Origin of the sequence: Streptomyces sp. HmicA12 (assembly GCF_000373565.1) — a bacterium.
GTDB lineage: Bacteria > Actinomycetota > Actinomycetes > Streptomycetales > Streptomycetaceae > Streptomyces.
This window is the reverse complement of the sequence record NZ_KB891820.1, coordinates 398,244-454,009: the sequence shown is the minus strand read 5'-3', so window position 1 is coordinate 454,009 and position 55,766 is coordinate 398,244. Positions and strand designations below refer to the sequence as shown.

The 55,766-nt window shown below is 71.0% G+C and carries 53 protein-coding genes (2 of these 53 cut by a window edge); 18 read left to right on the top strand and 35 right to left on the bottom strand.

Annotation, left to right across the window (positions count from 1 at the left end; translation table 11 throughout):
• The 3 genes in view from B072_RS0128370 to B072_RS0128360 are tightly spaced (each overlapping or abutting the next) and all read left to right on the top strand, a layout consistent with a single transcriptional unit that may run on beyond the window.
• On the top strand, nucleotides 1-837 hold the 3' portion of the coding sequence (locus tag B072_RS0128370; protein WP_018533344.1) for a carbohydrate ABC transporter permease. The gene continues 105 nt to the left of window position 1, outside the view; the window shows 837 of its 942 coding nt (coding positions 106-942); its start codon lies beyond the left edge, outside the window; it ends in the stop codon at nucleotides 835-837.
• Nucleotides 834-1,667: a carbohydrate ABC transporter permease gene (locus tag B072_RS0128365; protein WP_018533343.1), complete on the top strand. Its 834-nt coding sequence runs from the start codon at nucleotides 834-836 to the stop codon at nucleotides 1,665-1,667. The genes B072_RS0128370 and B072_RS0128365 overlap by 4 nt, the downstream gene beginning before the upstream one ends.
• Nucleotides 1,664-2,653, top strand: coding sequence for a zinc-dependent alcohol dehydrogenase family protein (locus B072_RS0128360; RefSeq protein ID WP_018533342.1), 990 nt, complete (start codon nucleotides 1,664-1,666; stop codon nucleotides 2,651-2,653). The genes B072_RS0128365 and B072_RS0128360 overlap by 4 nt, the downstream gene beginning before the upstream one ends.
• Nucleotides 2,654-2,757: 104 nt before the next feature.
• On the opposite strand, the gene B072_RS0128355 is transcribed toward B072_RS0128360, so the two are convergent.
• Both B072_RS0128355 and B072_RS0128350 read right to left on the bottom strand, forming a co-directional pair.
• Nucleotides 2,758-3,999, bottom strand: coding sequence for a TerD family protein (locus B072_RS0128355; RefSeq protein ID WP_018533341.1), 1,242 nt, complete (start codon nucleotides 3,997-3,999; stop codon nucleotides 2,758-2,760).
• A gap of 113 nt (nucleotides 4,000-4,112) precedes the next feature.
• Nucleotides 4,113-4,706, bottom strand: coding sequence for a TetR/AcrR family transcriptional regulator (locus tag B072_RS0128350; RefSeq protein ID WP_018533340.1), 594 nt, complete (start codon nucleotides 4,704-4,706; stop codon nucleotides 4,113-4,115).
• Between the two features lie 161 nt (nucleotides 4,707-4,867).
• On the opposite strand from B072_RS0128350, the gene B072_RS0128345 reads away from it, so the two are divergent.
• On the top strand, nucleotides 4,868-6,367 hold the full coding sequence (locus tag B072_RS0128345; RefSeq protein WP_018533339.1) for an MFS transporter: 1,500 nt from the start codon (nucleotides 4,868-4,870) through the stop codon (nucleotides 6,365-6,367).
• 50 nt (nucleotides 6,368-6,417) lie between these two features.
• Here B072_RS0128345 and B072_RS0128340 read toward each other — a convergent pair whose 3' ends face one another.
• Nucleotides 6,418-7,995, bottom strand: coding sequence for a TROVE domain-containing protein (locus B072_RS0128340; protein WP_018533338.1), 1,578 nt, complete (start codon nucleotides 7,993-7,995; stop codon nucleotides 6,418-6,420).
• A gap of 442 nt (nucleotides 7,996-8,437) precedes the next feature.
• Between B072_RS0128340 and B072_RS0128335 the strand changes: the two genes are divergently transcribed.
• Nucleotides 8,438-9,871, top strand: coding sequence for an amino acid permease (locus tag B072_RS0128335; protein WP_043244891.1), 1,434 nt, complete (start codon nucleotides 8,438-8,440; stop codon nucleotides 9,869-9,871).
• Nucleotides 9,872-9,875: 4 nt separating this feature from the next.
• Here the strand turns inward: B072_RS0128335 and B072_RS0128330 are convergent, their stop codons facing one another.
• A complete protein-coding gene (locus B072_RS0128330) occupies nucleotides 9,876-11,312 on the bottom strand; it encodes an alkaline phosphatase PhoX (RefSeq protein ID WP_018533336.1) in 1,437 nt (478 codons plus the stop codon).
• Nucleotides 11,313-11,428: 116 nt separating this feature from the next.
• Between B072_RS0128330 and B072_RS0128325 the strand changes: the two genes are divergently transcribed.
• The 4 genes from B072_RS0128325 (at nucleotide 11,429) to B072_RS0128310 (ending at nucleotide 14,272) form a co-directional block, all read left to right on the top strand.
• Nucleotides 11,429-12,193 carry an SDR family NAD(P)-dependent oxidoreductase gene (locus tag B072_RS0128325; RefSeq protein ID WP_043244813.1) on the top strand — a complete coding sequence of 255 codons (765 nt, stop codon included), beginning with the start codon at nucleotides 11,429-11,431 and terminating at the stop codon, nucleotides 12,191-12,193.
• 161 nt (nucleotides 12,194-12,354) lie between these two features.
• On the top strand, nucleotides 12,355-12,603 hold the full coding sequence (locus B072_RS0128320; RefSeq protein WP_043244812.1) for a hypothetical protein: 249 nt from the start codon (nucleotides 12,355-12,357) through the stop codon (nucleotides 12,601-12,603).
• Between the two features lie 47 nt (nucleotides 12,604-12,650).
• On the top strand, nucleotides 12,651-13,814 hold the full coding sequence (locus B072_RS0128315) for a hypothetical protein (RefSeq protein ID WP_026246386.1): 1,164 nt from the start codon (nucleotides 12,651-12,653) through the stop codon (nucleotides 13,812-13,814).
• 11 nt (nucleotides 13,815-13,825) lie between these two features.
• Entirely contained in the window at nucleotides 13,826-14,272 is a 447-nt protein-coding gene (locus tag B072_RS0128310) for a hypothetical protein (protein ID WP_018533332.1), read from the top strand.
• Between the two features lie 228 nt (nucleotides 14,273-14,500).
• Here the strand turns inward: B072_RS0128310 and B072_RS0128305 are convergent, their stop codons facing one another.
• Nucleotides 14,501-15,958: a hypothetical protein gene (locus B072_RS0128305; RefSeq protein ID WP_018533331.1), complete on the bottom strand. Its 1,458-nt coding sequence runs from the start codon at nucleotides 15,956-15,958 to the stop codon at nucleotides 14,501-14,503.
• A gap of 268 nt (nucleotides 15,959-16,226) precedes the next feature.
• Here B072_RS0128305 and B072_RS0128300 point away from each other — a divergent pair, with 268 nt between their 5' ends.
• A complete protein-coding gene (locus tag B072_RS0128300; protein ID WP_018533330.1) occupies nucleotides 16,227-18,062 on the top strand; it encodes an endonuclease/exonuclease/phosphatase family protein in 1,836 nt (611 codons plus the stop codon).
• 15 nt (nucleotides 18,063-18,077) lie between these two features.
• Here the strand turns inward: B072_RS0128300 and B072_RS0128295 are convergent, their stop codons facing one another.
• The 7 genes from B072_RS0128295 to B072_RS46875 all read right to left on the bottom strand — a co-directional run bounded on the left by B072_RS0128295 (nucleotide 18,078) and on the right by B072_RS46875 (nucleotide 22,376).
• Nucleotides 18,078-18,848: an SRPBCC family protein gene (locus B072_RS0128295; RefSeq protein ID WP_018533329.1), complete on the bottom strand. Its 771-nt coding sequence runs from the start codon at nucleotides 18,846-18,848 to the stop codon at nucleotides 18,078-18,080.
• The gene (locus B072_RS0128290) at nucleotides 18,845-19,492 is read right to left on the bottom strand and encodes an ArsR/SmtB family transcription factor (protein ID WP_018533328.1); all 648 of its coding nucleotides are present in this window, start codon (nucleotides 19,490-19,492) and stop codon (nucleotides 18,845-18,847) included. The genes B072_RS0128295 and B072_RS0128290 overlap by 4 nt, the downstream gene beginning before the upstream one ends.
• A 156-nt stretch (nucleotides 19,493-19,648) precedes the next feature.
• Nucleotides 19,649-20,215 carry a hypothetical protein gene (locus B072_RS45745; RefSeq protein WP_018533327.1) on the bottom strand — a complete coding sequence of 189 codons (567 nt, stop codon included), beginning with the start codon at nucleotides 20,213-20,215 and terminating at the stop codon, nucleotides 19,649-19,651.
• A gap of 77 nt (nucleotides 20,216-20,292) precedes the next feature.
• Nucleotides 20,293-20,970: a hypothetical protein gene (locus B072_RS0128280; RefSeq protein ID WP_018533326.1), complete on the bottom strand. Its 678-nt coding sequence runs from the start codon at nucleotides 20,968-20,970 to the stop codon at nucleotides 20,293-20,295.
• On the bottom strand, nucleotides 20,967-21,113 hold the full coding sequence (locus tag B072_RS48800) for a hypothetical protein (protein WP_018533325.1): 147 nt from the start codon (nucleotides 21,111-21,113) through the stop codon (nucleotides 20,967-20,969). Before B072_RS48800 ends, B072_RS0128280 begins: the two co-directional genes overlap by 4 nt.
• Before the next feature lie 125 nt (nucleotides 21,114-21,238).
• Nucleotides 21,239-22,162, bottom strand: coding sequence for an aminoglycoside phosphotransferase family protein (locus B072_RS0128270; protein ID WP_018533324.1), 924 nt, complete (start codon nucleotides 22,160-22,162; stop codon nucleotides 21,239-21,241).
• The gene (locus B072_RS46875; RefSeq protein ID WP_078506609.1) at nucleotides 22,116-22,376 is read right to left on the bottom strand and encodes a hypothetical protein; all 261 of its coding nucleotides are present in this window, start codon (nucleotides 22,374-22,376) and stop codon (nucleotides 22,116-22,118) included. Before B072_RS46875 ends, B072_RS0128270 begins: the two co-directional genes overlap by 47 nt.
• A gap of 203 nt (nucleotides 22,377-22,579) precedes the next feature.
• Between B072_RS46875 and dapA the strand changes: the two genes are divergently transcribed.
• The gene (gene dapA, locus B072_RS0128265) at nucleotides 22,580-23,557 is read left to right on the top strand and encodes a 4-hydroxy-tetrahydrodipicolinate synthase (protein ID WP_018533323.1); all 978 of its coding nucleotides are present in this window, start codon (nucleotides 22,580-22,582) and stop codon (nucleotides 23,555-23,557) included.
• On the opposite strand, the gene B072_RS0128260 is transcribed toward dapA, so the two are convergent.
• Together B072_RS0128260 and B072_RS0128255 are read right to left on the bottom strand one after the other, a co-directional pair.
• Entirely contained in the window at nucleotides 23,460-24,698 is a 1,239-nt protein-coding gene (locus B072_RS0128260) for a hypothetical protein (protein WP_018533322.1), read from the bottom strand. The genes dapA and B072_RS0128260 overlap by 98 nt on opposite strands.
• Nucleotides 24,695-25,270 (bottom strand): SigE family RNA polymerase sigma factor, encoded by a 576-nt coding sequence (locus tag B072_RS0128255; RefSeq protein ID WP_018533321.1) that lies wholly within the window; start codon nucleotides 25,268-25,270, stop codon nucleotides 24,695-24,697. The genes B072_RS0128260 and B072_RS0128255 overlap by 4 nt, the downstream gene beginning before the upstream one ends.
• 241 nt (nucleotides 25,271-25,511) lie before the next feature.
• Between B072_RS0128255 and B072_RS0128250 the strand changes: the two genes are divergently transcribed.
• Nucleotides 25,512-25,880: a DUF805 domain-containing protein gene (locus B072_RS0128250; protein ID WP_018533320.1), complete on the top strand. Its 369-nt coding sequence runs from the start codon at nucleotides 25,512-25,514 to the stop codon at nucleotides 25,878-25,880.
• Between the two features lie 171 nt (nucleotides 25,881-26,051).
• Here the strand turns inward: B072_RS0128250 and dapD are convergent, their stop codons facing one another.
• From dapD to B072_RS0128175, 15 genes are all read right to left on the bottom strand, one after another.
• Nucleotides 26,052-27,044, bottom strand: a complete 993-nt coding sequence (dapD, locus tag B072_RS0128245) for a 2,3,4,5-tetrahydropyridine-2,6-dicarboxylate N-succinyltransferase (RefSeq protein ID WP_018533319.1) — start codon at nucleotides 27,042-27,044, stop codon at nucleotides 26,052-26,054.
• Between the two features lie 107 nt (nucleotides 27,045-27,151).
• Nucleotides 27,152-28,135: a CU044_5270 family protein gene (locus B072_RS0128240; protein WP_018533318.1), complete on the bottom strand. Its 984-nt coding sequence runs from the start codon at nucleotides 28,133-28,135 to the stop codon at nucleotides 27,152-27,154.
• Nucleotides 28,132-28,734: an RNA polymerase sigma factor gene (locus B072_RS0128235; RefSeq protein ID WP_018533317.1), complete on the bottom strand. Its 603-nt coding sequence runs from the start codon at nucleotides 28,732-28,734 to the stop codon at nucleotides 28,132-28,134. The genes B072_RS0128240 and B072_RS0128235 overlap by 4 nt, the downstream gene beginning before the upstream one ends.
• A gap of 127 nt (nucleotides 28,735-28,861) precedes the next feature.
• Nucleotides 28,862-29,401 carry a TetR/AcrR family transcriptional regulator gene (locus B072_RS0128230; protein ID WP_018533316.1) on the bottom strand — a complete coding sequence of 180 codons (540 nt, stop codon included), beginning with the start codon at nucleotides 29,399-29,401 and terminating at the stop codon, nucleotides 28,862-28,864.
• Nucleotides 29,401-29,721, bottom strand: a complete 321-nt coding sequence (locus B072_RS0128225; protein WP_018533315.1) for a DMT family transporter — start codon at nucleotides 29,719-29,721, stop codon at nucleotides 29,401-29,403. Before B072_RS0128225 ends, B072_RS0128230 begins: the two co-directional genes overlap by 1 nt.
• Before the next feature lie 69 nt (nucleotides 29,722-29,790).
• Entirely contained in the window at nucleotides 29,791-30,765 is a 975-nt protein-coding gene (locus B072_RS44235) for a sulfotransferase family protein (protein ID WP_018533314.1), read from the bottom strand.
• A gap of 101 nt (nucleotides 30,766-30,866) precedes the next feature.
• Nucleotides 30,867-32,165, bottom strand: a complete 1,299-nt coding sequence (locus B072_RS0128215; protein WP_018533313.1) for a DUF3616 domain-containing protein — start codon at nucleotides 32,163-32,165, stop codon at nucleotides 30,867-30,869.
• Between the two features lie 90 nt (nucleotides 32,166-32,255).
• Nucleotides 32,256-32,591: a metal-sulfur cluster assembly factor gene (locus tag B072_RS0128210; protein WP_018533312.1), complete on the bottom strand. Its 336-nt coding sequence runs from the start codon at nucleotides 32,589-32,591 to the stop codon at nucleotides 32,256-32,258.
• Nucleotides 32,588-33,070: a Fe-S cluster assembly sulfur transfer protein SufU gene (sufU, locus tag B072_RS0128205; RefSeq protein WP_018533311.1), complete on the bottom strand. Its 483-nt coding sequence runs from the start codon at nucleotides 33,068-33,070 to the stop codon at nucleotides 32,588-32,590. The genes B072_RS0128210 and sufU overlap by 4 nt, the downstream gene beginning before the upstream one ends.
• A gap of 16 nt (nucleotides 33,071-33,086) precedes the next feature.
• Nucleotides 33,087-34,343 (bottom strand): cysteine desulfurase, encoded by a 1,257-nt coding sequence (locus tag B072_RS0128200; protein WP_018533310.1) that lies wholly within the window; start codon nucleotides 34,341-34,343, stop codon nucleotides 33,087-33,089.
• The gene (sufC, locus tag B072_RS0128195) at nucleotides 34,340-35,104 is read right to left on the bottom strand and encodes a Fe-S cluster assembly ATPase SufC (RefSeq protein ID WP_018533309.1); all 765 of its coding nucleotides are present in this window, start codon (nucleotides 35,102-35,104) and stop codon (nucleotides 34,340-34,342) included. Before sufC ends, B072_RS0128200 begins: the two co-directional genes overlap by 4 nt.
• A 7-nt stretch (nucleotides 35,105-35,111) precedes the next feature.
• The gene (locus B072_RS0128190) at nucleotides 35,112-35,438 is read right to left on the bottom strand and encodes a non-heme iron oxygenase ferredoxin subunit (RefSeq protein ID WP_018533308.1); all 327 of its coding nucleotides are present in this window, start codon (nucleotides 35,436-35,438) and stop codon (nucleotides 35,112-35,114) included.
• Nucleotides 35,438-36,619: a Fe-S cluster assembly protein SufD gene (gene sufD, locus B072_RS0128185; RefSeq protein WP_018533307.1), complete on the bottom strand. Its 1,182-nt coding sequence runs from the start codon at nucleotides 36,617-36,619 to the stop codon at nucleotides 35,438-35,440. The genes B072_RS0128190 and sufD overlap by 1 nt, the downstream gene beginning before the upstream one ends.
• Before the next feature lie 57 nt (nucleotides 36,620-36,676).
• Nucleotides 36,677-38,101, bottom strand: a complete 1,425-nt coding sequence (gene sufB, locus B072_RS0128180; protein WP_018533306.1) for a Fe-S cluster assembly protein SufB — start codon at nucleotides 38,099-38,101, stop codon at nucleotides 36,677-36,679.
• Nucleotides 38,098-38,862, bottom strand: coding sequence for a helix-turn-helix transcriptional regulator (locus B072_RS0128175; RefSeq protein WP_018533305.1), 765 nt, complete (start codon nucleotides 38,860-38,862; stop codon nucleotides 38,098-38,100). The genes sufB and B072_RS0128175 overlap by 4 nt, the downstream gene beginning before the upstream one ends.
• A gap of 195 nt (nucleotides 38,863-39,057) precedes the next feature.
• On the opposite strand from B072_RS0128175, the gene B072_RS0128170 reads away from it, so the two are divergent.
• Nucleotides 39,058-39,852: an aminoglycoside N(3)-acetyltransferase gene (locus B072_RS0128170; protein WP_018533304.1), complete on the top strand. Its 795-nt coding sequence runs from the start codon at nucleotides 39,058-39,060 to the stop codon at nucleotides 39,850-39,852.
• Between the two features lie 29 nt (nucleotides 39,853-39,881).
• Here B072_RS0128170 and B072_RS0128165 read toward each other — a convergent pair whose 3' ends face one another.
• Both B072_RS0128165 and B072_RS0128160 read right to left on the bottom strand, forming a co-directional pair.
• A complete protein-coding gene (locus B072_RS0128165; protein WP_018533303.1) occupies nucleotides 39,882-43,445 on the bottom strand; it encodes a S8 family serine peptidase in 3,564 nt (1,187 codons plus the stop codon).
• 37 nt (nucleotides 43,446-43,482) lie between these two features.
• Nucleotides 43,483-47,085 (bottom strand): S8 family serine peptidase, encoded by a 3,603-nt coding sequence (locus tag B072_RS0128160; protein ID WP_199791102.1) that lies wholly within the window; start codon nucleotides 47,083-47,085, stop codon nucleotides 43,483-43,485.
• 937 nt (nucleotides 47,086-48,022) lie between these two features.
• Here B072_RS0128160 and B072_RS0128155 point away from each other — a divergent pair.
• The 3 genes from B072_RS0128155 to B072_RS0128145 all read left to right on the top strand — a co-directional run bounded on the left by B072_RS0128155 (nucleotide 48,023) and on the right by B072_RS0128145 (nucleotide 50,875).
• Nucleotides 48,023-48,946: an ABC transporter ATP-binding protein gene (locus tag B072_RS0128155; protein WP_018533301.1), complete on the top strand. Its 924-nt coding sequence runs from the start codon at nucleotides 48,023-48,025 to the stop codon at nucleotides 48,944-48,946.
• Nucleotides 48,943-49,728, top strand: coding sequence for an ABC transporter permease (locus B072_RS0128150; protein WP_018533300.1), 786 nt, complete (start codon nucleotides 48,943-48,945; stop codon nucleotides 49,726-49,728). The genes B072_RS0128155 and B072_RS0128150 overlap by 4 nt, the downstream gene beginning before the upstream one ends.
• 151 nt (nucleotides 49,729-49,879) lie before the next feature.
• Complete coding sequence (locus B072_RS0128145; RefSeq protein WP_018533299.1) at nucleotides 49,880-50,875, top strand: COX15/CtaA family protein; 996 nt, start codon at nucleotides 49,880-49,882, stop codon at nucleotides 50,873-50,875.
• 70 nt (nucleotides 50,876-50,945) lie between these two features.
• Here the strand turns inward: B072_RS0128145 and B072_RS0128140 are convergent, their stop codons facing one another.
• Nucleotides 50,946-51,761, bottom strand: coding sequence for an alpha/beta fold hydrolase (locus tag B072_RS0128140; RefSeq protein WP_018533298.1), 816 nt, complete (start codon nucleotides 51,759-51,761; stop codon nucleotides 50,946-50,948).
• A 145-nt stretch (nucleotides 51,762-51,906) separates the two neighbouring features.
• Between B072_RS0128140 and B072_RS0128135 the strand changes: the two genes are divergently transcribed.
• Nucleotides 51,907-52,419, top strand: a complete 513-nt coding sequence (locus B072_RS0128135; protein WP_018533297.1) for a MarR family winged helix-turn-helix transcriptional regulator — start codon at nucleotides 51,907-51,909, stop codon at nucleotides 52,417-52,419.
• Here B072_RS0128135 and B072_RS0128130 read toward each other — a convergent pair.
• From B072_RS0128130 to B072_RS0128120, 3 genes are all read right to left on the bottom strand, one after another.
• Entirely contained in the window at nucleotides 52,400-53,563 is a 1,164-nt protein-coding gene (locus tag B072_RS0128130) for an amidohydrolase family protein (protein ID WP_018533296.1), read from the bottom strand. The genes B072_RS0128135 and B072_RS0128130 overlap by 20 nt on opposite strands.
• 112 nt (nucleotides 53,564-53,675) lie before the next feature.
• Complete coding sequence (locus B072_RS0128125) at nucleotides 53,676-54,011, bottom strand: hypothetical protein (protein ID WP_018533295.1); 336 nt, start codon at nucleotides 54,009-54,011, stop codon at nucleotides 53,676-53,678.
• Between the two features lie 93 nt (nucleotides 54,012-54,104).
• Nucleotides 54,105-54,962 (bottom strand): heme o synthase, encoded by an 858-nt coding sequence (locus B072_RS0128120; RefSeq protein WP_018533294.1) that lies wholly within the window; start codon nucleotides 54,960-54,962, stop codon nucleotides 54,105-54,107.
• A 531-nt stretch (nucleotides 54,963-55,493) separates the two neighbouring features.
• On the opposite strand from B072_RS0128120, the gene tkt reads away from it, so the two are divergent.
• On the top strand, nucleotides 55,494-55,766 hold the start of the coding sequence (tkt, locus tag B072_RS0128115) for a transketolase (RefSeq protein WP_018533293.1). Its footprint extends 1,815 nt past the window's final position; only the first 273 of its 2,088 coding nucleotides appear in the window; the start codon lies at nucleotides 55,494-55,496; the stop codon falls past the right edge of the window.

Sequence of the window (55,766 nt, the reverse complement as noted above, 5' to 3'; positions counted from 1 at the left end):
CCCGCCCTCGTCTTCATGATCGTGGTCACCCAACTCCCCTTCGTGGCCACGCTGGTGATCTCGTTCTTCGACTGGAACGCCCTCTACCCGGACGCCCGCCACTTCACCGGCTTCGGCAACTACTCGGAGGTCCTCACCGACCCCGATCTGCGCAAGTCGGTGCTGACCACGATCGTGCTGACGGTGACCGTGGTCGTGGTGAGCCTGGTCGTCGGACTCGGGCTCGCGCTGCTCCTGGACCGTCGGTTCCGGGGCCGCGGCATCGTCCGTACGCTGCTGATCGCGCCGTTCCTCGTGGTGCCGGTGGCGGCGGCACTGCTGTGGAAGCACGTGCTGTACAACCCCGAATACGGCCTGCTCAACGGCCTGTTGCACTATGTCGGCGGCCCACAGCCCGACTGGATCTCGAACACCCCGCTGCTCGCGGTGGAGATCTCCCTGATCTGGCAGTGGACGCCGTTCATGATGCTGATCCTGCTCGCCGGGCTGCAGTCGCGCTCCCCCGAACTCATCGAGGCCGCGCGGATGGACGGCGCCGGGCCCTGGCAGGTCTTCCGCCATCTGACCCTGCCGCACCTGCGCCGCTACCTCGAACTCGGGGCGCTGCTCGGCTCGATCTACATCGTGCAGAACTTCGACGCGGTGTTCACCCTGACCTCCGGCGGTCTGGGCACGGCGAACCTGCCCTACACCGTCTACCAGACCTTCTACCAGGCCCACGAGAACGGCATCGCCTCGGCGGCCGGAGTGCTCGTCGTCATCGGTTCGATCATCATCGCGACGTTCGCGCTGCGCGTCGTGTCGTCGCTGTTCCGCGAGGAGGTGTCACGCGGATGAAGCTCCCAACCGCCTTGAAGGGCAAGGGACTCGGGCTCGCCGCCTGGCTGCTCGGCATCGTCTTCTTCCTGCCGATCGCCTGGATGGCGCTGACCTCCTTCCACTCGGAGGAGGACGCGGCGACCAATCCGCCGTCCTTCGCCGCCTCCCTCACCCTCGACGGCTACCGCGACTTCTTCGGCGCCGGCGGCGGCGCGAGCCCGTGGCCCGCTCTCATCAACTCGACGGTGGCGTCGCTGGCCTCGACGCTGTGCGTCCTGATCCTGGCCCTGCCGGCCGCGTACGCGCTGTCGATCCGCCCGGTGAAGAAGTGGACGGACGTCCTGTTCTTCTTCCTGTCGACGAAGATGCTGCCGGTGGTGGCGGGCCTGCTGCCGATCTACCTCTTCGCGAAGAACACGGACTTCCTCGACAACATCTGGCTGCTGGTCATCCTCTACACGTCGATGAACCTGCCGATCGCGGTGTGGATGATGCAGTCGTTCCTCGCGGAGGTCCCGGTCGCGGTGATCGAGGCGGCCCAGATCGACGGCGCCCGACTGCCGACCGTCCTCACCCGGGTGGTCGCGCCCATCGCCCTGCCCGGCATCGCGGCGACGGCCCTGATCTGCTTCATCTTCTCCTGGAACGAACTTCTCTTCGCCCGGGTGCTGACCGGCGTCGTCGCCCAGACCGCACCCGTCTTCCTGACCGGCTTCATCACCAGCCAGGGCCTGTTCCTGGCGAAGGTGTGCGCCGCGTCGCTCGTGATCTCCCTGCCGGTGCTCGCCGCGGGGTTCGCCGCCCAGGACAAGCTGGTCCAGGGCCTGTCGTTGGGAGCTGTGAAATGAAGGCCGCGATCGTCGAGTCCGTCGGCAAGGTCGTCGTCGGCGAGGTGCCCGACCCGACACCGGGGCCCCGGGACGTGGTCGTGGAGGTCGCGGCGTGCGGCCTGTGCGGCACCGATCTGCACATCCTCCAGGGCGAGTTCGCGCCGACCCTGCCGGTCGTGCCCGGCCACGAGTTCGCAGGCACGATCGTCGAACTCGGCGGCGACGTCACGGAGTTGGCGATCGGTGACCGGGTCGCGGTGGATCCGTCGCTGCACTGCCACGAGTGCCACTACTGCCGGGCAGGACGCGGCAACCTGTGCGAGCGCTGGGCCGCGATCGGCGTGACGACGTCCGGCGGCGCCGCCCAGTACGCGCTCGCCCCCGCCGCCAACTGCGTCCGGCTGCCGGAGCACGTCCGCACCCAGGACGCGGCGCTCATCGAGCCACTGTCCTGCGCGGTCCGCGGCTACGACGTGCTCAACGCCCGCCTCGGCGCGCACGTCCTGATCTACGGCTCGGGCACGATGGGCCTGATGATGCTGGAACTGGCCAAGCGGACGGGCGCGGCGAGCGTCGACGTGGTGGACCTGAACCCGGACCGCCTGGCGACGGCCCGGCGCCTGGGTGTCTCGGCGTCCGCCGCCGGGCCCGACGAGCTGGACCGCCCCGCCGGCTGGGACGTCGTGATCGACGCGACCGGCAACGCGGCGGCGATCCAGGACGGCCTCGGCCGGGTCGCGAAGGCCGGCACCTTCCTGCAGTTCGGCGTGGCGGACTACGCAACCCGCGTCACGATCGACCCGTACCGCATCTACAACCAGGAGATCACCATCACCGGGTCGATGGCGGTCCTGCACAGCTACGAACGAGCGGCGGAACTCTTCGCGGGCGGCGTCCTCGACCCCGGGATCTTCATCAGCGACCGCCTCCCCCTGGACGCGTACCCGCAGGCCCTCGACCAGTTCGCGTCGGGGGTGGGCCGGAAGATCGTGGTGGTGCCGTAGCACCACCACGCCCGTTCAAGCCCCTCCGGCGGCTGAGGAGCGGGGCCCGGGGCGGAGCCCCGCGACCTCAACACCGGAGGGCCGAACCTCGGAACTCCGAAACGCTAGAGCGACGAAGCCGCGGGCTTCACCATCCCGCGCACGGTCCGCGACTTCACGAAGTCGCCCATCGCCGTCATCTCCCACTCACCGCTGAACTGCTTGATCAGCTTGGCCATCATCACGCCGGTCTGCGCCTCGGCGTTCGTGAGGTCGAAGCGGACCAGTTCCTCGCCCGTCGCGGCGTCGAGCAGCCGGCAGTACGCCTTGGCGACCTCGGTGAACTTCTGGCCCGAGAACGAGTTCACCGTGAAGACCAGGCCCGTGACCTCCTGCGGGAGCCGGCCCAGGTCGACGACGATCACCTCGTCGTCACCGCCGCCCTCGCCCGTGAGGTTGTCACCCGAGTGCTTGATCGCGCCGTTCACGATCGACAGCTTGCCGAAGTAGCAGCTGTCGATGTGGTTGCGCTGCGGGCCGTAGGCGATGACCGAGGCGTCCAGGTCGATGTCCTTGCCGCGGAACGCGGGCTCCCAGCCGAGACCCATCTTGACCTGGCTCAGCAGCGGCTGGCCCCCCTTGACCAGGGACACCGTCTGGTTCTTCTGGAGGGAGACGCGGCCCTTGTCCAGGTTGATCTTGCCGCCGCCCTGCGCGGGGGCGGCGGCCGGGGCCGGGGCCGCGGCCTGCGGCGGGGGCGGCGCGAGGCGCGGGTCGACCGGAGGAGTCGTCGGCGCGGGCGGCGTGGCCACCGGGGCGGGGGCGGCCGGTGCGGCCACGGTGGAGGCGGGCGCCGGGGCGGCCGGGGCCGCGGGCTCCTCGACCGAGACGCCGAAGTCGGTGGCGATGCCCGCCAGACCGTTCGCATACCCCTGGCCGACCGCGCGGGCCTTCCACGCCCCGTTGCGCAGGTACACCTCGATGATCACCAGCGCCGTCTCCGCGCCGAGCTGCGGCGGGGTGAACGTGGCGAGGACCGAGCCGTCGTCCGCGCCGCGGATCGTGGCCGTGGGCTCGATGCCCTGGAACGTCTGGCCCTCGGCGTCCGGGCTCGCGGTGACGACGATCTTCTCGATGCCCGGCGGGACGGCGGCGGTGTCCACGGTGATCGAGTCCGGGGACGTGCCCCCGCCCGACGTGTAGGTGACACCCGGCCCCGAGGGCTGGTTGTAGAAGATGAAGTCGTCGTCGGAGCGCACCTTGCCGTCGGCGGTGAGCAGCAGGCCCGATACGTCGAGCCGCACGGGGGCCGTGACGTCCACCGCCACGCGCTGCGCCGTGAGCGGGATGTTCGAGCCGGGGGTCATAGCGGTCATGCCAGGGGTAACGAGCAGATCCGCTTTACCGTTCCCTTACCGAAGACTTTTCTTGCGCACCCCGCGCACCCCGCGCACCCCGCGAGCCCCGAGAGCGCCCCGGGCTACGCGGGCGGCCGCAGCCCCTCCAGCATCAGCCGCCGGTAGCGGGCCATGTCCCGGGCGTCACCGCCGCCCATCTCGGCCGCCTCGACCACGGCGTGGTTCAGCCGCAGCAGCTCCAGGTGGGTCAGGTCGGCCCGCACCGCGCCCGCCTCCTGCGCCGCGGCGAGCAGGTCGGCGGCCGCCGTCTTGAGGCAGTCGCCGCACCGGGTGACGACGGGCGCCGGGCCCTCGGAGACGGCGGCGCCGAGCAGCGGTTTGATGGCGCGCGCCCGCACGATCTGCTCACCGAGCTCCGCGAGCCAGGCGAACAGCGCCTCGCCGGCCGGCAGTTCCGCGCGCAGCTTCCGCGCCCGCTCGGCCAGTTCCTCGAAGAGGTCGACGTACACGGCCTCCATGAGGGCCTCGCGCGTCGGGAAGTGCCGGTAGAGCGTGCCCGAGCCGACACCGGCCCGCTTGGCGATCTCGTCGAGGGAGGCCTGGGCCCCCTTCTCGGCGAACGCCGCCCCGGCCTCCCGCAGGAGCCGTTCGTAGTTGCGGCGCGCGTCGGCACGCTTCGGCCTGACCGGTCGGCCGGCCGCTTCCACCTGGGCCATCGATGCCTCCTCCGGGGGCGCCTTCGGAACCCCTTGCACAACCGGGGGCGGTCTCCGTATCTTAGCCGGAGCTAAACGGAGACAGTCCCCGCTTCATCTCGCGGGCAGTCCGGGCTGCCCGCGCACCCACTCAACCCACCGTCCCTGTACGGGAGTCGAGCATGTCCTCCGCACCGCCCGCAACCGGATCCACAGCCCCCGCAGAGCGCACCGTAACGCGCTCCGGCGCGGTCCTCACCCTCATCGTCACCGCCTACCTGATGGTGGGCCTCGACTCCACCGTCGTGAACGTGGCGCTCCCCGACATCCAGCGCACCCTCCACTTCAGCCCCACCGGCCTGTCCTGGGTGCTCAACGCCTACACCCTCGCCTTCGGCGGCCTGCTCCTCCTGGCCGGACGCGCGGGCGACCTCCTCGGCCGCCGCGCGACGCTGACCTGCGGAGTCCTGCTCTTCGCCGCCGCTTCACTGGCCGGCGGGCTCGCCACGGACGGCGCGTTACTGCTGGCGGCGCGCGCGGCCCAGGGCGTCGGCGCCGCGCTGATCGCCCCCAGCACCCTCGCGCTCATCACCACCCACTTCCCCGACGGGCAGGCCCGCCACCGGGCGCTCGCCGTCTACTCCTCGATGGCCGGAATCGGGGCGTCCATCGGTCTGGTGCTCGGCGGCGCCCTCACGGACCTCGCGTCCTGGCGCTGGTCGCTCCTGATCAACGTACCGATCGGCGTCGCCCTCGCTCTCGCCCTGCCCCGCACGGTCCGCGAAACCCCGCGCGGCCGGGGAAGGTTCGACGTGTCCGGGGCGGTCACCGGCACGGCCGGCATGTTCTTCCTCGTCTACGCCTTCATCCGCGTCTCGGACCGCTCCTGGACCGACCCCCGCGCCCTGACCTGCTTCTTCTGCGCGGCGGCGCTCCTCGCCGGATTCCTCTGCGTGGAGGCGCGCGCCCGGCAGCCCATCGCCCCGCTCACCCTCTTCAAGGACCGGAACCGGGCGGCCGCCTACGCGACCATCTTCCTGCTGCCCGCGGGCAACTTCGGCGCCTTCTACTTCCTGACGCTCCACATCCAACAGGTCCTGGACTACAGCCCGTTGAAGGCGGGCTTCGCGTTCCTCCCGCTGACGGCCGCGGTGTTCGTGACGGTGCGGCGCGTACCGCGCCTGCTCGCCCGCTTCGGCACCAAGCCGCTCCTGATCACCGGCTCCCTGCTCATGATCGCGACGGGTGTCTGGCTCAGCCGCCTGGACGTCGGCGACGGCTACGCGGCCGGCCTGCTCGGCCCGATGCTGCTGCTCGGCACGGGCGTCGGCCTGAGCTTCATGCCGCTGAACGCGACGATCCTGGCGGGCGTCACCCCGGCCGAGGCGGGCGCGGCCTCGGGCCTGCTCCAGACCTTCCAGTGGCTGGGCGGCACGCTGGGCCTGGCGGCACTGGTCACGGTCTACGGCACGGCGACACGCGGCGCCCACGGCTCCCCGGACACGATCCTGGTCCACGGCGCGACCAGGGCGTTCGAGATGGGCGCACTGATCGCGACGGCGGCTCTGCTGACCATCATGGTGGCCCTCAAGCCCCGCAAGGGGCGCGGGGCCGTGTCCGACAGCGGCTCCGCCGCGGGGCGCGAGCAACCACAGACCACCCGCACCCGGCAACGAACCTGACCAGGCAGATGAAGAACCGGGGTTGAGCGGCCCGAGCCGCTCAACCCCGGCTACGCCCAAGGCCAGTCGGCACCCCGCCCCGCCTCGATCAACGACACCATCCGGAACGCCGCGTCGGACAGCCCGCCGAACACGTGCCGGTTCCCCGCGCCGGACGGCGCGTGCCCGGCCCGGTACCCGGCCAGGTTCCACGTGTACACCGGCACCCGGTCCGGCACCTGCTCGGTCGGGTCGCCGTGCCAACTGTGGTGTGCCTGCTCGTCGGTGACGATCAGCACCCGGTCGTGCCCCCGGTAGTGCCGCCGCACGGCCTCGGTCGTGTTCGTCCCGCCCAGGTTCCCGAACCGGTCGAGCACCTTCAGTGCGGACTCGCCCCGCCGGAACTCCACGGGCGCGCTGTCCGTACCGAACTGCACCAGGTCCGCGTCGGCGGCCCGCAGCGCGAGCGCCGCCCCGAACACGGCGGCCGCGTCCGCCCGGTTGAGCCGCGACCGTGCGGACAGCGGACTCCACATGGAGCCGGAACGGTCCACGAGGATCAGTGAACGGCCTTCCAGGGCGGGCACGTTGGCCAGCGAGTGGCCGAGCGCCCGCTCCAGCGGGTACGCCCAGCGCAGCGACGGGGCGTGCCGGTACGCGGCGAGGTAGCGGAAGGGGAACTGCCGCGACCGCGCGACCTCGGCCGGGTCGGAGATCCTCGCGGCGACGCGCGCCGCGACCTCGTCGCCGACCCCCGCCTCGTCGAAGTTCCGCAGATTCCTCACCAGCGCCATCGCGCCCATCGACGGAATCACTGCCTCCCAGGCCGCCCGGTCCATCGGACCCCGCAGCCAGCCGGCCAGCGCCTCCCACGTCATCCCGGCGGCGGCGAGCCGCTCGGCGCCGTCGGGAGCGAGCAGCACGGCCCGCCGCTCGGCGACGGGCACCGCCATCAACTCCCGGTGCGCCACGAGCACTTCACTCGACGCCGGGGCCACGGCCGTGTCCGGGTGGTGCCGCCGGTCGAGCGCGTACGCGAACAGCTCGCCCTGCCACGCCTTGTCCGGGTCGGGCGCCGCGTGCACCAGGTTGAGGACGTCGCCGAAGCGGTAGCCCTTGGACGCGGTGTCGTACTTCAGGAGCGCCTTGCCGTGGTACAGGCGGCGCACCGCGTCGCCGACGCCGCGCTTGACGGGCTTCGGAAGGGCGCGCCCGTACGTCTGCGTCCAGTACCCGAGCAGCTCGCCGGGCTCGTCGGGCCGGCGCAGCACGGAGGCGACGACCTGCCGGTTCGACGGGCCGTCCGTGACGCCCGCGTCGAGGCGCGCCTTCACGTACTCCGCGGCGCCCACCAGCGACGCCGTCCGCAGGTTGCCCTCGCCGCGCAGCCAGCCGAGCAGACCCGCGGTCCACTCCGGGTCGGTCACGGCGAGCTGGCGCACGAGCGCGGCGAACCGGTCGTCGCGGTCCGCGCCGGACTCGTAGAAGGTCTGCTGGGAAACGAAGTTGGCGACCGCGAGCAGGAAAAGCTCGGACCGCTGGTCCCGCTCGAATCCGCGGCCGCCCTCGTGCGTGCGCGTGGTGCGGCCGGTGGTCCGTACGGCGGAAAGGACGGCGGCCTTGGCTGTCTTGCGGTTGAAACGCGCCATGAGAATTCCCCCGAATTCATGCGTGGTCACTCGGAGGGAGGCACGGCGAATGGAGGGTGCCCGAGGATAGAGTCGGCGACGGAAAACAGCCTGGTGCTCTTCCCCTTGAGCTACGACGACCCGAAGTCGCCGACGAGGACTCGAACCCCGCAACCGCCAGATCCAGAAGTATCCGTCGCCTGCGCACCGGGCACCCACCATCTGCCGCGCCTCCCGAGTTCAAGGTGGCCGCGGCGGTGATTTCTTTGCGAGAGAAGTAGCCGCGGCCTTCGCACCGGGAGGTGCGTCAGTCTTTGCGAGAAAAACTCTAGGACGGCGCGCATCAGCCACGCCAAGCATTTAATTTGCGAGAGTTCCCGGCGTGCACCAGGACAAAGACTCACACCCCCAAGGCTCACACGCTCACGGCTCGCGTCCCCACGACTCTCACGTCGACGATCCGATCACCGCCGAAGGGGTCACCGACGCCGGTGACCTCGGGTACAGCAAGGCCCTGAAATCTCGGCACATCAGCATGATCGCGATCGGCGGCGCGATCGGCACCGGGCTCTTCCTGGGCGCGGGCGGCAACCTCGCCAAGGCAGGGCCCGCCCTCGCCTTCGCCTACGCCATCTGCGGCGTCTTCGCGTTCTTCGTCGTGCGGGCCCTCGGAGAGCTGGTGGTGCACCGCCCCTCGTCGGGCTCGTTCGTGAGCTACGCGCGGGAGTTCCTGGGCGAGCGCGGCGCGTACGTGGCGGGCTGGATGTACGTCCTGAACTGGTCGACCGCCGGCATGGCCGACATCACGGCGGTCGCCCTGTACGTGCACTACTGGTCGATGTTCACGTCGATCCCGCAGTGGGCGCTCGCCGCCGTCGCGCTGGCGATCGTGCTCACCGTGAACCTGATCTCCGTGAAGAGCTTCGGTGAGATGGAGTTCTGGTTCGCCATCGTCAAGGTCGCGGCGCTCGTGCTGTTCCTGCTGATCGGGATCTTCTTCCTCGTCACGGGGAAGCCGGTCGACGGGCACGAGCCGGGCTTCACCCTGATCAGCGACAACGGCGGCTTCTTCCCGCTGGGCGTGCTGCCCGTCATCCTCATCACGCAGACCGTGGTCTTCGCGTACGCGGCCGTGGAGATGGTCGGCGTGACGGCGGGCGAGACCGAGGAGCCGGAGAAGGTCGTGCCGCGGGCCGTGAACTCGATCATGTGGCGGGTCGCCATCTTCTACGTCGGCTCCGTGGTGCTGCTGACGCTGCTGCTGCCGTGGACGGCGTACTCCGCGGACCAGAGCCCGTTCGTGACGGTCCTGTCGAAGATCGGGGTGCCGTCGGCCGGCGGCATCATGAACCTGGTGGTGCTGACCGCCGCCATGTCGTCCCTGAACTCCGGCCTCTACACGACGGGCCGCATCCTGCGCTCGATGTCGATGGCGGGCTCGGCGCCCTCCTTCACGGCCCGGATGAGCCGCAGCCACGTCCCGTACGGCGGGATCCTGCTGACGGCGACGGTGGCCCTGTTCGGTGTCGCGCTGAACGCGTGGCTGCCCGACGACGCGTTCGCGATCGTCACGAACATCTCCTCGCTCGGCGTCATCTCCACCTGGTGCATGATCATGCTCTGTCACCTGGTGTTCGTGCGGCGGGCCAGGGAGGGGCTGGTGCGGCGGCCCTCGTTCCGGCTGTGGGCGTCGCCGTGGATCGAGCTGGTGACGATCGCGTTCCTGATCGGCGTGATCGTGATGATGTGGTTCGACAAGGACGGCGCGGGCCGGGACACCGTCCTGATGCTCATCCCGATCGCGGTGTGTCTGACGGCCGGCTGGTACGCGGTGCGCGGGCGGGTCCACCGCATCGCCTCGGAGAGCGAGGCGCCGCCGGTGGACCCGCTGGGGTGAGGTGCTACTTCTGACGCTTCCAGGGGCCGGTGATGGCGAGCATGATGCCCGGCGTCTGGATGTTGGCGAACAGGGTGCGGCCGTCGGGCGAGAAGGTGACGCCCGTGAACTCGCTGTACTCCGGCTCCTGTGCGGAGCCGATGTTGAGCTCGTTGCGCGCGATCGGGTACGTGCGGCCCTTCTCGGTCGCGCCGAACAGGTGCTGCACGCCCTCGCCGTCCTCGGCGATGACGAGGCCGCCGTACGGGGAGACCGTGATGTTGTCCGGGCCGTCGAAGGCGCCGTCCTTCGACGGGTCCGGGTTCACGCCGAGCAGCACCTTCAGGGTGAGGGTGCGGCGCTTGGGGTCGTAGAACCAGACCTGGCCGTCGTGCTGGACGGGGCTCTCCGCGCGGGCGAACGAGGAGACGATGTACGTGCCGCCGTCACCCCACCACATGCCCTCCAGCTTGCGGGCGCGGGTGATCTCGCCGTCCTTGAACTGCTTGCGCGTGGAGACGGTCCTGGCGTCGCGGTCGGGGACGTCCACCCAGTCGACGCCGTACGTCGTGCCGATCTTCGTGGCGCGCGAGAGGTCGTCGACGAACCGGCCGCCCGAGTCGAAGCACTTGAACGCCTGGAGCACGCCCGCGTCGTCGGCGAGGGTGCGCAGCTTGCCGCGGCCGTGGTGGAAGTGCTCCGGCGGGGTCCAGCGGTAGAGCAGGCCGTTGGGGCCCGCGGCGTCCTCGGTGAGGAAGGCGTGGCCGCGCTTGGGGTCGATGACGACGGCCTCGTGGGCGTAGCGGCCGAACGCCTTGACCGGCTTGGGCGCCCGGTTGGCGCGGCGGTCGTAGGGGTCGACCTCGAAGACGTAGCCGTGGTCCTTGGTGAAGCCCTTGGCCCCGGCCTTGTCCTCGGTCTCCTCGCAGGTCAGCCAGGTGCCCCACGGGGTGGAGCCGCCCGCGCAGTTGGTGGCGGTGCCGGCGATGCCGACCCATTCGGCGACCGCGCCGCCGCGTCGCACCTCGACGACGGTGCAGCCGCCGGCCGCGCCCGTGTCGTAGACGAGGCCCTCGGTGAGCGGCACCGGGTGCGGCCAGTCGGCGCGGGCGCCGGCCAGCTCGTGGTTGTTGACGAGGAGGGTGGTGCCGCGCGGGCCCTCGAAGGTGGCGGTGCCGTCGTGGTTGGACGGGGTGAACTCGCCGGACTCCAGTGTGGTCTTCCCGCTGTAGGTGATGACCTCGTACGAGAAGTGGGCGGGCAGGGCGAGGAGCCCGTCGGGGTCGGGGATCAGCGGGCCGTAACCGACGCCGTGCTCGTGGTCATGATCGTGGTCGTGCCCGTTGTCCGTGGCCGCGAGCGCGTTCGGCGCGGTGGCGAGGGCGCCGACGGACCCGGCCAGGGCCACGCCCGCGCCGGTGGCCGCGGAGCGTCTGGCGAAGTCCCTGCGAGTGAGCGACATGTGGCTGTCTCCCGTTGGAAGTGGGTGGGGCGGGGGGCGGGCCTCTTTCGGCCACACGTTCTCGCTCGCGTATAAACGGCGGTTGAACACCGTCCTACGTCGAGGGGCCTGCTTCCATGACTTCAGTGAACCTGCCGGAATCCGGACGCCGGGTGCTCGTGAGCGGCGCGTCGCGCGGTCTCGGACGGGCACTGGCCCGCCGGTTCGCCGCGAACGGCGACCGGGTCGCCGTGCACTACGCGTCCCGGGAGGCCGAGGCGCGGGCCACGCTCGACTCGCTCGACGGCGACGGGCACGTCCTCGTCGGCGGCGACGTGTCCGACCCGGCGGGCGCGGCGTCGATCGCCGGGCGCGCGGCCGAGGGCCTGGGCGGCATCGACGTCCTCGTGAACAACGCGGCCGTGAACCTGCCGCACCCGCCCGCCACCACCTCGTACGAACAATGGTCGGAGCTCTGGCAGCGGCATGTGGCGGTGAACCTGCTCGGTACCTCGAACCTGAGTCACCTGGCCGCACACCGCATGATCGACCAGGGCGCGGGTGGCCGGATCGTGAACGTCGGCTCGCGCGGCGCCTTCAAGGGCGAGCCGGACCACCCCGCGTACGGGGCGACGAAGGCCGCCGTGCACGCGCTCGGGCAGTCCCTCGCGGTCGCGCTCGCGCCGCACGGGATCGGGGTGGCGTCGGTGGCGCCCGGGTTCATCGAGACGGAGCGGGTCGCGCACCGGTTGACGGACGAAGTACGGGCGCAGAGTCCCTTCGGCCGGGTCGCGTCCGCGGACGAGATCGCCGGGGCCGTGCTGTGGCTGGCGTCTCCCGGGGCGCAGTGGGCCTCGGGAACCGTCCTCGACCTCAACGGTGCCTCCTACCTGCGCACATGACAGCGCTTGCCACAAAGGTCGGAAGAATCTTCGTAAAGAAGGTCAACAGGCACACCTCATACCCAAACCCAAGATTTCACGCAGAACGCCTTGACCACACTGCCGGGCGGCAATAGACAGGGCCTACCTGCATCACCCGCAGAGGGGGGTGGCGAGCCGAAGTGGACGCACGTCAGGCACGCGGCCTCCATGAGAGCCGGCTGATGAAGCTGGCCAATGTCACCGGAGTCGGGATCGGGAGGGACGAGCACTCGGGGACGGACGTCATCGTCGTCTTCGTCACCCGCAAAGTGCCCCGCGACCGGCTCCCCGCGGACGACGTGGTTCCACAGCAGCTCGAGGGCGTGCCGGTGCGCGTATTGGCGATCGGCGACGTCCGGGCCCAGGACGAGACGCCCGACGGGCTCTGAGAGAACCCCCGCACACACGTGAACGTCAGGGGAAGAGGTGGTCTGGCGTGAGCCAGCCCGAATTGATGCGAGGACCCGCCGGCGGTCAGCTCAGCGACAGCTCCCGCCAGCAGGCACAGAGCGACTTCCTGCGGCGCGAACAGCCGCTGGCCAACGTGGTCGGCTACGGCCACGGCGTGAAATGGGTCGACGGACAGCCCACCGGCGAGCCGGCCGTCCTGGTCTTCGTGACCCAGAAGCTCTCCGAATCCATGCTGCCCGAGCGGGATGTGATTCCCCGTCAGATGGATGACGGCACCCCCACCGACATCGTGGCCGTAGGCCAGATCTCCGCCCAGCGGCGGCAGAGCCGGCCGTCCGCCGGCGGACACCAGCAGGAGGGCATCACCTACGGGCCCGACGGCGGCGTCTCCCAGCAGCTCGGCGGCATGATGAGCCAGCCGCTGCTCGAGGAGCTCGGCGGTCTGCAGACCTTCGAGCCGCAGGTACTGGTCCGCCGGATGCGCCCGGCGCCCTCCGGCTTCTCGATCGGCAACGTGGCCATCACCGCCGGCACGCTCGGCAGCGTGGTCTACGACTTCCTGCCGGGCGCCACCGTGGACCCGCCGGGCCCCGGTCTCGGCACCCCGGCCAAGTTCTACGTCCTGTCCAACAACCACGTGCTCGCCGACTCCAACCGGGCCCAGCTCGGCAGCGTCATCGTGCAGCCCGGCACGTTCGACGGCGGCACCAGCCCCGCGGACCGGATCGCCACGCTGTCCCGGTTCATCACCATCCAGTTCGCCCCGCAGACCCCGCTCGACCAGCACAACAACGTGGTCGACGCGGCGCTCGGCGAGGTCCAGTTCCAGGACGCCACCCGCGAGCAGTACTTCAGCGGCGCGCCGCGTGCCTGGCGGCGCAAGGCGAACGTCGCGGTCGGCGACCTGGTGAAGAAGACCGGCCGCACGACGAACATCTCCTTCGGCCGGATCATCGCGGTCGACGCGACGATCGACGTGAACTACGGCACCGCGGGGACGGCCCGCTTCAAGGACCAGATCCTCACCACGAACATGTCCGCGGGCGGCGACTCCGGGTCCCTGGTGACCTCGCTCGACAACGTGGCGACGGGCCTGCTGTTCGCCGGTTCCTCGCAGGTCACGGTCGCCAACCACATCGAGAACGTACGCGCCCTGCTGCGCGTCGAGATCGCCGAGCAGCTGGCATAGGAGGTGACGTCATGACCACTCAGGCACGCAAGCAGAAGGGCCAGTCCCGCGCCGAGCACCGGTTCCACAACCCGCAGGGCGCGGAGGTCAAGACGCGCGACGAGGCGTTCGCCGCGCAGCAGGACGTGTCCGCGGAAGCGGTGTCGGTCGACTGCAAGCTGGAGCTCAACAACGGCCAGATCACCTTCGCCATCACCGCGAAGATCAACCCGAACACGCACCCCTACGTGGTGACCGGCGGGCAGATCACGTCGGGCATCTGCGGCGCCCCGTGGGACATCACGGGCGGCTTCATCGGCGACACGTTCCGCCTCGACGCCAAGCGCGCCGGGCAGGGCTCCTGCGCCAACACCATCACGATCGTCGGCGAGTACCAGAACCCGCCGGCGTACCGGGGCACGTACGGCTTCGACGGGGCGACGTCGTCCTTCAAGCACACGACGCGCTATCTCTGCTAGCGGGTGGCACGGCGGGCCGGTGCTTTCCGTCACCGGCCCGCCGTGTTCGACACGCCCTGCCCGGCCGCGGCTCTCGTCGTGGCCGGTCGCGCAGTTCCCCGCGCCCCTGAGGCATGCGCTGCGCGCAGCCTCCCCTGGGCGAGCGAAGCTCGCTTCCAGGGGCGCGGGGAACTGCGCGAGAAGCCCCACCCGCCCGAGGCCGCCCGCGAAACAGAAACCCGGCAGAACCTATTGCGCCGCCGACCGAGCCTTGAAGGCGGCCTTGCGGGCCTCCTTGGCGACCTTCTTGTCCGGGTGGAGGCGGCCCATCGCCTCCAGGACGTCGGCCGTGGCCGGGTGCTCGACGCGCCACGCCGCGGCGAAGAACCCGCTGTGCTGCGCGGCGAGCCCCTCCACCAGAGCCTGGAGCTCGTCCGAGTTGCCCTCCAGGGAGAGCTGCGCGGCGATCGTGTCGACGGTGAGCCAGAAGACCAGGTCCTCCGAGGGCGCGGGGATGTCCGCGCAGCCGTGCTCGGCGAGCCAGACCCGGGCCAGGCCGCCGAGCTCCGGGTCGTCGAGGACCTCGCGCAACGCGGGCTCGGCCGCGCCGCCGACCAGTGACAGGGCCTGCTGACAGCGCAGCCGGCGCAGCGGCGCCCCCTCGTCGGCGCCCCGCGCCGCACCGAGCAACTCCCGTGCGGCGCCCAGCGGTTCACGCCGTTCGAGCCACTGCTCGATCTCGGCCTGGGCCGCCGCCTGCGGGAACCCGGACGTGCTGTCGAGGAGCACGTCGGCCCCCTTGTCCGCGAGGTCGCCGACGGCCGGCGCGTCCACGCCCGCCTCCAGCATCCGCGCCCGGATCCCGTACAGGCCGAGCGGGGTGAGCCGCACCATGCCGTAGCGGGAGACGTCGGACTCGTCGACCGGCTCGTCGGAGGCCGCGTCGTCGATGTCCGCCATCAGCGCCTCGTCGACCGGCTGGAACTCCACGAGCCCCACCGGGTCGAGCAGCCGGAACTGGTCGTCGAGCCGCATCATCGCGTCCGACACCTGCTCCAGGACGTCGTCGGTGGGCTCGCCCATGTCGTCGGGGACGATCATCGACGCGGCGAGCGCGGGCAGCGGCACGGGCGCGTCACCGGCGCCGCCGCCGTCGGCCACGGTCAGCAGGTACAGATTGCCGAGCACGCCCTCCAGGAACTCGGCCTCCGCCTCGGGGTCCCATTCGAGCTGGGAGAAGTCGATCTCGCCGGAGCCGTTCTCGAGGTCCATGGCGCCGACCAGGTCGTCGAGGTCGGGCACGCTCGCGTCGGCGAGGACCACGTCGAGGGCGCCGAGCCACAGGCCGAGGATGTCGGCCGGGCTGCCGGAGGCGATGACGCCGAGCTCCTCGCCCGCGGTCACGGTCCCCTCCTCCTCGTCCACGATCTCGACGAGTCCCGTGTCCACCGCGATCTGCCAGGCCTCGCTCGCGAACGCGATGCCCTCGCCGTCGTCACCGTCGCCGTCGACGGCGAGTCCCAGTTCGGCCGCGGCGGCGGGCAGCTGCTCTTCGACGAGTTCGCCGCCCGCGCCGACCCGGGTCCCGGGCCCGGCCCAGCGGGCGAGCCGCACCGCGCGCGACAGGAGGGGGGTGGCAAGGGCGTCCCGCGCCAGCTCCGCTTCGGCGGGCAGCCGCACCGGCGGCAGGGGGGAGCTGTCTGACATCGGCTGGTTCTCCTCGGGGCCGTACAAGAGTCATACGTTGCGACGGCTCAGCGTAGACGGATTTGACCCTTTGCTGCCCAGTTCATGTACCCGTCAGGTTTCGGTCGCCCGGGAGACATCCGCGAAACCTTGACAACTCCCCTGCCCAGGAAAGAGATTGACGCGCGTAGATGCAGAAAGGGCGGCGCTCCGCCGCCAGGCCCGCCCGCACCGCCTCGCTCCACCCTCGTCCCGGCGCTCGCCACACGCACGTCCCCGGAGGGATCCCTTGTCGAGCAAGCACGTACCTTCCCGCTCCCGTCTCGCCGCGCTCGCCGTCGCCACCGCGAGCTGCGCCACGTACGCGGTCGTCGTCACCGCCCCCGCCCACGCGGCCACGGTCGCCATCCACGACATCCAGGGCAGCACCCGGACGTCCCCGCTCGCCGGCCAGACCGTCACGGACGTCTCGGGCGTCGTGACCGGCGTCAGAACGTACGGCTCGTCGCGGGGCTTCTGGTTCCAGGACACGGCCCCGGACGCGAACCCCGCCACCAGTGAGGGCGTCTTCGTCTTCACCAGTTCCACCCCGACGGTGAAGGCCGGTGACGCGGTGACCGTGTCCGGCACGGTCACCGAGTACGTGCCCGGCGGCGCCTCGTCCGGCAACCAGTCGCTCACCGAGATCACCAGGCCGACGGTGACCGTCGTGTCGTCCGGCAATCCGGTCCCGGTGACGACGATCAGCGCGAAGTCGGTCCCGAACGCGTACACGCCGGACGGCGACAGCGCGGCGAACGGCTCGATCAACGGCCTGACCCTGAACCCGAAGAAGTACGCCCTCGACTACTACGAGTCCCTGGAGGGCCAGAACGTACGGATCGGCCCGTCGCGGGTCGTGACCGCGTCCGACGCGTACGCGGAGCTGTGGGTCACGGTCAAGCCGAACGAGCACCGGACCAAGCGCGGCGGCACCCGCTACGGCTCGTACACCTCGCAGAACTCCGGGCGTCTGCAGATCCAGTCGCTCGGCACGACCGCCGACTTCCCGGTGGCCGACGTCAACGATGTCCTGGCCGGTACCACGGAGGGGCCGCTCGACTTCAACGCGTACGGCGGATACACGCTCGTGGCACGGGAGTTGGGCACCCTCGTCCCGTCCGGTCTGGGCCGCGAGACGACCCGGACGCAGAAGCCGGGCGAGCTGGCCGTGGCGACGTACAACGTCGAGAACCTCGACCCGACCGACGCCACCTTCGAGGAGCACGCCGCCGCGATCGTGCACCACCTGCAGTCGCCCGACATCGTGTCCCTGGAGGAGATCCAGGACAACAACGGCGCGAAGAACGACGGCACGGTCGCCGCCGACCAGACGATGGGCAGGCTGACCGACGCGATCGTCGCGGCGGGCGGCCCGAAGTACGAGTGGCGCTCCATCGACCCGGTGAACAACGCGGACGGCGGCGAGCCCGGCGGTAACATCCGCCAGGTGTTCCTGTTCAACCCCGGGCGGGTCTCGTTCACCGACCGCGCGGGCGGCGACGCCACGACGGCGGTCGGCGTGACGAGGACCGCCGACGGCAGCGCCGCGCTCACCGCGTCGCCGGGCCGCGTCGACCCGGCCTCCTCGGCCTGGACGAACAGCCGCAAGCCGCTGGCCGGCGAGTTCACCTTCCGCGGGAAGACGGTCTTCGTCATCGCCAACCACTTCGCCTCGAAGGGCGGCGACCAGGGCCTGACCTCGCAGTACCAGCCGCCCGCGCGCAGCTCCGAGACGCAGCGCCACGCGCAGGCGACGTCCGTGAACTCCTTCGTGAAGGAGATCCTCGCCGCCCAGAAGAACGCGGACGTCATCGCGCTCGGCGACATCAACGACTTCGAGTTCTCGGGCACGGCCGAGCGCCTGGAGGACGGCGGCGCGCTCTGGTCGGCCATCAAGTCGCTGCCGAAGAACGAGCGTTACACGTACGACTACCAGGGCAACAGCCAGGTCCTCGACCAGATCCTGATCAGTCCGTCGATCAAGGCGAAGGACGCGTTCACGTACGACAGCGTGCACATCAACAGCGAGTTCCACGACCAGATCAGCGACCACGACCCGCAGGTGCTGCGCCTGCGTCCGTAGTCGCCGAGCCGGCCGCTACGCGAACACCGAGGCGAGCCAGTCCCGCCAGGCGGCCTCGTTCTGCGCGGCGTCGGCGTCCGGCGCGAAGTCGTGGACGCTGACGCCGACCGGGGCGCCCCAGCGGCCGCGGCCGAAGATCCGGTACAGCGCGGTGTCGGTGCGCAGGCCGATGAACCAGTCGTTGCGGTAGTCGAGGACCGTGTCCAGGGTCTGGACCGTGTGTCCGGAAGGGCCCTGGACGCGGACCCGCGCGCCCTCGGCCGCGTCGTCGGGCAGGTTCAGCGCGCGGCCGACGGCGGCGAGGGCGTCCTTGCCGACCGAGGTGTCCGGCCCGTCCAGCGTGCTGAAGGCGGCCGGGCGGCCGGGGAAGAACGTGACGTACTGGCGCAGGGTGTGCAGGTAGAAGTCGGTGTGCTTGTCGGCGCCGTCGTAGTACTCGTCCCAGTTGTCGACGAAGATGCCGCTGTGGACGTAGCGGACCCAGGAGCGGGCTCCGCCGTCGCGGGCCTCGACCGTGTAGTCGAGCTGGTTGCTGGTCTGGAACGGGGGCAGCGAAGCCGGGTCCTCGGAGCGGACGGTCAGCCGGTGGGGCGGTTCCCACACGGTCAGTACGGAGTTGAAGGGGCCCGCTCCGCCCTGCTTGGGCTCGAACTCCATGGGCCACAGCCAGCCACCGGAATGGCGGGTGACGGCGTCCCAGACCTGCTCGGGCGAGGCGTCCACCTCGAACTCGCGGGGGATCTCGAACTCTTTCCCGGCTCCTGTGCCGCGTGTGTCGTCACTCATGTCTCTCGCTCCGCCAATTCGTGTTCTTCGGTGGGTGGTTGGGGCAGGGACGGGGTCCCCTCGGGCCGGACCGTCGGGTGCAGGGCGATCACCAGGCGGTGGTCGCGCCCCTGCACGGCGTCGGCCGCGTGGTACTTGCGGATCAGCGCGTCGACGCCCTGCGCCAGCTCCGTCACGAACGCCGCCCGGTCGGCGGCGGAGGCGAACCGCACCTCGCCGTCGAGCGCGAACGTCGCGAGCCGCTTGCGGGCGCGCGCGGCGCCGGTGAGCAGCGCGCCCACGTCCCGTACGAGCCGGGCGGCGAGCGCGAGGAGCCAGCGCGCGGAGAGCTGGTCGCGGGCCCGCTCCGGGTCGGGCTGCACGGCGCCGAGCGCACCGGGCGAGATCACGTAGGAGGCCGCGCTCGCCCGCATCAGGCGCTCGGTGACATTGCCCTTGCGTCTTTCACCGGCCAGCTCGACCAGGCCGTGCTTCTCCAGCGCCTTCAGGTGATAGTTCACCTTCTGCCGCGGCAGGCCGACCTTGGGCGCCAGCATCGCCGCGGACGCCGGGCCCGTGGCGAGCTCGGCCAGCAGCCTGGCCCTTATGGGGTCGAGCGAGACCGCGGCGGCGGCCGGATCCTCGATGACGGTGACGTCCAACATGACTCCACCGTCCCACCGAAAACTTTTTTTGTCCAGGCGAGGGAAATGTTCGGTCGGGGTGGGTGCGGGACCAGGTGCCGGACTGGGTGCCGCACTGGATGCCGGACTGGGTGCCGGACTGGGTGCCGGGCCGGGTGTCGGCCCGTCGTCGGGCCCTCAGAGGTCGGCGGGGGTCAGCCGCAGCGCGGGCCGGTAGCGGTCCCCCTCCACGGCGTCGCGCCCGCTCTCCCATGCGGCGCGGGCGAGGTACGCGGAGCCGTCGAGCGTGCGGTGCAGATGTACGGCGATCAGCCCTGGCCCCTCGACGGGCGCGGGCTCGCGCTCCCCCACCGTGACGGTGACGACCCGCGGGGCGCGGCCCCGAGCGAGCCCCCAACTGCTGTGCAGCAGGCGGGTCTTGTGCAGTCCGAGGCGGCGGATGCCGGGGACGGCGGCGTCGATCTCGGCGTTGCGGTCGTCGCGTCCGTTGCCGTCGCTGTCGCCCGCGCCGTGGAAGAAGTCCTCGTACGCGGCGAGGTCCCGCCACCGCGAGCGGTGCATCAGGGTCGTGCCGTCGGCGCCCTCGTCGACGCCGTAGGACAGCAGTCCGGTGTGCGGCCACGGCCGGGTCCGCCAGGCGCGTTCGATGGCGTCGAGCACAGCCCGCTGTCCGTCGGGGCCGCCCACGTCCCAGGTGGAGACGAGGGCCAGCTCGGTGTCCGGGTTCGTGGCGGGCGGGGCCATGGCTTCCTCCTGGAGGCGCGGCGGTGATCCACGCGTCCCAGGCTCGGCCCTCGACCGTGGTCGAGGTCAAGGCGCGGTCAGCGCACCCCCGGCTCGTCGCCGCCCATCGCCTCGCCGAGCCGCCCCAGCTGGCCCTGGAACCAGTCGAGTCTGGCCTGCAACAGGGCCGCCTCCGCGGCGAGTTCCGGCATCCCGGGCGCGTCGCCGAGGGCGTCCACGCCGGGTGCCGCCACGATCCGCAGCCCGCCCCCGGCGAGCCGCGCGAACGTGGCGAGGGTCCAGCGCGCCCGGCCTCCCGCGCAGCCGCCGCACGCGGCTTCGAGGGCCCGCCGCCCGTCGCGCCCCCACCCCGCGTCGGCGAGCACCGAGGCCCCGGCGCCGCACGGGCACGGCCCGACGGTCGCGGTGCGCACGCGTTGCCGGGCGTAGCGGAAGCCGCGCTCGAAGCGGATGTAGGGGCCGAGGACGGAGACCTCCAGGAGTACCGCCCTGCGATGCTCGGCCTGCACCAACAGGCCCTCGGCGGTGCCGCGTTCGTGCACGCAGTGGAAGCCGCAGTCGCAGCGCCGGTGAGGGGCGCGGTGCCGTCGTCCGTAGACGCACCGCGCCTCGTCCAGCACCCGGTAGGGCGCGGCCGCGCCGAGCGAGACGCCCAGGAAACCGGCACGCCCACCGTCCGCGTCGAGCACGAGGTGGGCGATCTTGTATCCGGTGGGCGGCTCCTTCGGGCGTTCCTCGGGGAGCCGCGTCCTCATCGGGCGGCCGGGACCTCGACGGGCTCCGGAGCGGCGTCCTCGGCGGGCAACTCCCGCTTCTCGTCGGTGATCTCGGGCTCCACGACGACGTCCCGCGGTGCTTCTTCGGCGATTCCGGTGGCGAGTGCCTTTCCGAGCCTCATGCTGCCTCCCCTGAACAACCCGTGAGCTACGGCCTCTCATGGTGGCGCATTCGGGGAGATTTGACACCGGCGCGCACCGGCGCACGGGCGCACTCGGCCTGCCATTCGGTCACGGTCCCGGGCCGCTACTCGGTCAGGGTCCCGGCCAGCCGCTCCGCGAGCACCACGATCTCGTCGCGCCGCGAGCCGTCGCGGGCCCGGCGGAATCCGTGCCGCATGCCCCAGAACGCGGCCTGGACGGCGTGGAGTTGGCACCAGCGCCGGACGCGCTCGCGGTCGAGCCCCGCGGCCTCGGCGAAGATGTCGATGCTGCGCCGCACGGCCTTGTCGAGGTCGTCCTCCGCCACGAGGAGCAGCATGTGCGCCTTCAGGGCCGCACCGGCGTCGTAGGCGGGGTCGCCGGCGCAGCCCTTCGGGTCGACGGCCAGCCAGGGTTCACGGTCGGCGGCCAGGATGTTCCTGGCGTGCAGGTCGCCGTGGACGAGCGTGTCCGGCTGGTTCCGGCCGAGTTCGCGCACGGCGGCGAGGGCGGCGTCCAGCACCCGGATCGGCATCCGGTGATCCAACTCGCCGTCGTCCTTGCGGAGTTGTGCCTCCCACTCGCCGGCGCTGTCCCGCAGTCGGGGCAGCTCCGGCGGGGCGGGGACGGCGAGTCTGCGGCTGATCCGTCCGGCGACGGCCATCATCTCGTCGGGGTCGCCGCACTGGGCGAGGGTCGTCGCCCCGGCTCGTTCGAGGAGCATGGCGTACCGGTCGTCGGCGCGCTCGTACAGGCGGACGGCGCCGCGTCCGTCCCACACCTGGAAGGCGTCCGGCTCGTGGACGTTGCCCGGGTGCGGGAACGACACCTTCATGGCGGCGGGCCTGCCGCCGCGCCGTACGGGGACGATCACGCCGACCCCGCCGTGCAGCACGTCACCGTCGGGAACGCAGTCCCAGAGTGCCGTCAACTCACCTACGATGTGCGGCAGTTGCTCGATCCAGGCCGCCCCGCGCTCCCCTTCACGCGCGACGGTTCCGTGTGCGAACGCCTCCGGCACCTCGATCATCCGGGCACCCTACGCCACCCCCGCACAGCGCGTACTCGTCCGCCACCACCGCCTCGGCGACGGCGACCACCCGCTCACCGGCGAGGCGCAGCCCCGCCTGCGAGTACGGCGGCGGCGCCGGATGCCCGCGCCGCCACCAGGCCGCGCCGGCCGCGTAGATCCCGCTCGCGCACATCAGCACGGGCATGGTCAGGGCCAGGACCACGTCTCGCACCAGAAACCCCTTATGAACTCAGAAACGCCTTCTGTGCAGTTCATCGGATTCCGGGCAGAGTGGCTGAAGATGCCCTCTCGGCCAAAACTGGCCGAGAACAACCGAAACCTCGCACCCGCCGCACGCTCTCTTCAGCAGAGCTCCGCCCGACCTCGTAGCAGATTTAAGTGGAGCTTCACCATGGGGCGGCCGACACTGCACTCATGAACCAGACCCCGTTCGGCCGCGCCCTGTGCGCCATGGTCACTCCCTTCACCGACGACGGCGCCCTCGACGCGGACGCCGCGCAGAAGCTGGCCGACCGGCTCATCTCGGAGGGCTGCGAGGGGCTCGTGCTGTCCGGCACCACCGGGGAGTCCCCGACCACGACGGACGCCGAGCGGGCGGACCTCGTACGGGCGGTGCGGGAGGCGGCCGACGGGCGCGCCACGGTCGTCGCGGGCATCGGCACGGCCGACACCCGGCACACGATCACGCTCGCCCGGCAGGCCCAACAGGCAGGCGCGGACGGCCTGTTGGCGGTCACCCCGTACTACAGCAGGCCGCCGCAGGACGCCGTCGAGGCGCACTTCCGCGACCTGGCGGACGCCGTCGACCTGCCGGTGATGCTGTACGACATCCCGGGCCGCACCGGCACCCGCATCGAGCCGGAGACGATGATCCGGCTCGCGGGCCACCCCCGGATCGTCGCCGTGAAGGACTGCGCGTACGACCTGCTCGGCACCCAGAAGGTCATGGCCGCCACCGATCTGGCGTACTACACGGGCTGCGACGAGTACGTGCTCGCGCTGTACGCCCTCGGCGGTGCCGGGTACGTCTCGACGGTCGCGAACGCCGCGCCCCGCGCCTTCCGCGTGATCCTGGACGCGTACGACGCGGGAGACACGGCCGAGGCGGCCCGCCGCCAGCGGCTCACCGTCCCGCTCACGGAGTTGACGATGGGTGCAGGGCTGCCCGGCACCGTCACCGTGAAGGCCCTCCTGGCCGCGCTCGGCCTGCCGGGCGGCGGGACGGTCCGGGCACCCCTGCGGCCCGCCGGCCAGGAAGTGGCCGACGGGCTGCTCGCGGCGTACGACGCGTTGGTCAGCGCGTCTGGAACTGGGGCGACCAGCGCCCCGGGTAGTCGGCCGACGCCTTGCGGAAGTCGCTCAGCGGGACGACCTTGTGCGTGCCCAGCGTGATCAGCAGCAGCTGGTTGTGGAACTCCCCCTTGCCTCCGCACTTCTTGGGCTCGCAGCCCCAGGCGATGATCCGCTTGCTGTCGGCCCAGGCGATCACCTGCTGGGCGGGCAGCTTCTCCGCGAGCTTGCCGGTCCTCGCGTCGTTCACGGCGACGGCGATCTGGTCACCCTTGCCCGCGAACCCCCCTCCGACATGCTTGCCGTCGGGCGACAGGCCCGCCTCGACGTACGGCTGCACGTGCTCGGCCCCGGCGGGCGCGCGCACCTTGCGGCCGTCGAAGTCGTAGTAGGTGGAGCCGATGTCACCCATCATGCTCGTGTCGAAGACATAGTTGCCGACCGGGCTGAACGAGAAGTCCTCCCGCGCGTTGTGGTCGAACGGATCCCCCTCCTGCGATTTGGCGACCCACTTCCCCTTCCCGCTGGCTACGTCGATGACGGAGAACCCGGTGCGCGACGGACGCCCAGGCCCCGGCCGGGTCTTGCTCTTGCCGTTACTGGTGACGTAGTTCACCTCGATTTCCTTGTAGAGGTGGTCCGGGTCCTTCTTGTACGTCGTCGCGAGAAGCTTGCTGCCGTCGGACGAGTACTCGATCCCGGCGACCCCCTGTTCCACCGGGATCCAGCGCTCCACCTTGTTCGTGGCGAGGTCGAGCAGCCCGATCCGCCGGGCCGGCAGCTTCTGTTCGAGCACAGCGGCGGTGCGCAGGCCCGGCGCGACGGTCAGCACGGACCACTCAGTCGTCTTGCGGTACCTCTTCGTCGTCGGGTCGAGCACGCCGTAGGTGCGGGTCAGCCGCCCGTCGCCGTTCTTGTAGTACACGTCCTTGTACGTGGTGAACGCGGCGAGCGCCGTCCGCCCGGCCGCGATCGCGTCCTTCGGCGGCGACTGGTCCGGGTGCGCGACGACATCGGCGGGGCCGATCACGTCCATGGGCCTGACGTCCTCGCCGCCGCCGATCCGCGGCACCGCCACCACCGTGGCGACCACCGCGGCGACGGCCACCGCCGCGGACACCACGGCGCGGGTCCTGCGCCTGCGTCGGGTCACGAAGACCCGGTCGGCGAGGTCGGCGGGCGCGGGCCCGACATCGTCCGCCTGTTCGCGCAACGCCTCCTTGAGCAGTTCGTCGACGTTCACGGGCGCACCTCCACGGGCGCATAGTCGCGGGACGGCGGCTGCTCGGCGTCGGCCGGGCCGAGCCCGGACAGCTCGGGCACGAGGCCGCGCAGCTTGGCCAGAGAGCGGTGGGTGGTGGAGCGCACCGTTCCCACCGAGATGCCCAGCAGCCGGGCCACGTCCGCCTCGGGCAGGTCCTCGAAGTAGCGCAGCACGAGCACGGCGCGCTGGCGGGGCGTGAGCCGGCCGAGGGCCTCGCGCACGACCACGCGCAGTTCGGCGGAGGACGTGCCCCCTTCGGCGGCGGCGCCGTCCGGCACCTCCCCGTAACTCACCTCTCTCCTGGGCCATTTGAGTCTCCACCGGCCGACCTGCTGCCGGTACAGGACCTGGCGCACGTACGCCTCGGGGTCCTCGACGCGGTTCCACTTCCCCGCGACCTTGATCAGCGCGTTCTGCAGCAGGTCCTCGCCCGCGTGCCGGTCGCCGCCGCTGAGCAGCACGGCCGTCTTCAGCAGCGCGGACGACCGGTTCGCCACGAACTCCCGGAAGCTCTCCGCGCCCTCGTCGTGCAGGGCATCCATCGTCACCATCACTTCCCCCACCACCGTTGTGGCGCTCTTGACCTTGGTGACGCCTGCGGACGCCCCCCGCTATGTCACCGGCGCGGAAATTCTTCTGCGCGCACGCGGGCGGCCCGGGTCCGAGCGTGGCCCGACCGGTGCCGCCGCCCCGCTGATCACCTCTTGACGTGCGGCTTTGCCGTCCTTAGCCTCGTTCCGCTCAGGTGACCCGCAGTGTGCGGAACCGGGCGTGGGGTGGGGATGGAAGCCAATGACCTGGTACATCAAGGCGCTCAGAAACTACTTCGGATTCCGCGGTCGCGCGAGCCGCAAGGAATACTGGATGTACATGCTGTTCAACCTTGTGATCCTGTACGCGTTGTGGGGTCTCGGCACTGCTCTTGACCAGCCCCTGTACTGCTTCACCTACGCCCTGGCAGTCACGATTCCCACGGTCGCGGTGGGCGTCCGACGTCTTCATGACGCCGGCCACAGCGGTTGGTTCATGCTGCTCGTGCTGGTGCCTCTGGCGGGGATCGCGCTCATCGTCCTTCTCGCCAAGGAAAGCAAGTCGGAGATCAACACCTACGCTCCCGGCTCCCAGGCGACTTGGTCCCCACCGCCCCCCGCGGGAAGCTGAAGCCGCCGAGCGAGCTCCTGGTGCGGTGCGCTCACGCAAGAGCGCCCTCCCGGGCCGTCCTGGGGCCGTGGAAGGGCGCTCGTTGGTGACCAGCGCTGACAACTGGCGACAGCTAAGCCGCAGTTCAGAGCGGTGATCGAAGAGACAGCCGTAGGTCACGGCTGCCGATGATCAGTTGTGACTGTGCAGGACCTCGTTCAGGCCGCCCCAGACCGCGTTGTTCGGGCGGGCCTCGACCGTGCCGGTCACCGAGTTGCGGCGGAAGAGGATGTTGGAGGCGCCGGAGAGGTCGCGGGCCTTGACGATCTCGCCGTCGGGCATCGTGACGCGGGTGCCCGCGGTGACGTAGAGACCGGCCTCGACGACGCACTCGTCGCCGAGCGCGATGCCGACGCCCGCCTCGGCGCCGACGAGGCAGCGCTCGCCGATGACGATGCGGACGTTGCCGCCGCCGGAGAGCGTGCCCATCGTGGAGGCGCCGCCGCCGATGTCGGAGCCGTCGCCGACGACGACGCCGGCGGAGATGCGGCCCTCGACCATCGACGTGCCGAGCGTGCCCGCGTTGAAGTTCACGAAGCCCTCGTGCATGACCGTGGTGCCCTCGGCGAGGTGCGCGCCGAGGCGGACGCGGTCGGCGTCGGCGATGCGCACGCCCTTGGGGGCGACGTAGTCGGTCATGCGCGGGAACTTGTCGATCGAGGTGACCTGGAGGTGCAGGCCCTCGGCGCGGGCGTTCAGGCGGACCTTCTCGACGTCGTCGACGGCGACCGGGCCCAGCGAGGTCCAGGCGACGTTGGCGAGGAAGCCGAACTGGCCGTCCAGGTTCACGCCGTGCGGCTTAACCAGGCGGTGGCTGAGCAGGTGCAGACGCAGGTACACGTCGTGCGCGTCCAGCGGCTTGTCGTCGACGGAGGCGATGACCGTGCGTACGGCCACGACCTCGACACCGCGGCGGGCGTCCGGGCCGACGGCCTTGGCGGCACCCTCGCCGAGCAGCTCGACGGCCTTGTCGGCGGAGAGCTTCTCGGTACCGGCCGGGCCCGGCTCGGCGACGAGCTCGGGCGCGGGGAACCAGGTGTCGAGAACGGTGCCGTCGGCGGTGACGGTGGCGAGGCCGGCGGCGACGGCGCCGGTGGAGCGGGAAGCAAGGGTCGTGTCGGTCATGGGGGCCAACTTAATCGGCGGGCCCCTGTTCGAGCGAACCAGCGGGGGCGGCGTCTCAGGTGCCGGGCGCCGCCCCCGTCGCCACAGGTCGCACGAGTCGCGGGCGGTCAGGGGCGGTCCCCCTTGTGGTCGACGACCGCCGTGTCCAGGAGCGCGTTCTGGAACATGACGTCGCCGGCCTTCCACGGCCGGTCGGGGGTGTCGTCGCCCGGGAAGGCCTTGAAGGACTCCTTGTAGTCCTTGACGATCAGCCACCGGTCACCGAGGTACTGGTAGGTGTGCGGGTCGATCAGGATCTCGCGGCGGACCTTCTGCCCCTTCTCGTCGTGTCCGACCGCGATGGCGTCCCGGCCGGCGGCGTCGTGCACGAGACGGGGCGTGACCTCGGCGCCGGGGACCGCGGCCAGCGCCCGGTACAGCTTGGCGAGGGCCTTCGGCGGCATGGGCCGGGTCTCCAGCACGACACTCATCGCGCGCATGTCGTGCTCCCCCTCGGACTCGGGATCGTCCTTGCCGGACGGGTAGTAGGCACGGACCTTCTTGAGCACGGCGGCCGGGTCGTCCGGCAGCGCGTTCAGGAACTGCAGCCGTTCGCGCGGCGAGCGGTCGTCGCCCTCCTTTCCGTTCTCGAAGCGCGGGTCCGCGTACAGCGTCCAGGACTCCTGGGGGCCCGTCTTCGGCGAAGGCTGGGTATTGCTCTTGCTCTTGGGCCAGATTCCCGGATCGCGGGAGAGCTTCTTCTCGTAGATCCACTGTCCGGCGCGCGGGGTGGCGGGCGGGTCGGCCTTCTCCATGGCGTCCGCGGCCCGCTCCAGCACCTCGCCGACCGATCCCTGCAGCTTTCGCGTGTCGGCTGGCACCGACCGGTCGGCGGCGCCGTCCCCGCCGATGCCGCTGGCCAGCACGGCGACCGCGGTCAGCGCGGCGGCCGCCCCGACCGCCGCAAGTCGCCAGTCGGCCCGCATCCGGCGTACCCGGCCGCCCCTGGCGGCGGCGGTGAGCCGGTCCCGCCCCGCGGCGAGCCGTCCGCGGTCGGGCGTCGGCGCCCCGGCCCGGAAGTCCCGTACGTCCTTCATCTCGTCCACGTTCACGGTCGGACCACCTCCGCCATGTCACTCATGAACGCCGGGTCCGCTCCCAGCGCGGCCCGCACCTTCCTGCGCGCCCGGTTCAGCCGGGACCGGACGGTCCCGACGGGTATGCCGAGGGCCTCGGCGACGTCCTGGTACGTCAGATCGGCCCAGGCCACGAGCAGCAGCACGTGCCGGTCGGCGGTGGACAGCGCGGCGAGCGCGTCGGCGAGCGGCGCCTGCGCGGTGACGCGGTCCGCGGTGTCCTCGACCCAGCCGGCCGCGACCGGGTCCCGCCCGGTCCTGGCCAGCGCCCGCAGCCCGCGCACCTCCTTGCGTCGCTGCTTGCCGATGAGGTGCGCGGCGATCCCGTACAGCCACGGCCGGGCGGCGGCCCGCGTGGTGTCGTAGCGGGCGCGCACCCGGAACGCGGTGAGGAAGGTGTCGGCGGTGATGTCGTCCGCCGCCTGCTCGCCGAGCCGCCGGGCCGCGTACCGGTGGATGTCGGGCGCATACCGGTCGTAGAGCAGGGCGAACAGCTCGGGCTGCTCCAGGGATCTGGCGATGATCAGGCCGTCGTCGTCGCCGGGCCCGGCGACGGGCCCCGGGGGTCCGCTCACGAATCCTCCGTCTGCGGGTGGGGGCCGAGCGGGGCCGGGAACACCCCCGTGTCCCCCGGGGCCCGCTCGGCGTGTCAGCCTTTGTTCCCCGCAGCCCCGCGCAGAGTTCACGCCCCACAGGAATTTCTCAGGGAATCAGCCGGGCCAGCATCTCGCGGGCGTACCCGGCGTCGTACGCGCCGTCCGTGAGCAGGACTTGGAGCGAGATCCCGTCCAGCAGGGCCACCAGTGCCCGCGCCGTGACGGGGTCGGTGCGCGCGGCCAGCACCTCGGCCAGCTCCTGGCACCACTCGGCGGCGACGGGCCGCAGCGCGGGGCGGCGCAGCGCGGCGAGGTACAGCTCGTACTCCAGCTCCACCCCCACCCGCTCCCCGGCGAGCCATTCGCCGAGCAGCCCGGCCAGTTCACCGGCGAGGTCGCCGTCCGGGTCCTGGAAGGCGCCGCGCGCGGCGACGACCTTCGCGAACCCTTCGTTGGCCTGCCGCAGCGCGGCCACCATCAGCTCGTCGAGGGTCTTGAAGTGGTACGTGGTCGAACCGAGCGGCACATCGGCCTCGGCGGCGACGGTGCGATGGCTGAGCCCCGCGATGCCCTTCTCCCCGACGACCCGGATCGCGGCGTCGATGATCCGCTGGCGCCGCTCGGGGTCGTGGCGCCGCGCCGCCATCAGTGCGCCCCGCCGAGGTTGAGCAGCACGACGCCGCCGATGACGAGCACGATCCCGGCGGCCTTGGCGAGGGTCAGCCCCTCCCCCAGGAAGAGCATGCCGATCGCGGCGATGACGGCGGTGCCGGTGCCCGCCCAGATCGCGTACGCGGTGCCGACCTGCACGGTCTTCAGCGTCTGCGCGAGCAGCGCGAACGCGACCAGGTACCCGGTGACGGTGACCAGGGAGGGCCAGAGCCTGCTGAACCCCTCGCTGTACTTCATCGCCGTGGTGGCGGCCACTTCGGCGGCGATGGCGCCGGCCAGCGTCACGTATCCCATGCGTACGAGTGTACATATCGTTGCGTACGCCCGTACATAAACCGGTACGGGGACCCCGCCGGGAGGCCTCTAGGCGGCCGTCCGGAAGTCGACCGCCCCGCGCTCGCGCACCCGCACCGCCCGGTCCACGAGCCGCCGCTTCGCGTACGCGGCCCGGCGCAGTCCTGCCACCTTCCGGTACCGCGCGAGCTCGGCCGGGTCGGGCCGCACACTCCCGGCGGGCGCGTAGCCGCGGGCGGCCAGCCGGTCCCCCAGCACGGCGTCGCACAGCCGGATCTGATCGGGCGTCAGCCTGGTCTCCCAGGTACCGGCCCGCGACACGTCCAACGCGCCGCGGGTGTGCACGTGCCAGGTCTTGCGCTCGGGCACGGCCGTCCCCGCCAGCCGGTACGGCTCGCTCATCTCGGGCACGTACTCCTCGCCCAGGAAGGCGCAGATGCCGCGCAGCCGGGCTTCGGGGTCGGCGACGAGGTCCTCGAACCGCACCTCGTGCCACCGCGAACTCCCCAGCCCGGCACGCCAGTTGTCGGCCGCGTCCATCACTTGCGCCCAGGTGGCGACGGCCTCGTGGAAGCCGCTGTGCCACCACGGCATCCGCAGCAGCGACCCGGCGCAGTCCCGCCCGTCGCGCACCACGTGCACGAACTGGGCGTCGGGGAAGAGCCGCAGGATCTCGGGGACGTGCAGCGCGTACGCGGGCCGTTTGTCGCCCCAGCGGACCTTGCCGTGCTCGTCGGCGTACGCGCGCAGCACCTCGCCGAGCGCCGAGCCGAGCGTGGGCGGCGCCTCGACGATCCGCCGCTCCACCTCGGCGGTGTCCAGGCCGAGCTCGTGGAACCGGGTGGCCTCGCGCCGGGTGATCCAGGCGGCGAGCCCGGCCCGGTTCGCGCGCTCCCGCAGATCGCCGAAGCCGAGCCGGCGCCGGTACGCGGGCAGCACGAACCGGGTCTCGGGCGGCAGCGCGATCCGCGGATGGGCGTGCAGCATCAGCTGCAGCAGGGTCGTTCCCGACCGGGGACAGCCCACGACGAACAGGGGACGCACAGGGTCACAGTCGCTCACCCGCCCAGCGTCGGCGGGTTCGCTGAGGGGGCCCTTGCAGCGGCCTGAGAATCCCGTACGAAGCCAGGCCCGGCCGGGCCCGCTCAGGACACGGTGAACCAGGCCGTCCGCGACTTCTTCCACTCCTCGTGGTCGAGGTCCTTGGCCTTGGTCCCGTCCCCGTACAGATCGGCGGAGCCGTTGTCGGTGATCAGCTGGACGCGCCCGCCGGGCAGATCCAGGTCGGGGACGTCGACGATGCACTCCCAGCCGCCGGGGTCACCGGTCGGCAGGTCGGCGACCTTCTCCGGGACGCCGTCGGAGCGCCCGTCCCACCGGTAGAGGGCGTACGGGGCGGAGTTGTCCTCGGCGTCCCAGCGCCCGGCGAGGATCAGGTACTGGTCGGCGGAGTTCTTGCGCAGGTCACGCACGGAGAGCCCGCCCAGGTCCAGCTCGACGGGCGGGCCGAAATCCGGGTCGGCCCCGCTCGCGAGCACCTTGTCGAGATTGGTGACGGACACGAGCAGCGCTTTGCCGCCCTCCCGCGGCGGCACGAGCGGCGCGCGGAACCCGATGTACGCGGTCGAGGCGGATCCCGGGGCGAACTCGAGCCCCTCCACGTTGAACCCGTCGATCCGCTTGGGCTCCCGGCCCTCGGCGGTCCCGGCGGCGAACCCGTACCGGTCCCCGCCGGCCACGTCCCACGCGACGAGCCGCTCGCGCAGCGTCCGGTAGGCCTGCCCGTACGCCAGCTGCGTATCGGATCCGCTGCCGCGCACGGTCGTGGTGAAGACGGCGTCGCGCTGCTTCTTGTACGCGCCGCGCTTGTTGTTGCCGAGCGAGCCGATCCAGTAGACGAGGTCACCGACGCGTGCCGCGCCCTCGATGTCGATCTCCTTGCGCACCCCGAGCTGCTCGCTGAAGTCCCAGGTGCGCACGGGCGCCCCGGACCGCGAACGGTCGTACAGGCGCAGCACGTTGGACTCGTCGTCGGCGACCACGACGTATCCGTCCCCCACGTCGACGGCCGCCGACGCATCGCTCGATCCGGTGAAGTGCCGTACGTCGTCGCCGTGCCGGACGGCGGCGGAGGCGGCGTAGTGCAGCACGGCGGTGGCGCTCTCCCCGTCCGGTCCGGTGACCTTCAGGGTCAGGTCGGTGTACCCCTGGCCACGCGCGGTCACCGCGACGGTCCGCGTCGCCCCGCTCCCGCTGACGGTGACCTCCTCGGCCCCTGCCACGGCCGCCGCGCTGCCGGCGTCCGCGCTCACGGCGAGAGCGGAGGCGTCGGCCCCGCTCTGCGCGACGGTGGCGGTGACGGTCGGGTCCTCACCGGCTCCGACGGTCCCCGACAGGTACCGCGCCGACAGGGAGATGGTCGGCGTACCGCTGCTGTTGCTCATGGCGGTCAGCGTAGGCAGTCGCAGGGCCGCGTCAATACGACGAGTGGCCCCGGTGGAAACCCACCGGGGCCACGCGTCGAGCACGAGGGCTCAGACGTTGAACCCGAGCGCGCGCAGCTGCTCGCGGCCGTCGTCCGTGATCTTGTCCGGGCCCCACGGCGGCATCCAGACCCAGTTGATCCGCAGCTCGTTGACGATGCCGTCGGTGGCGGACTTGGCCTGGTCCTCGATGACGTCGGTCAGCGGGCACGCGGCCGACGTCAGCGTCATGTCGATCGTCGCGATGTTCGCGTCGTCGATGTGGATGCCGTAGATCAGGCCCAGGTTGACGACGTCGATGCCCAGCTCGGGGTCGACGACGTCGTACAGCGCCTCGCGGACCTCCTCCTCGGAGGCCGGCTTCATCTCAACAGCGTTCTCGGTCATGCGGTCTTCGCCTCCTCCGCCCGAGGCGGAGCCTCTGACGTACTCAGTGCCTGTGCCGTCGCGTCTTTCCACGCCATCCAGCTCAACAGCGCGCACTTGACTCGGGCCGGGTACTTGGAGACCCCGGCGAACGCGATCGCGTCCTCCAGGATCTCCTCCATCGAGTCGTCCGGCTCGATCTGGCCCTTGGACTGCATCAGCTCCAGGAAGGTCTCCTGGATCTTCCGCGCGTCCGTGAGCTCCTTGCCGACCAGCAGGTCGTTCAGCACGGAGGCCGAGGCCTGGCTGATGGAGCAGCCCTGGCCCTCGTACGAGACGTCCTCGATGGTCTCGCCCGCGTACTTGACGCGCAGCGTGATCTCGTCGCCGCACGTCGGGTTGACGTGGTGCACCTCGGCGTCGCCGTCCCGCAAGCCCCGGCCGTGCGGGTGCTTGTAGTGGTCCAGGATGACTTCCTGGTACATCGAATCCAGCTTCACGTTCTCAGCCAGCCCCTCAGCCGAAGAAGTTCCGTACGTGCTCCAGGCCGTCGACGAGAGCGTCGATCTCGCCGGGCGTGGAGTACAGATAGAACGACGCTCGCGTGGTCGCGGGAATTCCGTACCGCAGGCAGACCGGCCGCGCGCAGTGGTGGCCGACCCGGACGGCGATGCCCTGCTCGTCGAGGACCTGGCCCACGTCGTGCGGGTGGATGTCGCCGAGCGTGAAGGAGATCGCGGCGCCCCGGTCCTCGGCCGTGTCCGGGCCGATGATCTTCAGGTCCGGGACGTCCTGGAGCTTCTTCACCGCGTACTCGGTGAGCGCCTGCTCGTGCCGGAGGATGTTCTCCATGCCGATCGAGTTCAGGTAGTCGATCGCCGCCCCGAGGCCGATGGCCTGCGAGATCGGCGGCGTGCCCGCCTCGAACTTGTGCGGCGCCGGAGCGTACGTCGACGAGTGCATCGACACGGTCTCGATCATCTCGCCACCACCGAGGAACGGCGGGAGGTCCTCGAGCAGCTCCTGGCGGCCCCAGAGCACGCCGATGCCCGTCGGGCCGCACATCTTGTGGCCGGTGAAGGCCACGAAGTCGGCCTGCAGCGCCTGCACGTCCAGCGGCATGTGCGGGGCGGCCTGCGAGGCGTCGATCAGGACCAGGGCGCCGACCTCCTGGGCGCGGCGCACGATGGCCTCGACCGGGTTGTGGGTGCCCAGGATGTTCGACACGAGCACGAAGGAGACGATCTTCGTCTTCTCCGTGATGACCTCGTTGATGTTGGACAGGTCGAGACGGCCGTCGTCCGTGAGACCGAACCACTTCAGCTTCGCGCCGGTGCGCTGCGAGAGCAGCTGCCACGGAACGATGTTGGAGTGGTGCTCCATCTCCGTGATGACGATCTCGGTCTCGTGGTCGACCTTGTACGGCTCGTCGGCCCAGCCGAGCATGTTGGCGACGAGGTTGAGCGACTCCGAGGCGTTCTTCGTGAAGATGACCTCGTCGCGGCTCGGCGCGTTGATGAACGCGGCGACCTTGTCGCGCGCGCCCTCGTACAGCGCCGTGGCCTCCTCGGCCAGCACGTGCACGCCGCGGTGGACGTTGGCGTTGTGCTGCTCGTAGTACTCGTTCAGGACGTCGAGGACCTGGCGCGGCGTCTGCGAGGTCGCCGCGTTGTCCAGGTACACGAGCTTCTTGCCGTCGTGGAGCACCCGGTCGAGGATCGGGAAGTCCTTGCGGATCGCCTCGGTGTCGAGGAGGCCCGGCAGCTGTGTCACGCGGATGCGCCACCCTTCACGTACTTGTCGTAGCCCTCGGCCTCGAGCTGGTCGGCGAGCTCGGCGCCGCCGGACTCGACGATGCGGCCGCCCGCGAAGACGTGCACGAAGTCGGGCTTGATGTAGCGCAGGATGCGCGTGTAGTGGGTCACCAGGAGGGTGCCGACCTCGCCGTTCTCACGGACGCGGTTGATGCCCTCGGAGACGATGCGCAGCGCGTCGACGTCCAGGCCGGAGTCGGTCTCGTCGAGGATCGCGATCTTCGGCTTGAGGAGCTCCAGCTGGAGGATCTCGTGGCGCTTCTTCTCACCGCCGGAGAAGCCCTCGTTCACGTTGCGCTCGGCGAAGGACGGGTCCATGGAGAGCTTCTCCATGGCCTCCTTGACCTCCTTCACCCAGGTACGCAGCTTGGGGGCCTCGCCGCGCACGGCCGTGGCCGAGGTGCGCAGGAAGTTGGAGACGGAGACGCCGGGGACCTCGACCGGGTACTGCATGGCCAGGAAGAGGCCGGCGCGGGCGCGCTCGTCGACGGACATCTCCAGGACGTCCTCGCCGTCGAGCGTGACGGTGCCCGAGGTGATCGTGTACTTGGGGTGACCCGCGAGGGAGTAGGCGAGGGTCGACTTGCCGGAGCCGTTGGGGCCCATGATGGCGTGCGTCTCGCCCTGCTTCACGGTCAGGTCGACGCCCTTGAGGATCTCCTTCGTGGCGTTGTCCGCCTCGACGGTGACGTGCAGGTCCTTGATTTCAAGCGTTGCCATGGGGACTTCAGTTCTCCTGGGTGAGGGAGACGAGCACATCGTCCCCTTCGATCTTCACGGGGTATACGGGCACGGGGCGGGTGGCCGGGAGGCCGGACGGCTTGCCGGTGCGCAGGTCGAACGCGGAGCCGTGCAGCCAGCACTCGATCTGGCAGTCCTCGACCTCGCCCTCGGAGAGCGAGACGTTCGCGTGCGAGCAGATGTCGTTGATCGCGAACACCTCGCCCTCGGTGCGGACGACCGAGACCGGCGTGCCGTCGAGTTCCACCCGCTTCGGGGTGTCCTCCTCCAGCTCGCTCAGGCCGCAGGCGCGTACGAAGGTCGGGCCGGCCATCAGACGGTGGCCGCCAGCTCGGCCTCGATCTTCTCGAGGAGGCGCTCCTCGATGTCGGCGACACCGATCTGCTGGACCAGCTCGGCGAAGAAGCCGCGCACGACGAGGCGGCGCGCCTCGGTGGCCGGGACGCCGCGGGACATCAGGTAGAAGAGCTGCTCGTCGTCGAAGCGGCCGGTCGCCGAGGCGTGGCCCGCGCCGACGATCTCGCCGGTCTCGATCTCCAGGTTCGGGACCGAGTCGACCCGCGCGCCGTCCGTGAGGACCAGGTTGCGGTTCATCTCGTAGGTGTCGGTGCCCTCGGCGGCGGCCTCGATGAGGACGTCACCGATCCACACGGCGTGCGCGTCGTCGCCCTGGAGCGCGCCCTTGTAGACGACGTTCGACTTGCAGTGCGGGGCGGCGTGGTCGACGAGGAGGCGGTGCTCCTGGTGCTGGCCGGCGTCGGTGAAGTACAGGCCGAACAGCTCGGCCTCGCCGCCGGTGCCCGCGTAGTTGACGCGCGGGTTCAGGCGGACGACGTCGCCGCCGAAGGTGACCACGACGGACTTGAAGCTCGCGTCACGGCCGACCAGCGCGTTGTGCTGCGCGACGTGCACGGCCTTGTCGTCCCAGTCCTGGACGGAGACGACGGTCAGCTTCGCGCCGTCACCCAGCAGGTAGTCGACGTTGGCGGCGAGCACCGCGTCACCGGTGTGGTCGATGACGACGACGGCCTCGGCGAAGGCACCCAGCTCGATGACCTGGTGGCCGTAGGCGACGCCGCCCTCACCGTGCACGCGGATGCGGATCGGCTCGGAGAGCTGCGTCTCCTTGGGCACGGAGACGACGGACGCCTTCTCGAACGCCGAGTACGCCTGCGCGGCGACCCGGTCGACGGGCTTGCCGGCCTTGCCGATGCGGGCGTCGTCGCGGCCGACGGCCTCGACGGTGACGCCCTCGGGGGCCTCGACGTCGACCTTCACGCCGGTGCCGGTCGCGGTGGCGGTGCCGTCGTGCAGACCGCGCAGCCGCTCCAGCGGCGTGAACCGCCACTCCTCCTCACGGCCGTGCGGGACCGGGAAGTCCTGCACGTCGTAGGACGGGGGCGCGCTCATGCGCGTGGCGACGGTCGACTCGGCGGCGACCGCTACGGCGCCCGCGGTCGTGGACCCCGCAGGGATGTTCTGAGCCTCAGCCATGGCTGTCGTAGTGCTCGCTTTCGTTACGTGAGTGGCTTGACGGTTCGCGCGGAGGGACTAGCCCACCGAGCCTTCCATCTGGAGCTCGATCAGCCGGTTGAGCTCGAGCGCGTACTCCATGGGCAGCTCCTTGGCGATCGGCTCGACGAAGCCGCGCACGATCATCGCCATCGCCTCGAACTCGGAGAGACCGCGGCTCATCAGGTAGAAGAGCTGGTCCTCGGAGACCTTGGAGACGGTCGCCTCGTGGCCCATGGACACGTCGTCCTCGCGGACGTCGACGTACGGGTACGTGTCGGAGCGGGAGATGGTGTCGACGAGCAGGGCGTCGCACAGCACGTTGGACTTCGATCCGGCGGCGCCCTCACCGATCTCGACGAGACCGCGGTACGACGTACGACCGCCGCCGCGCGCCACCGACTTGGAGACGATGTTGGAGGACGTGTTCGGCGCCATGTGGACCATCTTGGAACCGGCGTCCTGGTGCTGGCCCTCGCCCGCGAAGGCGATGGACAGCGTCTCGCCCTTGGCGTGCTCGCCCATCAGGTAGACGGCCGGGTACTTCATGGTGACCTTGGAACCGATGTTGCCGTCGATCCACTCCATGGTCGCGCCCTCGTACGCCACGGCGCGCTTGGTGACCAGGTTGTAGACGTTGTTCGACCAGTTCTGGATGGTCGTGTAACGGCAGCGGGCGCCCTTCTTGACGATGATCTCGACGACCGCGGAGTGCAGCGAGTCCGACTTGTAGATCGGCGCGGTGCAGCCCTCGACGTAGTGGACGTAGGCGTCCTCGTCGACGATGATCAGCGTCCGCTCGAACTGGCCCATGTTCTCCGTGTTGATACGGAAGTAGGCCTGGAGCGGGATCTCGACGTGCACGCCCTTCGGCACGTAGATGAAGGAGCCGCCCGACCACACGGCCGAGTTCAGCGACGCGAACTTGTTGTCGCCGACCGGGATGACGGTCCCGAAGTACTCCTTGAAGAGCTCCGGGTGCTCCTTCAGGGCGGTGTCGGTGTCGAGGAAGATGACGCCCTGCTCCTCCAGGTCCTCGCGGATCTGGTGGTAGACGACCTCGGACTCGTACTGGGCCGCGACACCGGCGACGAGGCGCTGCTTCTCCGCCTCGGGGATGCCGAGCTTGTCGTACGTGTTCTTGATGTCCTCGGGCAGGTCCTCCCAGGACTCCGCCTGCTTCTCCGTGGAGCGCACGAAGTACTTGATGTTGTCGAAGTCGATGCCGGAGAGGTCCGAGCCCCAGTTCGGCATGGGCTTCTTCTCGAAGAGCTTCAGGCCCTTGAGGCGGAGCTTGGTCATCCACTCCGGCTCGGACTTCTTCGCGGAGATGTCGCGGACGACGTCCTCGTTGATGCCGCGCTTGGCAGAGGCGCCGGCCGTGTCGGAGTCCGCCCAGCCGTATTCGTACTTGCCCAGGCCCTCGAGCTCAGGGTGGGCAGTCTCCTCGATGGGGAGAGTCATGCGGGGTTCCTCCCGGCCGTGCTTGCAGATGCGTTGTGTGTGGTCTTGGGGGTGTTCTTGGGGATGAACGTCGTGCAGACGCCGTCACCGTGGGCGATGGTCGCCAGCCGCTGTACGTGGGTGCCGAGGAGCTGCGAGAACATCTCGGTCTCCGCTTCGCACAGCTGCGGGAACTGCTCGGCGACGTGGGCCACGGGACAGTGGTGCTGGCAGAGCTGCTCACCCTGCTGCGGAAGGGGCGCGCTACGCGCCGTAGCAGCGTACCCGTCCACGCTCAAGGCCTTCGCCAGGGCGTGGGTCCGCTCCTCGGGGGCCGCCGCCTCGACGGCTTCCCGGTAGGGCGCGGCCTGCGCGGCGATCCGGGCGCGGGCGAACGCGACGACCGCGTCGTCGCCTCCCGCGGTCTCCTTGATCCAGCGCAGCGCCTCGGCCGCGAGCTTGTCGTAGGACTGGTCGAAGGCGTCGCGGCCGCAGTCGGTCAGCGCGAAGACCTTGGCGGGGCGGCCGCGGGTGCGGGCCCCGTAGACGCGCTGTTCCCTGGGCTGCACCACGTCGTCGGCCACGAGGGCGTCGAGGTGGCGGCGGACGGCGGCCTGGGTGAGGCCGAGGCGTACGGCCAGATCGGCGACGGTGGACGGGCCGTGGTCCAGGATGGAGCGCGCGACGCGGTTGCGTGTCGATCGCTCCGAACGCTCCCCGGTCGCGAGCTCCTCGTGCGGGGCCCCGGTGGGGGCCTCCTGAGACTCGCCGACGTTTTTCACAACGCCATTGTTGCGTAATTCCTCAGACCCTGACAAGCGGGCCGGTGATCACCTCACGGTGCCGTGCATCACTTAGGTACACCTAAGTAGATACGCGGCGTGACCTGCGGAAACGATCTTTGATCGATCAAAATTCCTGGTCACGTCCGGGTAATTCCGTGGCGCGCCGGGGTCCGCTCACCGAGACTGCCCTCCATGTCCGCACCCCAGCCGACCGGCCCGCTCGTCACCCGCGCCTCCCTCGCCACGGACCTGCGCACGCTCGGCGTCCAGGCGGGCGAGACCCTCCTCGTGCACACCTCGCTCAGCAGCCTCGGCTGGGTCAACGGCGGCGCGGTCGCCGTCGTCCAGGCCCTGCGCGACGCCCTCGCCCCGGACGGCACGCTCGCGGTGCCCACGCAGACGGGTGACCTGACCGATCCGTCGGGCTGGGGCAATCCGCCGGTGCCGGTTGAGTGGTGGGAGACGGTGCGCGCCACGATGCCCGCGTACGACCCCGCGCTCACGCCGAGCCGTGGGGTCGGTGTGGTCCCCGAGACGGTGCGGACCTGGCCCGGCGCCCTGCGCAGCGGCCACCCGCACACGTCGTTCGCGGCGCTCGGCCCGCGCGCCGCGCAGATCGTCGACGGCCACGCCCCCGACTGCCGGCTCGGCGAGCGCAGCCCGCTGGCCCGGCTGGAGGAGCTGGGCGCGCGGGTGCTGCTCCTCGGGGCGGGCTACGAGGCGTGCACGAGCTTCCATCTGGCCGAGTACCGCGTGCCGTACGTCCTGGAGGACGCGGGACGACCGGGCCCCGCCGGCTGGGCCCCGGTCACCGAGGTGGCGATCACCGCGGACCGCTTCGACGAGCTCGGCGCGGACTTCGAACGGGACACGCCGGTCGTACGGGGCCGGGTGGGCGCGGCCGAGGCCCGGCTCTTCCCGCTGGCGGACGCGGCGGCCTACGCCCAGAAGTGGTTGCCGGTGCACCGGCCCCACCCCCTCCTCTGACGGCGGGCGGCGGGGCCGGTGCGCGCGGATCAGCTCATGTCGGGCCGCTGCGTCACCCGGATCGAGTTGACCAGCGGCGTGCCGGTGACCGCCTTGAAACCGACGTTCAGCTGACCGTCGGTGACCTTGACCGTGAAGGTCTTGGCCAGGGCGGTGCGGATGGCGCCCGCCTCCAGCCGGACGTCGACGTCCGGCACCTTCTCGCTGCCTTCGGCCGTCACGTCGAAGACCCGCTGGCCCGGCTTGATCCCGACGGGCTCGGCGAAGCCCAGCTCGACCTGGTACGTGCCGTTCGGGACGGCGTCGAAGCGGTACTCCGTGACGCCCCGGCGGCCCGAGCGCAGCAGCTGCTGCTCCTGGGAGTTGCTGACGCCCGCGATGTCCTTGGCGGTGTAGGTGGTGGCGGTGCCGTCACCCACGTACCCGAAGGAGCCCGGCGCGTACGGCACGTCCTGGGTCCAGGTGTCGCCGAGGCCGTCCACCGACACGGCGTCGGCGCCGACGTCGACCCCCGTCCGGTAGGCGGGTACCACCAGCTTGAGCGGGAGCGAGACCGTCGGCGTACGGCCGCTGGCGGAGGTCAGCACGAGGGTGCCGGTGGAGACGGTGCCGGGCTTGGCCGTCGCCGTGTCGAAGGTGAGCGTGATCTTCTGCCGGGCGCCCGCGGCGAGGGTGCCGGAGGCCGGGGAGACCTTCAGCCAGGACGCGCCGCTCTTCTCGGCGACCGTGTAGGAGGCGGCGGAGCCGGTGTTGGTGAGGGTGAGGGTACGCTGCCGCCGCTCCCCCGGCGGGACGACGAGCTGCCAGCCGACGCTGCTGTCCGCGGACACCGCGCCGGTCTGGAGCGCGGACTCGGTGCGCAGTACGGACAGGCTTCCCAGGTTGGCGGTGCGGGTCGCGGAGCCGTAGTTCGGCGCGGTGACGGTGATCGTGTGGTCGGCGGTGGCGGGCACCGGGATCTGGGTCAGGTAGGCGCCGTCGGCGCGCGTGGTGGCGGTGGCCAGGGTCGTGCCCGCGCGGGCGACGGTGACGGTGGCGCCGGAGACGGGCTGCCCGTCGTTGGCGTCGGTGACCGTGCCGGAGACCACGGCGTGGCCCTCGGCCCTGAACCGGATCGCCATGTTGTCGCGCACCGAGACCTGGTTGAGCGCGTACAGCAGGCCGTCGGTGCCGCCGTGGTTCTCGGCGCCGATGGTCGCGCCCGTGCCCTGCTCGTAGCCCTTCTCGCTCGGGTCGATGCCCCGGTAGTGGAAGGAGTACGTGCCGTCCTCGCCCATGACGGCGGCGAAGCTGACGCGCCGTGTGGTGTCCCGGGCGATGAGCATGTCGCGCCACTCGACGACGTACTCGCGGTGCGGGGCGCTGCCGCGCACCGCGGTGTAGACGCCGGAGGCGTCGTCCATCGCGAGCTGGTCCCAGAACGGGTACAGCGCGCCGTTGGAACCGCCCGTGCTCGGCAGCGAGCCGTTGTCGCCGAGCCACAGGCTGCCGAACATCAGCTGCCCGTCGCGGGAGATCCAGCCCTTGTCGTACGTGTGCCCGTACAGGGCGACGGGGAACGGCAGGGTGACCGCGCCGTAGGCGTTGGACGGCTGCACGAGGGCGACCTTGGTGTCGCCGGTCGGGAAGTCCGCCGTGACCTGTCGGCAGCTCGTGCCGAAGGCGTCGCTGCGGGCCGCGAGCGTGAGGTCGCGGGTGGCGGTGCCCTCCGTCATGTCGACCGTGGTGCCGAGCTCGGCCGCGCAGTGGTTCAGCGGCGTCAGGGACACCTGGTAGCTGCCGAGCGGCAGGGTCAGGGAGTACGCGCCGTGGGCGTCGGTCGTGGCGCGCACGGGCGTGCCCTGGACCTTGATCGCGACGTCCGCCTCGGTGCCGGAGGCGCTGCGCACGACGCCGGTCAGGGTGCCGGTCGGGGCGGTGGTCAGCTTGGCGTCGTACGTGAGGCTCGCGTCGGCGGTGACGGTGACGCTCGCCGTGCGCGTCGTGTAGCCGAACTTGGACACGGTCACCGTGTACGTCCCGGCGACCAGACGCGGGAAGGCGTACGTCCCGTCCTTCTTCGTCGTCAGGGTCGCGCGCATCGGGCCCGCCACGGCGACCTGCGCCTCGGCGGCCGGGGTGCCGTCGGTGGTGACGGTGCCGGTGAGCGCGCCGAGGTTGTCGCGCGGCGCGGCGCTCACCGCGGCGTACGCGTCCAGGCGTCCCTCGCCCCAGACGTTGTTGAAGCCCGCGGTGCCCCCGCACGAGGTGTCGTCGACATCGACCGCCGACTTGTTCAGGATCGCCTCGGTGGCGGCGACGTCCCCGCGCAGGGCCGGGGCCGCCGACCACAGCAGGGCGACGGTGGCCGCGGTGTGCGGCGACGCCATCGACGTACCGGACTCGGCGACGTAGCCGCCGCCGGGGGCGGCCGAGCGGATGTTCACGCCGGGCGCGGCGATGTTCGGCTTGACGGTGCCGTCGACGCCGGGGCCGCGCGCGGAGAACTCCGCGATCCTGTTGTTCCGGTCGAAGGCGCCGGAGGCGTACGTGTTGGCGTAGGCGCCGGGGGAGCCCGCCGTGTCGCAGGACGGTCCCGCGTTGCCGTTGGAGAACGCGGGGAAGATCCCGGCGTCCCGCCACGCCTGGACCATCGCCTGGTACCAGGTGTCGAGGCTCGTGGAGCCCCAGGAGTTGTTGATGACGTCGGGGGCGAGGTCGGGTCGCGGGTTCTCGCCGTCGGCGTCGGTCGGCGCGAGCATCCACTGCCCGGCCGCGAGCAGCGCGTCGCGCGGGCAGTCCGTGGTCGTGCAGGCCTTCGCCGCGATCCAGGTGGCGCCGGGCGCGACGCCGACCTGGTTGCCTCCGCCGTCGTCGCCGACCATGGTGCCCGTGGTGTGGGTGCCGTGCCCGAAGTCGTCGCAGGGCGCGGAGGTGGGGCACGTCCCGGTCGCGTCGAACCAGTTGTACGCGTGGTCGTACGTGCCGTCCGTCTTCAGTCCCCGGTACTGCGCGGCGAGCGCGGGGTGCTGGTAGTCGACGCCGGTGTCGAGGCTGCCGATGACGACGCCCTCGCCGCGCACCCCGTACGCGTCCCACACCTTGGACGCGTTGATCCGGTCGACGTTCCACTCGACTCCGTCGACCGTGGCCTCGGGGGTGTCGTTCTTGGTGGTGGGCGGCAGCGGGACCGGCTCGTCGGCCTCGACGGAGGCGACGTCGGGCCGGGCTGCGATCTCCTCGGCGAGCGCGCGGTCACCGGTCACCTTGACCGAGTTGCTGATCCAGTACGAGGTGTAGCGCGCCCCGGACTTCTTCAGCAGGGCCTTCAAGTCGGCCTGGGACGCGGCCGCGTGGTCCTTCTTGGCCTTGAGGACGGCCCGGTCCATGGCCGTCTTGGTCTTCGCCTTCCTGGCCGCCGTGGTGTCGGCCTGCGAATCGAGCTGCACCCAGAAGGAGGCGCGGTCGTGGTCCGCGAAGTCCTTCAGGAGCGAGCTGTCCGCCTTGCCGCGCAAGGAAGTCGCCGGGCCGTCGGCGGCCGCGGCGGGCAGCGTGGCCAGGAAGGGGACGCCCAGGGCGAGGGCGAGGGCGGTGGCGAGCGGACCTCGCCACATGGGTCTGAGGTGCCTGCGGTTTCTCAACTCGGGCTCCTTAGCTGCTGAGGTCGGGGCGCTGGGTGACGCGGACGGCGTTGACGAGGGTCTTCTCGGTGCCGGTGGCGACGAGGCGGACGTTCAGCTGGCCGTCGGCGACCTTGACGGTGAAGGTCTCGGGCAGTGCCCGGTAACTCCCGCCGGTGGCCTTGACGATGTCCAGGTCGGACCGCTGGACCACGCCCTCGGCGAGCACGTCGGTCGAGCGCCGTCCGGCCGGGACGGCGGCGAGTTCGGCGAAGTCCAGCTCGACCTGGTAGACGCCGTCCGGAACGCTGTCGAAGCGGTACTCCACGGCACCCTCGCGGGCGGTGCGGTACAGCTTGTCGTCGGCGGTGTCCTCGATGGCGTCGGTGCTGGTCAGCTTCGTCGACTGGCCGAGGTAGCCGTACGAGCCGGCCGTGTACTTCCGGTCGGGGCCCCAGGTGTCCCCGGCCCGGTCGGTGTACGCCTTGCTCCCGCCCGCGTCGAGCGCGCTCTGGTAGGCGGGCACGGACAGGGTCACCGGGATCCTGATCTCGGGCGTCCGCCCGCTGTCGGAGGCGATGACGACGGTGCCCTTGAGGGCGGTGCCGGGGGCGACGCCGTGCGTGTCGAAGGTGAGGACGACCTGCTGTGTGCCGCCCTCGGCCAGGTCACCGGTGGCCGGGGACGCGCTCAGCCAGGCCGCGCCTCCCGACTCCGTAACCGAATAGGACGTCGTGGAACCGGAGTTGGTGAGGGTGATCGTGCGCTGCCTGCTCTGCTCGGCGGGGACGACGACGGTCGTGGCGGTGTTCGGGGTGACGTCGATCTTGCCGGTGGTCAGTCGCGCGGAGACCCGCTCGGCGGACCCGGCGGCGAGCGCGACGGTGCGGGTGTCTGCGGTGTAGTGCGCGGCGCCGATGGTGACCTCGTAGTCGGCCGGCTCGCCGGTGGCCGGGACCTGCACCAGGTAGGTGCCGGCCGCGCCGGTGGTGCCGGTGGCAACCTGTGTGCCGTCGCGGCGGACGGTGACGGTGGCTCCGGCGAGCGCCTTGGAGTCGTTCGCGTCGGTGACGGTGCCGGTCAGGGCGGCGCTACGCGAGGGCCGGAACGTCAGCACGGTGCCGTTGTCCACCGCGGCCTGGTTGTAGGAGTAGGTGAGCGCGTCGGTGCCGTCCGCGTTCTCCGCGCCGATGGTCGCGCTCAGGCCGCGCGCGTAGGTGTCGCCGACCTGGTTGCGATAGTGGTAGGAGTACGTGCCGTCCTCGCCGATCACGACGGAGAAGTCGAGCTTCTGGGTGCGGGCGGCGCTGGGCACGGCCCCGCGCCACTCGACGACGACCTCGCGGTGCGGGGCGGCACCGCGCGTGCTCCAGTACATCGCGCCGCTGTCGGTGGCCAGTTGGAGATCGTCCCAGAACGGATAGAGGGAGCCGTTCGGATACGCGGTGTACGGCAGCGTGTGGTTCGTGGACATGTTGACGGGCGTTTCGAAGGTCAGGTAGCCCTCGATGTTCGCCGAAGCCTTGGTGTACGTCTTGCCGTACAGCGCCACCGGGAAGGGCAGGTTGACCGTGGCGTTGCCGGAGTAGGGACTGCTCGTGTTCAGCTTGGTGTCGCCGGAGGGGAAGTCCTCCTCGTGCGCCTCCGTGCAGGTCGTGCCGAACTTGTCGGTGCGGCTGGGCAGTTCGAGGTCCTTGCCGGAGTCGCCCGCGGTGACCTCGACGGTGAACGCCCCGATCGCGGCACACCGACTGTTCGGCGTGATCGTCAACTGATAGGTGCCGGAAGGCAGTTGCAGCGTGTACGAGCCGTCGCCCCCGGTGGTCGTGGTGGTGTCGGCGGGAGCTCCGGCCACCTCGATCTTCGCGCCGGCCTCCGGGCCGCTCGTGGTGCGTACGGTGCCGGACAGGGTGCCCGTGGGGGCGGTGTCGAGGGCGAGGTCGCGGGTGGCGGTGGAGCCCTCGGTGATGGTGACGGTGGACTCGGCGGGCCGGTAGCCGTACTTGGAGACCTTCACCTGGTAGTCGCCGACCATCAGTTTCGGCAGGCTGTAGGTGCCGTCGTCGCGGGTGTTGACGGTGGCGTCCATGGGGCCGGTGAGGTCGACGGTGGCTCCGGCGAGCGGCGCGCCGTCGGCGGTGACGGCACCGATGAGGCCGCCCAGCGGGCCGCGCGGCGTGGCTGCGACGGCCGCGTACGCGTCGAGCCGGCCCTCACCGAAGACATTGTTGTTCGCGGCGGTGCCGCCGCAGGTGAGGTCGGGAACGTCGTGGGCGGTCCTGTCGAGGAGCCGCTCGGTGGCTGCTACGTCGCCACGGATCGCCGGGGAAACCGACCACATCAGGGCGACGGTCGCGGCGGTGTGCGGCGAGGCCATCGACGTACCGGACATGACGGCGTAGCCCCCACCGGGCGCGGCCGAGCGGATGTCCACGCCGGGTGCGGCGATGTCCGGCTTGACGGCGCCGTCCTCACCTGCGCCGCGCGCGGAGAACGAGGCGATGTCGCCGTCGCTGTCGTAGGCCCCGGAGGCATAGGTGTTGGGGTACGCGCCCGGGGATCCGACCGTGGCGCAGTCGGGGCCGTTGTTGCCGTTCGAGAACGCCGGGAAGATGCCCGCGTCCACCCATGCCTGGACCATCGACTCGTACCAGGTGTCGAGGACGTCGGCGCCCCAGGAGTTGTTGACCACGTCGGGGGCGAGGTCGGGGCGCGGGTCCTGGCCGGTGCGGTCGGTCGGGGCGAGGATCCACTGTCCGGCGGCGAGCAGCGCGTCCTGCGGGCAGCCTGAGACGGTGCAGCCCTTGGCGGCGATCCACCGTGCGCCCGGCGCGACACCGATCCGGTCGCCGTCACCGTCGTCGCCGACCATCGTGCCCATGGTGTGGCTGCCGTGCCCGTGGTCGTCGCAGGGTTCCTGTTCGGGACAGGTGGCGGTGGCGTCGAACCAGTTGTGGTCGTGGTCGTACGTCCCGTCGGCCTTCAGGCCCCGGTAACTCCCGGCGAGCGTCGGGTGCTGGTAGTCGACGCCGGTGTCGATGTTGGCGATGACGACACCGTCACCGCGGTCACCCAGGTCGTCCCACACCTTGGGCGCGTTGATGCTGTCGATGTTCCACTCGACGCCGCCGGCGGCCTGCGGCTGCTCTTCGGCGGTCCGGTCGTCGGGCAGCTTCAGCACCTTGTCGGCCGCGATGGCTTCGACCTCGGGCCGAGCGGCGATCTTCTCCGCGAGCGCCTTGTCCCCGGTCACCTTGACGGTGTTGCTGATCCAGTACGAGGTGAAGTGCGCGCCGGACTTCTTCAGCAGGGCCTTCAGCTCTCCCTGGGACGCCGTCGCTCGCTCCTTCTTGGCCTTGATGACGGCGCGGCCCTTGTCGGCCTTCTTCTTCGCCTTCCGCGCGGCCGAGGTGTCGGCCTGCGCGTCGAGCTGCACCCAGAAGGTCGTGGTGCCGTCGGCGCCGGGCTTGTCGAGCTGGCGAAGAACCTTGGGCTCGCCCTTGGCCCGCAGGGCGTTCGCGGGCTGCGGCGTGGGGTCGGCGACGGCGGGCACCGCGCCGATGAGCGGCACCCCCAACGCCACGGTGAGCGCGACGGCCAACAGGCCGCGCCGTCTCGGTGCTTGCTGTCTCACGTAGGAACTCGCTTTCGCAGAAAGGTGATTGCCGGGTGGACAGGGACGGGCAGAACCGGGCCGGAACAGGCGGGACCGGGGGCGTGGACCGTGAAGGGGCCGCCTTGGTCAGCGCGGCGTGGCCGGCTCGGGCGGGGCGGCCTACGCGGGCGACAGACCCAAAAGTGGCAGGCGCATGACACAAGACAGCAGGGCAGCGAGGCCGCTACGCCGCCGCGAGGGAACTGGTCTCAACACGCACTCTCCTTCTCAGGAACCCCGTGAAGCACCCACGGGACACACGCGAAACAGGGACCACGCCAGAAGTATGGGAGCGGCTCACCAGGTCAACGGGCTTGCACGACTGGCGAGATGCCGACATGACGCACACCCGCCAACCGACCGTCCGGGCGGCCGAACCGGACACGCCGGGACGCCACACAGCCCGCACTCTCCGGCCTCCGCACGCCGCACAGCCGCACAGCCGCACGCCGCACAGCAGCATGCCGACCGCTACCCGGCCTCGCCCCGGGCACCTCGGTGCCGACCAGCACCGCCGTCGCCATCGCCGAGGCGTCGGCGAGGCGTCGGCGAGGCGTCGGCGAGGCGTCGGCGATCATGACCTCCGAGCGCCGGGGCCAGCCCGGTCCGGCGCGACGCACGCCAGGCCCACGGCCGTCACCGGCACCTTCACCGGCACCGGCACCGGCCCCCGAGATCCGGAACCGTCACCGCGAGCCCCTGCTCCGCCAGGCCACCCCGCGCGTCGGGATCAGACCCCTCGGCCACACCGGTACGCACACAACCGGGCAATGTCCGGCGCAACCTCACCCCCGACCCACTCACGCCTCGCCCGCAACGTCACCCAACGTCACGATCCGCATCCGTCACCCCCGAGTCCCCTCGCCACGGCCCCCGGCCCCTGGCACCCCTCCGCTCGTCCCTAGACTTGGCCACCATGGAAAGCGAGCCCGTCGTCCACATCACCTCACTGGTGAAGCGGTACGGAGACAAAACCGCGGTCGACGGTCTCGACCTCACCGCCGCCCCCGGCATCACGGCCGTCCTCGGCCCCAACGGCGCGGGCAAGACCACCACCATCGAGACCTGCGAGGGCTACCGCAGGCCGGACTCCGGCACCGTCCGCGTCCTCGGCCTCGACCCGGTGAAGCAGTCCGCGAAGCTGCGCCCGCGCATCGGCGTGATGCTGCAGTCGGGCGGCGTCTACTCCGGCGCCCGTGCCGACGAGATGCTGCACCACGTCGCCAAGCTGCACGCCCACCCGCTCGACGTGGACGCCCTCATCGAGCGCCTCGGCCTCGACAGCTGCGGACGCACCACCTACCGGCGTCTGTCCGGCGGCCAGCAGCAGCGCCTCGCCCTCGCGATGGCCGTCGTCGGCCGCCCCGAACTGGTCTTCCTCGACGAGCCGACCGCGGGCCTCGACCCGCAGGCACGTCACGCGACCTGGGACCTCGTCCGCGATCTGCGCCGCGACGGCGTTTCCGTCATCCTCACCACCCACTACATGGACGAGGCCGAACAGCTCGCCGACGACGTCGCGATCGTCGACGCGGGCCAGGTCATCGCCCAGGGCTCCCCCGAGCAGCTGTGCCGCGGCGGCGCCGAGAACACCCTGCGTTTCAGCGGTCGCCCGGGACTCGACGTCGGCTCGCTGCTCAAGGCCCTGCCCACCGACTCCGCGGCCGCCGAACTGACCCCCGGCTCCTACCGGGTCAGCGGCCAGGTCGACCCGCAGCTCCTGGCGACGGTCACCTCCTGGTGCGCCCAGCACGGCGTGATGCCGGAGAAGATCTCCGTCGAGCGGCACACCCTCGAAGACGTATTCCTGGAACTGACCGGCAAGGAGCTGCGCGGATGAGCACGACCGACCGGTTGGCCCCCGGCACGTACACCCCGGCCCCGGGAGCCGCCCCGCTGCCCCGCATGATCGCGGCGCAGGCCGTGCTCGAGACGAAGATGCTGCTGCGCAACGGCGAACAGCTGCTGCTCACGGTCGTCATCCCCACCCTTCTGCTGGTCCTGTTCTCGTCGGTCGACATCGTCGACACCGGCGCGGGCAAGGCGGTCGACTTCCTCGCCCCCGGCATCCTCGCGCTCGCCGTGATGTCCACGGCGTTCACCGGCCAGGCCATCGCGACGGGCTTCGAGCGTCGCTACGGCGTCCTCAAGCGGCTCGGCGCCTCCCCTCTGCCCCGCTGGGGCCTGATGACGGCCAAGACCCTCTCGGTCCTGGTCACCGAGATCCTCCAGGTCGTCCTCCTCACGGTCATCGCGTTCGCACTCGGCTGGTCCCCGCACGGGAACCCCTTCGCCGTCCTGCTCCTCCTCGTCCTCGGCACGGCGGCCTTCTCGGGCCTCGGCCTGCTGATGGCCGGCACCTTGAAGGCAGAGGCCACGCTCGCCGCGGCGAACCTGGTCTTCCTGCTCCTCCTCGTGGGCGGCGGCGTCATCGTGCCGCTGGACAAGTTCCCGGACGCCGCCCAGAACGTGCTCGGCCTGCTCCCCATCGCCGCGCTCTCCGACGGCCTGCGCGACGTCCTCCAGCACGGTGCCTCGATGCCCTGGGGCGACCTCGGCATCCTCGCGGTGTGGGCGGTCCTCGGCCTCGGCGCGGCGGCCCGCTTCTTCCGCTGGGAGTGACGCGCGCGTCGGCCCGCGCCCATCCGTGGGGCCGGTCCGCATCGCGGCGTGTGACCCGGCATACCGCCACCGTGACGTAACTCCCGTCACAGATTCCGCAGTTACGTCCCCCTCGTGAAGCGGCGCACAAGCGGCCCCCTACGATGGGCCCGTGCCAAACCTGACCCGCGCCGACGCCGTCCAGGCGGTGCGCAATCCGCTCGCCTTCATCGCCGAACGCTGGACTCCCACTCCGCGGACCGTCCAGCGCGCGGCCCTGTCCGCCGTCGTCATGACGGTGGTCATCGTCGTCACCGGTGGCGCGGTGCGCCTGACCGGCTCGGGCCTCGGCTGCCCGACATGGCCGAAGTGCACCGATCAGTCGCTGACCGCGACGAGCGAGATGGGCTTCCACGGAGCCATCGAGTTCGGCAACCGCATGCTGACGTACGTGCTGTGCGCCGCGGTCGGCTGGGCGATCATCGCCGCCCGCTCGCAGAAGCCGTGGCGCCGCTCGCTGACCCGGCTCGGCTGGACCCAGTTCTGGGTCGTCATGGGCAACGCGGTCCTGGGCGGCATCGTCGTCCTGGTCGGCCTCAACCCGTACACGGTCGCGGCCCACTTCGTCCTGACGACCGCGCTCCTCACGGTCGCCGTCGTGATGTGGCAGCGCACCCGCGAGGGCGACGCCGCGCCCCGGCCGCTGGTCGGCAAGTCGATCAAGCAGCTGGTCTGGTTCCTGGTTCTGGCGGCCGCCCTGCTCATCCTGGTCGGCACCGTCGTGACCGGCGCGGGTCCGCACGCAGGCGACTCCAGTGACGTCCCGCGCATGCCGCTGGACTGGGAGACGGTCACCAAGCTGCACGCGGTCCTGGCCTGGATCGTGGTGACGCTGACCTTCGCCCTCTGGTTCGTCCTCAAGGCGGTCGACGCCCCCAAGGGCCCCCTGCACCGCACCCGGGATCTCTTCCTGATCCTCCTGGCCCAGGGCGTCATCGGCTACGTCCAGTACTTCACCGACCTCCCCGAGATCCTCGTCGGCCTGCACATGATGGGCTCGGCGCTGGTGTGGATCGGCGTGCTGCGCGTGGTCCTGTCGCTGCGTGAGCGCCCGGAGGCAACGGTGGACGTACCGGCGCAGGCGGACTCGGAGCTGTCGACGGTCTGAGGACCGCCGGCCCGCTCGGCCCGCAGCAGGGACCGAGGCCGCCGCCGGGACCGACAGGGGCCTTGCCGCCTCATTCGTCACGGAGGACCTCCTCGAGGCGGGCCGCGTACGCCTGCGGGTGCGTCGTGTTCCCGTTGTGCCCGCCGGGGAACTCCTCGGCCTCCACCTCTCGTATCCGCGCGAGCTCCAAGGCGCACCGCCGGTCGAAGACCTCGGGAGGCGTGGCCCGCCCCACCGCCGGCACGATGCGCACGGCGGACCGGGCGAGCATGTCGACGTCCAGCTCCGCCTGGACGACCGCGGTGAAATCCCGCTCGATGAAGAACGCGAAGTTCGCCACGCGCTGCGGGGTGAGCGGCATCGGCGTGAGGTCCGGCTCGGTCTCCTGACGCAACGGGTCGATCCCAAGCACACGGGCCATCTCCGGAAAGGCCGCCTGGAGCCCGCCGTCCCGGTGAACCTGCCGCAGAGCGACCAGCTCCTGGACGTGATGGGCCCTGCGGTCGGCGGGCAACAGCGCGGGCGACACAGGCTCATGGGCGACGAGCGTCGCCAACTGCTCCGGATGCCGCAGCGCGAGGTGCAGCCCGATCGACGCACCCATGCTGCAGCCGAGCATCAGCGCGGGCTCGTCGGTCAGCTCGGCCAACAAACGGTGCACGTCGTCCGCGTGCTGCGTCAGCCGCACATCCCTACCCCGCTCGGCGCGCTCGCTGCGGGACAGGCCCCGGCGGTCGTACGTCACCACCGTGTACCGGTCGACGAGCCGGTCGACCAGATCCACGCTGCGCCCGGCGTCGCCTTCCCCGCTCTGCGCGATCAGCAGCAGCGGACCGCTCCCCCGGACCTCGTAGTAGAGCTTGGCCCCGTCGACGGTGAGAAACATCGAACCCCCCAGGTGAAATGCGCCGGACGGCGCCGTTCGCCGCCGAACACCTTCACCGTACTCCATCTATTTCGATGCATCAATAGCGATACATCAACAGTGATGGATCAGAATCGATGCATCATCCTCGATGTAATATCCCCGTATGAGCCCGTCATCCCGGACCGGAAGCGGAAGCGACACGCCTTCGCTGACCCCCGTCGAGCTGTTCCTCCTCGGCCGCACGCTGATGAAGATCGGCGAGGAGTCCCTGCCCGAGCCCGCCCCCGGCTCCGGTCCGTCCGGCCAGTTCCGCGGCGGCACCAGGGCCGTCCTGGTCGTCCTCAGCGACGTCTACGCCCACGACAACACGTCCGTCGGCGCCATCGCCGCCCGCACCGGACTCCCCCAGAGCCAGGTCTCAGGCGCCGTGGCCCGGCTCAAGGAGACCGGGTCGGTCGAGACGGCGCCCGATCCCGCCGACGGCAGGCGTCAGTTGATCCGGCAGGCCGCCGAGGCCTCCGACCGGGTGGCCGAGGTCCGTACGGCCGGCATCGACGAGGCGCTGGCCACCGCACTCGGTGGCGCCGACGCGGGCCGCCTGCGCGAGGTCACGGACGCGCTCGCCGTGCTCTCCCGGCACCTCACCCCGGAGTCGGTCAGCCGTCTGCGCCCATAGCGGCGAGTCCGTAGACCCGCTGCGCCGTGCCCGACGCGATCATCCCGGCGACCCGCTGCGCGTCCGCGAGCGACCACGCCCCGTCGGCCACCCACCCGCCGAGCACCCGCCCGAGCGCTTCCCGGAACAGCCGGGCACCGACCACGTGCAGCTCGGGAAGGCCGCGTGCGCCGCTGGAGAAGAGGAGCTTGCCGAACGGGGCCAGCTCCAGGATCTCCGCGAGCACCGCGGCGGCCCGGGCCCCGGTGCGGGCGAGAGCCGGGCCGAGGTCCGCGTAGACATGGGGAAAGATCCCGGCCAGATGGGCGGCGTGCCGGTGATACGGGTAGCCGTGCAGCAGGACGAGATCCGTGCCGAGCCCGACCGTGGCCCGCGCGAAGTCGGCGAGAAGCACCGGGTCCGTGCGGTCCGCGCTGCCCCACGTCGTCGAGTTCGCCCGGACCGGGGAGACCACGGCCCCCGGTTCGCCCAGCCCGGCATGCAGCTGGAGGGGCCGCCCGGTCGCGACCGCGATCCACAGCAGATGGCGCAGCACGACGGGGTCCGTCACCGGTCCCCCCACCGTCCGCCCGGCGAGCCAGCGCCCCACGGCGCCGCGCACCTCGCCGGGTCCCGGCGGCTGCGGCGCGAGCGCGAGTCCGTGACGTACCCCCGCGACCGAGGTGAAGGCGACGGCTCCGACGGCCGCGGCGTGCACCGACTCGGCGAGGTTCGCGAGGAAGGATTCGACGGTTCCCGAGGTGTCGGCGACCTGCTCGGCAAGTAGTTCGAGGCGGATGATCTCGTGGGCCTCGGCCTCTCCGGCCGACGCCATCTCGGCGGGCCCGGTGAGATCGCCCGGAAGCCCCGTGTCCACGAGATACGTGGTGATGCCACTGCCGCGCAGCAGCCGCCGCCCCGCCTCCAGCACACCGAGTTCACGGCGCCTGGCCAGATAACGCGCGGGCGGACAGTGGGGTTCCATGCCGAGCAGGGGCGGGCACCAGCGGCGTACCGCGAAACCGGTCTGGGTGTCGAAGAAGGTGGTGCCGGGGGCGGGCGGCCCCTCACCCCGGCCGAGGTGGGCCTCGAACGTGCCGAGGCCCAGCTCCGTACGCAGCACCCCGTGGCAGTTCTGGTCCACCAGGGACGGCGTTTCGATCATCCGGGGCTCCCGTATATGGACCGTGCTCCTACAGTCCTAACGGGTGACAGGGCGCCTGGTGTTGCTCAACCCCACGTCGCACACCTGCACGCATGGCCCCCACATGCCCGGATCAGCCGCCGAGCTGGATGCCCGCCATGCGCTTCCACTCGTACGGGCCGGTCTCGACCTTGGCCGCGAATTCGCCGTCGAAGTCCTCGTGGACGGTGATCCCGGCCTTCTCGACGGCCTTCTGCGCGACCTCGTACGTCGTGGCGACCAGGTCGCCCCAGCCGCCGTCCTCGCCGACGAGCACGATCCGGGTGCCGTGCTCACCGATGTACGCGAGCTGCCCCTCGGCGCCGCCGTGCGCCTTGGCGAACGCGCCGATCTGCTGGGCCAGCTTGGCCGCCCGGCGCTCGTCCTTCGTTGCCCGACGGGGCGCCTCAACCGCTTGAGTCTCTGCCATGAACAGGATGCTACCGACGAGTAGCGAAACAAGCGATGGGTGGGGCGCGTGGCCTGGGCCACGCGCCCCACCCATCGGGGACTCAGAGAGGGATCAGCGCAGGAACGGGTCCACCGCGACCGCCACGAACAGCAGCGAGACATAGGTGATGGACCAGTGGAACAGGCGCATCTCCTTGAGCTTGCCGCCCGTCACCTCGGCCTTCGCGCGGTTCTGCAGCCCGTGCGCCTCCCACAGCCAGAACCCGCCCGCGAGCAGCGCGACCACGGTGTAGAACCAGCCGGTGTAGCCGAGCGGCGTCAGCAGCAGCGAGACCGCGACCATCACCCAGCTGTAGATGACGATCTGCTTCGCCACCACCTTGTTGGAGGCGATGACCGGCAGCATGGGCACGCCCACGCGCGCGTAGTCGTCCTTCACCTTCATGGACAACGGCCAGTAGTGCGGCGGCGTCCAGAAGAACATCACGAGGAAGAGGATGACCGGAGCCCACGACATCGAGTTGGTCACCGAGGACCAGCCGATGAGCACGGGCAGACAGCCGGCGATCCCGCCCCAGACGATGTTCTGCGACGTGCGCCGCTTCAGGATCATCGTGTAGACGACCACATAGAAGAGCAGTGCGCCGAGCGACAGCCAGGCCGAAAGCCAGTTGACCGCGAAGCCGAACAGAAGCGTGGAGACCACCGCGAGCGAGATGCCGAACACCAGGCATTCGTTCGGGCTCACCATTCCGGTGACCAGTGGCCGCTGTGACGTGCGCTCCATGAGAGCGTCGATGTCGCGGTCGTACCACATGTTCAGCGCGTTGGCGCCCCCTGCCGACAGGTAGCCGCCGAGGCAGGTGATGAGCACCAGCTTCAGGTTCGGCACACCCTGCTCGGCGAGGAACATCACCGGAACCGTGGTGATGAGCAGCAGCTCGATGATCCGCGGCTTGGTCAGCGCCACGAACGCCTTGACTCGGGCCCCGAGCGGGCGCTGGCCTCGGCTGCTACTCGTGCTGCTCGTCCCGAGCGCTCCCGCTGGACGGGATTCGACGGCCGTCACGCACACCCCTGACAGAGACTCCAGCGAGCCCCCGAAAAAGACCACTTGATGTGAAGTCCCGGTAAAGCTCGCGCGTACCACGCCACTGTAGACGTTGCCTATACCTCGCCCTTCGTGGGGGTGGGTCCGTGTTGGGCAGCATGCCGCGAAGGAGGCAACGGCCACTCCGACGGCCCCTCGGGCGGGGCACTTCGACGGCCTCCGCGAGCCGGGTCCAGATGAGCTTTCGCGTCCCCGGATGAGCCCGCAGATGAGCGGCTCCGTATTCACGTGACGAACGCTCCCGATCCCTGTCAGGAGGCGGATTTAACAGAGTCCCGGCAGTCTGGAATGACTCGAAATAATGCACGTTCCAGCAAGGGTAGGCTCGACAGCGGCCGGTGAGACCGACATCACCGGCGTGAGCCATGTGGAGAGGAGCCCTGACTCAGGGTGAGTACCAAGCCGACCACCGCAGACCTCGAGTGGACCGATGTGGACCAGCGGGCCGTTGACACCGTCCGCGTCCTGGCCGCCGATGCCGTACAGAAGGTCGGTAACGGCCATCCCGGCACGGCGATGAGCCTGGCCCCGGCCGCGTACACCCTCTTCCAGAAGGTGATGCGGCACGACCCGGCGGACGCCGACTGGGTCGGGCGTGACCGATTCGTGCTGTCCGCGGGCCACTCGTCCCTGACCCTCTACATCCAGCTCTACCTGGCCGGA

Excerpts from the sequence above, each read along its gene's own strand:
- B072_RS0128170 (WP_018533304.1), top strand. The coding sequence starts at position 39,058 with ATGTCCGCACCCCAGCCGACCGGCCCGCTCGTCACCCGCGCCTCCCTC.
- B072_RS0128350 (WP_018533340.1), bottom strand. The coding sequence starts at position 4,706 with ATGGCCCAGGTGGAAGCGGCCGGCCGACCGGTCAGGCCGAAGCGTGCC.
- B072_RS0128210 (WP_018533312.1), bottom strand. The coding sequence starts at position 32,591 with ATGACCGAGAACGCTGTTGAGATGAAGCCGGCCTCCGAGGAGGAGGTC.
- B072_RS0128230 (WP_018533316.1), bottom strand. The coding sequence starts at position 29,401 with ATGGCGGCGCGGCGCCACGACCCCGAGCGGCGCCAGCGGATCATCGAC.
- B072_RS0128330 (WP_018533336.1), bottom strand. The coding sequence starts at position 11,312 with ATGTCGCTCACTCGCAGGGACTTCGCCAGACGCTCCGCGGCCACCGGC.
- B072_RS0128280 (WP_018533326.1), bottom strand. The coding sequence starts at position 20,970 with ATGAGGACGCGGCTCCCCGAGGAACGCCCGAAGGAGCCGCCCACCGGA.
- B072_RS0128270 (WP_018533324.1), bottom strand. The coding sequence starts at position 22,162 with ATGATCGAGGTGCCGGAGGCGTTCGCACACGGAACCGTCGCGCGTGAA.
- B072_RS0128355 (WP_018533341.1), bottom strand. The coding sequence starts at position 3,999 with ATGACCCCCGGCTCGAACATCCCGCTCACGGCGCAGCGCGTGGCGGTG.
- sufD (WP_018533307.1), bottom strand. The coding sequence starts at position 36,619 with ATGGCTGAGGCTCAGAACATCCCTGCGGGGTCCACGACCGCGGGCGCC.
- dapA (WP_018533323.1), top strand. The coding sequence starts at position 22,580 with ATGAACCAGACCCCGTTCGGCCGCGCCCTGTGCGCCATGGTCACTCCC.
- B072_RS0128360 (WP_018533342.1), top strand. The coding sequence starts at position 1,664 with ATGAAGGCCGCGATCGTCGAGTCCGTCGGCAAGGTCGTCGTCGGCGAG.
- B072_RS0128365 (WP_018533343.1), top strand. The coding sequence starts at position 834 with ATGAAGCTCCCAACCGCCTTGAAGGGCAAGGGACTCGGGCTCGCCGCC.
- B072_RS0128325 (WP_043244813.1), top strand. The coding sequence starts at position 11,429 with ATGACTTCAGTGAACCTGCCGGAATCCGGACGCCGGGTGCTCGTGAGC.
- B072_RS0128305 (WP_018533331.1), bottom strand. The coding sequence starts at position 15,958 with ATGTCAGACAGCTCCCCCCTGCCGCCGGTGCGGCTGCCCGCCGAAGCG.
- B072_RS0128225 (WP_018533315.1), bottom strand. The coding sequence starts at position 29,721 with ATGGGATACGTGACGCTGGCCGGCGCCATCGCCGCCGAAGTGGCCGCC.
- dapD (WP_018533319.1), bottom strand. The coding sequence starts at position 27,044 with ATGACCGACACGACCCTTGCTTCCCGCTCCACCGGCGCCGTCGCCGCC.
- B072_RS0128155 (WP_018533301.1), top strand. The coding sequence starts at position 48,023 with ATGGAAAGCGAGCCCGTCGTCCACATCACCTCACTGGTGAAGCGGTAC.
- sufB (WP_018533306.1), bottom strand. The coding sequence starts at position 38,101 with ATGACTCTCCCCATCGAGGAGACTGCCCACCCTGAGCTCGAGGGCCTG.
- B072_RS0128340 (WP_018533338.1), bottom strand. The coding sequence starts at position 7,995 with ATGGCGCGTTTCAACCGCAAGACAGCCAAGGCCGCCGTCCTTTCCGCC.
- B072_RS0128165 (WP_018533303.1), bottom strand. The coding sequence starts at position 43,445 with ATGTGGCGAGGTCCGCTCGCCACCGCCCTCGCCCTCGCCCTGGGCGTC.
- B072_RS0128135 (WP_018533297.1), top strand. The coding sequence starts at position 51,907 with ATGAGCCCGTCATCCCGGACCGGAAGCGGAAGCGACACGCCTTCGCTG.
- B072_RS0128255 (WP_018533321.1), bottom strand. The coding sequence starts at position 25,270 with ATGGTGACGATGGATGCCCTGCACGACGAGGGCGCGGAGAGCTTCCGG.
- B072_RS0128290 (WP_018533328.1), bottom strand. The coding sequence starts at position 19,492 with ATGTTGGACGTCACCGTCATCGAGGATCCGGCCGCCGCCGCGGTCTCG.
- B072_RS0128295 (WP_018533329.1), bottom strand. The coding sequence starts at position 18,848 with ATGAGTGACGACACACGCGGCACAGGAGCCGGGAAAGAGTTCGAGATC.
- B072_RS0128215 (WP_018533313.1), bottom strand. The coding sequence starts at position 32,165 with ATGAGCAACAGCAGCGGTACGCCGACCATCTCCCTGTCGGCGCGGTAC.
- B072_RS0128190 (WP_018533308.1), bottom strand. The coding sequence starts at position 35,438 with ATGGCCGGCCCGACCTTCGTACGCGCCTGCGGCCTGAGCGAGCTGGAG.
- B072_RS0128140 (WP_018533298.1), bottom strand. The coding sequence starts at position 51,761 with ATGTTTCTCACCGTCGACGGGGCCAAGCTCTACTACGAGGTCCGGGGG.
- B072_RS48800 (WP_018533325.1), bottom strand. The coding sequence starts at position 21,113 with ATGAGGCTCGGAAAGGCACTCGCCACCGGAATCGCCGAAGAAGCACCG.
- B072_RS45745 (WP_018533327.1), bottom strand. The coding sequence starts at position 20,215 with ATGGCCCCGCCCGCCACGAACCCGGACACCGAGCTGGCCCTCGTCTCC.
- sufC (WP_018533309.1), bottom strand. The coding sequence starts at position 35,104 with ATGGCAACGCTTGAAATCAAGGACCTGCACGTCACCGTCGAGGCGGAC.
- B072_RS0128250 (WP_018533320.1), top strand. The coding sequence starts at position 25,512 with ATGACCTGGTACATCAAGGCGCTCAGAAACTACTTCGGATTCCGCGGT.
- B072_RS0128345 (WP_018533339.1), top strand. The coding sequence starts at position 4,868 with ATGTCCTCCGCACCGCCCGCAACCGGATCCACAGCCCCCGCAGAGCGC.
- B072_RS0128130 (WP_018533296.1), bottom strand. The coding sequence starts at position 53,563 with ATGATCGAAACGCCGTCCCTGGTGGACCAGAACTGCCACGGGGTGCTG.
- B072_RS0128310 (WP_018533332.1), top strand. The coding sequence starts at position 13,826 with ATGACCACTCAGGCACGCAAGCAGAAGGGCCAGTCCCGCGCCGAGCAC.
- B072_RS0128150 (WP_018533300.1), top strand. The coding sequence starts at position 48,943 with ATGAGCACGACCGACCGGTTGGCCCCCGGCACGTACACCCCGGCCCCG.
- B072_RS0128125 (WP_018533295.1), bottom strand. The coding sequence starts at position 54,011 with ATGGCAGAGACTCAAGCGGTTGAGGCGCCCCGTCGGGCAACGAAGGAC.